Raw genomic sequence first — 57,388 nt, forward strand, 5'->3', positions numbered from 1 at the left:
CGAGGGCCAGGAATACGGCCCCGACACCAAGCTCAGCGATTGGTAAGCTTTGCAAAAGCGCCGAAGCAGGGTGTGTTGAGATTCAGGTCAGGCCGCGCCGGAGTCGAAGACGGGCGCGAAGCGACCAGACTGGGTGGTTTCCGAGAACCGGAGCGGAGCGTACTTTTGGGTACGTGAGCACCGGAAGCGCAGGAAACCGCCGTTCGCAGGCCGGCATCACCTGAATATCAGCACATCCTACTCCGCTGCCTCTTCGATCTTCTCCATATCGTCGTCCGACAGGCCGAAATGGTGGCCGATCTCGTGGATCAGCACATGGGTGACGATGTCGCCCAGCGTTTCCTCGTTCTCGGCCCAGTAGTCAAGGATGGCGCGACGATAGAGCGTGATGCGGTTCGGGCCCTCGCCGGTCTGCGGATTCCAGCGCTCGGCGATGCCGCGCCCCTCGAACAGGCCGAGCAGGTCGAAGGGAGTTTCCAACGAAAGGTCGTCCATGATCTCGTCGGTCGGGAATTCGGCGATCTGAATGACGATCTCGCCGGTCAACTTGCGAAAGTCCTCCGGCAGATGGGCATAGGCCTCCAGCGCCAGGAGGTCGATTTCCTCCATCGTTGGCGAAAGCTGGTCGTGCCAGATGCGTGTTTGGTAGATGCGAGCCATGCTTTGTCCCTTTGATCCCGGCATATAGGCTTTCGGGCCGGACTCGGCAAATGGCCAGGCTGGGGTGACCGTGCCACGCCCCCCACTAGAGGAATAAATTCCCCATGACTCCGCTTGACTCTTTGGCCGGCCTCTGGAATCTATAAGAACATAACAGGAACAATTGTGAGTGGAAGCTGACCGTCATGGCGACAAGCGCCGTGGCGCGGGAGACTGTTTTTGCCCTGCGCCGCCAGATCGCGAAGATCGAGGGAACGCTGTCCGAGCGTCTGGAGGCGTCGGCCGGCGCAGCCCCCGTTGATGCGGATGTCAGCCCCCAGACTCTGACATTGCCTCGAAATCTAACTATTGTCCGGCGCGGCCTCGCCGTGGCTTCGCAGGATGCGTTTTTGTCCACCGGCGCGGAACGCCTCGATGCTGCGCTGAGCGGTGGCCTGCCGAAGTCGGCGCTGAGCGAGTTTCATGGCGCCGCGACGCGCGATGCCGGGGCCGTCGCCGGCTTTGTGCTCGCGCTCGTCAGCCTGATCCTCAGCCAGGGCCCGCGACTGCCGGTGCTGTGGATCGGCACATCCGAGGTTTTCCGCGAGGCCGGCTTCCCTTACGCCAGGGGGCTTCACGCCTTTTTCGGCATCGAGCCGGAGCAATTGCTGTTTTCCGAGGCGCCAAGGCTGCTCGATGCGCTGTGGGTCGCCGAGGAGGCTGCCCGGATGACGGCGCTGGCCGCTGTCATCCTCGAAATCCGCGGCAGCCCGCAGCGGCTGGATCTCACCGCGACGCGGCGGCTGCACGCCCGGGCGCAGAGTGCCGGCCGGCCGCTGTTCCTGCTGCGCCAGGCCGGCGAGCCCGAACCGACGGCAGCGCCCGTCCGCCTCATCCTGTCGGCGGCACCGGCGGCAGCGCGCCAGACAATCGCCGGGCCGCTCGCCGGCTCGATCGGCCGGCCCGCCTTCACCGTCAGCATCGGCAAGAGCCGCACGGCCTTGCCCGGACAATTCACACTGGAGTGGAACCCCGATGAACGCATATTCGAAGAAAGACGGGGCGAGCAAGGAAGGTCTCAGGAATCGGCCCCAGAACGGCCAAAGAATCCTGTCCCTGTGGTTTCCGCATCTCGCCGCCGAGAGGATCCTGCGGCAGCGTCTGGGGCGGTCCTGGCGTTCCCGGCCGTCGGATCACCTGCCGCTGGTGATCAGCCATCGCCAAGGGAACGCCCAGCGCATCGCCGCCCTCGACGAACGGGCTGAGGCGCTTAATCTGAAACGCGGCATGGGCATAGCCGACGCATGCGCCATGCATCCCTCGATCGACATCGCGGAGGCCGATCCGGAGGCCGACCGGCGCCTGCTCGAAGGCCTCGCCGACTGGTGCGACCGCTATACCCCGCTGGTGGCGCTCGACGGGACCGACGGCCTCTATCTCGATGTCACCGGCTGCACGCATCTTTTCGGCGGCGAACGCTCGATGCTGGACGATATCCTGTCGCGTTTTTTCCATCAGGGCTTCGATGTCCGCGCCGGGCTTGCCGCCACACCTGGTGCTGCCTGGGCGGCGGCGCGGTTTGCCGGCGACCGCATCGTGCCCGATGGCGAGGAGGAAGCGCTTCTCGCGCCCATGCCGCTGGCGGCGCTGCGCATCGACCCGGAGGTCCGCGCCAGCCTCGAAAGCGTCGGCCTGCGCACGGCGGGCGCCGTCATGGCAGCACCGCGCGCGCCGCTGGCCCGCCGCTTCGGCGCATCGCTGCTCTTGCGCCTCGACCAGGCGCTCGGCCGCCTCGACGAAGCCGTGTCGCCGCGCCTGCCGGTGGCACCGCTTTCGGTCGAGCGTCATCTTGCCGAGCCGATCATGTTGACCGAGGACATCGAGCGGCTGACCGGCATGCTGGCGGCCACCTTGAAGAGCGATCTCGAGCGTCGCGGCGAGGGCGCAAGGCGGCTGGCGCTGCTGCTTTTCCGCGTCGATGGCGGCGTCAGCCGCATCGCCGTCGGCACCTCGCGGCCTCTGCGCGAGCCGCGGCTGATCCAGAAATTGTTCCACGAAAGGCTTGCCGCGCTCGAACGGGATATCGACGCCGGCTATGGCTTCGATCTCGTGCGCCTTTCGGTGCTGACCGCCGCCGCCTTCGACATGCAGCAGGCAGACCTTGCCGGCGAGACGAGCGACGACGGTGCCGATATCGCGCTTTTTGCCGACCGCATTCGCGCCCGGCTCGGCGAAGGCGCGGTCTTGAAGCCGGTTGCCGTCGAGAGCCATTTGCCGGAGCGCGCCGTTGCCACCCTTCCCTTCACGGAGGCGCCGCAGAGAAGCTCGCCGCCGAAGCAGCCGGACAAGGCGAAGGACGCTCCCACGACCGTCTTCCAGCCTGAGCGACCGATCCGGCTTTTCCGTTCGCCCGAGCCGATCGAAGTGCCAGCCACCGAAATGCCGGAAGGCCCGCCTTTGAACTTCCGCTGGCGGCGCGCGCTCTACCGGGTCGCGCGCGCCGAAGGGCCGGAGCGCATCGCGCCGGAATGGTGGCGAGAGGCGGCGGGACGAGAAGATGCCCCGACCCGGGATTATTTCCGCATCGAGGATGCCGACGGCCGCCGTTACTGGCTCTATCGCCAGGGCCTTTACGGCGCCTCTCAAGTCCCGCCGCGCTGGTACATGCATGGGATCTTCGCATGAATGCGCTGACGGCCATCCCCTATGCCGAATTCGGCATCCAGTCGAACTTCTCGTTCCTGCGCGGTGCCTCGAAACCGGAGGAGCTGGTGGTCGCGGCAAAATTCCTCGGGTTTTCGGCGATCGGTCTCGCCGACCGAAATACGGTGGCGGGCGTGGTACGCGCCTGGCAGCAGGCCAAGGTGGAGGGTGTTTCCTATCATCCCGGCTGCCGCCTGGTTTTTTGCGACGGCACGCCGGACATCCTCGCCTACCCGCAGGACCGCAAGGGCTGGGGGCATCTCTGCCGCATGCTGACACAGGCCAATCTGCGCGACGAGAACGAAAAGGGCGCAACGCTTCTCAAACAGAGCGATCTTCTCGAATGGGGCGATCTCCTGTCGCTGGCCATACTGCCGGATCTGTCGGCGGACGCGGAAGCTGGCCTCGCACTGATTAGCCGGCTCAGGGATCGCTTCGGCGAAAACCTGAGGCTGGCGGTTTCGCCGGATTACCGCGGTAACGACCGCTTCCGTATCGAGCAGGCGGCGGCGATGGCCGAGCTGGCCGGCATCCCGCTGATGGCCACCAACGACGTTCTCTACCATACGTCGGAACGGCGCCCGCTGCAGGACGTGCTGACGGCGATCCGCCTCAATGTGCCCGTCGCCGAGGTGGGGCTGGAGCTGGCGGCCAATGCCGAGCGCCACTTAAAGCCGCCGCTGGAGATGGCACGGCTTTTCCGCAGGCATCCGCAAGCGCTGGCGGAAACGCTGCGTTTTGCCAGCGAGCTGACCTTCTCGCTCAGTGACCTGCAATACAACTATCCCGACGAGCCGACGGAATCGGGCCTCGGGCCGCAGGCCGAGCTGGAAAGGCTGGCCAAGGAGGGGGCCGCCATCCGCTACCCCTCGGGCGTGCCCGCTTTTGTGACGCAACGCATCGAGGAGGAGCTCGCCCTGATCGAGCGCCTGAACTACGCGCGCTATTTCCTGACTGTCCACGACATCGTCAAATTCGCCCGCAGCCAGAACATTCTCTGCCAAGGGCGCGGCTCCGCCGCCAACTCGATCGTCTGCTTCTGCATCGGCATCACCGAAGTTGGCCCGGACAAGATCGACACGCTTTTCGAGCGCTTCATTTCCGAGGAAAGAAACGAACCGCCCGACATCGACGTCGATTTCGAGCATGAAAAGCGCGAGGAGGTCATCCAGTACATCTATTCCAAATACAGTACCAAGCGCACCGCGCTGGCCGCTGCCGTCGTCAGCTACCGGGGCCGCTCGGCGATGCGCGAAGTGGCCAAGGCGATGGGCCTGTCGGACGACGTCCGCAGCGCGCTGTCCAGTTCGATCTGGGGCTGGTCGACCTCGGAACTCGGCGAAAAGGAGACAAAAGCCGGCGGCCTCGATCAGACCGATCCATCGACAAGGCACGTGATCGAATGCGCCAACGAGATCATGGGCTTTCCCCGTCATTTGTCGCAGCATGTCGGCGGTTTTGTCATCACCAGGGACCGGCTCGACGAGATCGTGCCCATCGTCAAGACGGCGATGGACGAGCGCAAGATGGTCGAGTGGGACAAGGACGACCTCGACGCGGTGAAAATCCTTAAAGTGGACGTGCTGGCGCTCGGCATGCTGACCTGCCTGCAGCGCGCCTTCACCCTGCTCCGGGATCATTATCCGGAGGCGCGGGACGAGTACGGCCAACCCTATGTGCTGGCCACTCTGCCTGCCGAGGACAAGCGTGTCTACGACATGATCTGCCGCGCCGACACGATCGGCGTCTTCCAGATCGAATCCCGCGCGCAGATGTCGATGCTGCCGCGGCTGCGGCCGAAAAACTTTTACGATCTCGTCATCGAGGTGGCGATCGTGCGGCCCGGCCCGATCCAGGGCGACATGGTCCATCCCTATCTGCGCCGCCGGCAAGGCAAGGAAAAACCCGAATACCCCAAGCCGGAACTGGAAAAAATCCTCGGCAGGACGCTGGGCGTGCCGTTGTTCCAGGAGCAGGCGATGAAGATCGCCATCGTCGCCGGCGGCTTCAGGCCGGGCGAGGCCGATGAACTGCGCCGCGCCATGGCGACGTTCAAGCGCACCGGCACGATCGGCAATTACCGCAAGAGAATGGTCGACGGCATGGTCGCCAAGGGCTACGAAAAAGACTTCGCCGAGCGCTGCTTCAAACAGATCGAAGGCTTTGGCGAATACGGCTTTCCCGAAAGCCACGCCGCCTCCTTCGCCCTGCTGGTCTATGCCTCCTGCTGGTTCAAGACCTTCTATCCCGACGTGTTCTGTGCCGCGATCCTGAATTCCCAGCCGATGGGGTTTTACCAGCCGGCTCAGCTCGTCCGCGACGCGCATGACCACGGCGTCGAGATCCGCGACGTCGACGTCAATTTTTCCGGCTGGGATTGCGCCTTGGAGAAATCGCCTTTCGATCCGGATCGTATCCTTGGCCGCCATGCCCAGATGCGCGGCGTCATCCGGACCAGCCATGCCGTCCGGCTTGGTTTTCGCCAGGTCAAGGGCCTGTCGAAGGAGCGCATGGAGACCTTTGTGCTGCGACGCGGCGACGGCTACGCATCCGTGCGCGATGTCTGGCTGCGCTCGGGCCTCAACGTCGACGAGATCGAAAAACTGGCACAGGCCGACGCTTTCCGCTCGCTTGGATTGAACCGCCGCGACGCTCTATGGGCGGTCCGCGCGCTCGACGGCAAGAGTGCCGCCGAAAAGCTGCCGCTGTTCGATCAGCCGGCGATCCGCTTGCGCGATCTCGAGCCTGAAACCCGGCTCCCGACAATGCCGCTCGGCGAGCACGTCGTCCACGACTACCGCTCGCTCGGCCTGTCGCTGAAGGCGCACCCGGTCGCCTTCCTGCGTCAAAGGCTGGATCGGTCCGGCGTCACGCCCAATGCGCGGCTCGGCCAGGTGCGGGACGGCCGCCGCGTTTCGGTCGCCGGCCTCGTGCTGGTGCGGCAGCGGCCGGGCAATGGCAAGGCGATTTTCCTGACGCTGGAAGACGAGAATGCGGTCGCCAATATCATTTTCTGGGAAAGAACCTTCAACCGCTTCCGCCCCATCGTCATGGGCGCGCGTCTCATCCGCGTCACCGGCAAGCTGCAATCGGAATCGGACGTCATCCATATCGTCGCCGAGAAGGTCGAGGATCTGACGCCGTGGCTGTCGGTGCTGCTTGAGGAGGCAAGGCTTGTGGATGAACCTTCGAGCGGCCCCGAGGAGAAGCGGCCCGATAGCATCGCGCAAACGGAACTATTGGGAAAGGCAGAGAAGGTCATGCCCAAAGGGCGCAATTTTCAATAGAGGGGGATCGCTATGGAGCGGCTCTGAACCGCAGCACTCAGGACGTTCCGCCCAGGCGCGGTGGCGTGGGCACGGTATCGTCAATGGTGATCGTACGTGCCTCCGAGGGCAGCATGATCGGAATGCCGTCCCGCACCGGATAGGCAAGCTTTGCTACCCGCGAGATAAGCTCGCCGCGCTCCGGATCCCAGGCAAGCGGCCCCTTGGTCAGCGGGCAGGCCAAGAGTTCCAGCAGCTTGGGGTCGACAGTCCTGTTCCCGTCACGTCCATCCGCCATTCGATCCATCTTTTCCACAAGGCGACCGCTTCAGGTTTTTGCGCGCGGCCTCTCCCTCTCCCTTGTGGGAGAAGGAGGGCCAACCTACTGCAAACTCGAACCGAAATCCTCATTGTCGCGCGCCAGCGCCATTTCGGTGATGGCGATCAGGGTCTCGGCGCGTGTCTTCAGATCGGCCGCTTCGAGCAGCGCCTGTTTCTCGGCCGGACCGTAGGGTGCCATCATCGACAGTGCGTTGACCAGCATGGCGTTTTCGGCGCGGCTGACGCTCTCCCAGTCGGCCTCCAGATCGTTGGCCTGCAGATAGGCGCGAAACGCTTTGAGCAGCGCCGGCCGGTCGATCTCGGCGTCTGCCTGCTCCTCGTCGAGATCGGCGAGAAAAGGTGCCAACCGGCACTGGCGGAACGGCGTCTTGACCGTGAGTTCCTGAACAATGCGGAACCGGCACACGCCCTGCAGCGAAATCAGGTAACGGCCGTCGCCGCTCTCGGACAGCGCAATGATGCGCCCGGCACAGCCGACATTGCAGAGCTCCGGCTCGCCGTCTGGACGCAGCGCACCGTCGAGGCTGGGCTGGATCATGCCGATCAGCCGCGGCCCGGCGATCGCTTCGTCGACCATCTGCAGATAGCGCGGCTCGAAGATGTTGAGCGGCATGCGGCCTCCCGGCAGCAGCAATGCGCCCTCGAGCGGAAAGATCGGCATGGTCGACGGTAAGTCCGCAGCGAGCCGGTAATGCGCGTTTCCCGCCTGCACCTCAATCCTCCGATCGCTTTGTCAGGAAGCGCACCAAATCCGTCTCCTCCCGGCCGGCACAAGGCGCAACACCGGAAACCTGAAATCGAACGCCGTCCGAAAACCTAATCTGGCGCAGCTGCCGCCCACCGCAAGCCCGCGCGACAAAACAGTCTGCGCCGGCTCAGGAAAACAGCAGCGACGACAATTTGCGCCGTGCCGACAGCGTTGCTTCGTCGGTCATGCCCCATGCCTCGAAGAGCTGCAGCAACTGGGTTCTGGCGCCGTCGTCGTTCCACGAGCGGTCGGCCTTGATGATCGCCAGCAGATTGTCGGCCGCCGCCATGCGATCACCCTTGGCGTTCTGGATCATGGCGAGCTCGAACCGTGCCTGGTGATCCCCGGGATTTTCGGCCAGACGCCGTTCCAGTTCCGCCGGATTGCCGAGCACTGCTGCTTGCGCGGCGAGCGCCATCTTGGCGCGCAGCGCGGCGAGCTGGGGCGCATCCTTCTTCGCTTCCGGCGCCCGCGCCAGCACCGCCTCGGCACCTTCGGTATCGCCGGCCTCGAACAGCAGATCGCCCAAGCCCGCGATCGCCTCGATCGTCTCCGGCGCCTGTTCCAGGATGGCATCATAAATGTCGGCAGCGGTCTGCACGTCACCGGCGTCGCGCGCCTCGGCAGCGGCGGCCAGTGCCTCGGCCACTTGCGGCGCGCCACCGTTCTTGCCGCCGACCTTCTGAATGAATTGCGTGATCTGGCTCTCGGGAATGGCGCCCATGAAGCCGTCGACCGGCTGGCCGTCCTTGAAGGCAATGACCGCCGGTATCGACTGGATGCCGAGCTGGCCGGCGATCGATGGATGGTCGTCGATATTCATCTTGACCAGCTTGACCTTGCCACCGGCGGCTTTCACCGCCTTCTCCAGCAGCGGCGTCAATTGCTTGCAGGGGCCGCACCACGGCGCCCAGAAATCGACCAGCACCGGCTGGCGACGCGATTCCTGGATGACGTCTGCAGCAAATCCAGCGGTCGTTGTGTCCTTGATGACGTCGGCCGGCGCCTCCGCAAGCGCGACCTTCTCACGCGCGGCATCGGTGCCGCCATATTGCACGGTGGTGGCATACTGGCCGCCATTGCTGCCAAATGGGCCGCCAAAGGGGTTGCTATCGCTCATCTCTCGTCGCCTTTCGGTCGCGCCGCCGGCCAAGGGACGGGCGCAACATCCTTCTTTAGAACCCGGTTTCAGTCACCCCGGTCTTAGTCACCCATGTGGCGATCATGCCGAGACTTTCAAGATAACAGCATCATGTCCGGTTGCCTCGACGAATTTGACCAGGTCCGCGGCAGCGATGGAAGTCGTCGCTTCATTGGTCAGCGGGTGGGCATTGACCACCGCATGGCTCATCAGCTTCTCGTCCAAAACGACCTTGACCCTTCGCTCGGTGTCGTTGATCAGCCCGAACACCGTGACCGCGCCCGGGACGACGCCGAGAAGCTCCATCAGCATCTCCGGCCGGCCGAAAGACACGCGCCCCGCAGCGCCGATCAGATGGTGGATCTGCTTGAGATCGACCACCGCCTCCTCGTCGACGCTGACCAGGAAGAAATTGTCCTTCTTGTCCTTGAGGAACAGGTTCTTGGTGTGGCCGCCGGCAATCTCACCGCGCAGCGCCTGCGAATCGGCGACCGTGAACAGCGGCGGATGCCGCCGCGTCGATACCTCGATCCCGAGTCCGGCAAGAAAGGCGAAAAGTTCGGCTTCGGTCTTCGGCATCGGTCTTTCTTCTGGTGGCCCGCTTTCAACGGCTTGTTCGGCTAACGCCGTTTACGGCCAATGATGCGGCCAAGACAAGTCCGTCGCGCAACGCCGGGGGTGATTGCCTTGCGACGTCCGGAGGAGCGCTTCTCCGCATTGCAGGCGAAGCAAAAAGCCTGCGAATTCCCTGTTGCAATCACCGCGCTCTTCAGCCATATAGGCGCGGCTTGCGGCCCAAAAGCCGCGCGAGCGGGTGTAGCTCAGGGGTAGAGCACAACCTTGCCAAGGTTGGGGTCGAGCGTTCGAATCGCTTCACCCGCTCCATTTCTCTCAAGGGAGATCAAGCATCGAAAAGCCGCGGTCCGCCGCGGCTTTTTCGTTTTTGCGCGCCAACAGGGCGCAGCGCGCCGAATCGGCTGGCCGCGCGCAGCGTCGTTCGTTGGGCTTGGCGATGAGACGGACAGGAGCGCAGAGCATGGTCGACCCCTTGCCAAGGATGGGTCGAGCGATCGAATCGCTTCACCCGCACCAGTTTTCTTAACGAAATCAAGCAAATAAATCGGCCACCCTCAGGTGGCCGATTTGCGTCTTGACCTTGGTGTCCACCGGGTGACCACATAAGGTTCGCCAGAGTCGGGCGGTGAGGTGATTGGCATCATCCCTGAGGCTCTGCATGCTCGAGAGGGTGCCCACCCGTCCCTGAGTGATAGTCGTTCCGACCTTGCAGGCCCGAAAGGAACGCCAGCGTGATATGGCCGATGCATTTATCGCAATGCCAGGCGGGCTGGCACAGTTGATGAGCTTATTTCGTTCGGGGCGAGAACCCGACACGTCTAATAGATACCGTGGCCTCCCGTATGCGCGGGCCGTTGACGCGTTAGGTCAGCTGGGAAGTCTGATCTCAAGTCGCTCTTTCTTGCAGGTCGAACGCCAGGTCTCTCTGTAATTGACACTCTCGGTTCTGTTCCCGTTAGACGCGTTGCCATCGGTCTGCGCCCCTTGGTCGCCCCGCCTGAAGCCAGTATCATTGGCCTTCTCGAGCGTGCATACCTTCCAAGCAGCGTCAATGATGGCTTTGAGGCGGGCCTTCGGCACTTTAGCGTCGAGCGCACTCTGTATCTCTTGGACCACTTTGCGGGTTTCCAGAAACGTGAAGTCGTTGATCCGTTCTTCGATAGCCTTCTTTTCGGCGGCCTTTGTAAACAGCCCCAGCGCAGTAGAAAGCGTTTTCCCCCAGCCTTCAGACACATTTGCTGTATCGGCGACGAGCTTTGAAGCTAGATTTGGCTGCATCACTTGGAGCTGCATATCAAATCGACCACCCCGCCTGAACGCCGCATCAAATCCGGTCAGATAGTTTGTTGCCAGAAGAAATACGATCTTTCTCTCTTTGTTTATTTCTGCAAGTTTGGGCAGCATCGCAGTTGTGATAAACCGAGATAAGATGTTGTCGTTGCCTGCCCTGTCACGGCCCATCTCGTCGAATTCGTCCAGTAGGACTACTATTTGCTCGACTGCTAAGAGCATATCAAACAGCCGATTTGCCATCGGTTGGACGTTATCAATCCCTTCCTTAACCACATAGGACGGGTCCACTGAAAGCAGTGGCCAATTAAGGTAGCTGGAAACGATTTTGGCCAACTCGGTTTTGGAAGTTCCGGGCGGCCCATAAAGAATTGCTGACATCGGTGTCGAACCAGGAAGCTTACGCCCTTTCCCAACGCTGTCTGCGACCTTCGCAATAGGGTAAACGAATCTGGTAGCAAGTGACTTGATGAGGCTTTGCGGCTTGGCGGCAGCAGGATCATTCAAGTCGGCGTCCAGAAAGCCGGGCGCGAGGAGGCTCCCGTCATCGTCAGCCGCAGGCTTTTTCGAAGCCTTCGGGGAACCTTGATAAATGACCTTCAGCTCCCGGAAAACGGAGCGTCGAATAGCCTCTGCAACAAGGCGTTCCAATGCAAAGGCAAACTGATATACTGATGCGGTAGACCACGACTCGGCACCACGCAACTGTGGATGGTGGCCAGACGCCCACGCGATCTGTTTACCTGGATTGCTAGGACTCAAATCGTAGAGAGTATTTTTCAAATTGGCGACGGATCGACGTAGTTGCGGAAGGTAAAGTAGAAGTTCATCTCTCAAAGGAGCGCAGGCTAGCAGCTGAGCAAGAACCTCGTATTCGAAGCTATATGCACTGCCCACGTCGGCATAGTGAAACATGGGACTGCTCGCTGGCCACGTCCCGTCTTCCTTCTGCGATTGAAAGAAAAGTGCAAGGGCGTGAGAGAAAATCTCCTTGTCTTCTGGGGTGGTGTCTTCATCTGGTATCGTAACCACAGATAATATGATGGCGTATGCCAATTGAAGAGGATCGGCGCTTCTACTCTTTGCAGTTATAAGCGCGATTTGCTTAAGGACCTCCGACCTAGACCACGACTGGACGTGACGTTTGATCTCCGTTGTTTCTAAGGCACACCTTTCGACAACACGGTAGACCAGCTGCGTCAGATAAGCAGACGGCGGATAAGGCCAGATCGAAATTGCACCCGGCTTGCTTCGCCTCTCTCCCTGTTTTTCGACCGGCAAAGTTGCAAAGTCGACTGCTAGGTATCCTCTTGAGAGATAGCCAGCCAGAAGAGGCGCTATTTCGGTGTTTATCTTCTTTAGATGCTGCGTTGCGCCTTCATATTGCTCAACTGCGTCGATGCAATCCAAAACCCCTTCGACGACAAACGACAAAGAAAATGGATTGTCTATTCCAAGCTTGGCGCTGTTATTCTTAGAAATTAACTTACCAGCGGTTCTCGCTGTGAAGGTGGCCAGATGGGCAGCACGCGCCTCATGACTCAGTGGCTTTTCCTGGGCGGCAATCCCTCCTTGTGTCGGCCTGAGGGTCAGCTCCTTCCAACGGCCCGCCTTGACTAACGACGAAACGCAGGTTGACGTACTTGCGAGGGAATCTTTGCTCGACGTAGCAAGCAGGTGACAAAACCCGTCTTGATTGTCGGTTATATATCGCTCTAACGTTGTTACGTGGGTAAGGCTTACCTTGATCAGCTCACTTCGCAGCTGCTCTAGGTCTGAGAATCCATATTGCTCGCCCATGCAGTACTTAGCTTACCACGTTGCGGCCGAAACCCGCGCGCAGGAGATTCGTCGTAACCTGAAGCTGCCGCTCCGCGTCATATCGACCGTCGCCCAACTTGCCGTTCAAAGTATCTCCAAGATTTTCTAGCGCGACAATCGACTGGCCTACAACTCGTGTAGGATCGAGAAGGACGTGCGAGTGTGCGCTGGCGACCCTCGACCTTTCGCGAATGCTTGAGGTCACAGCGTTGATTGACGGCACCCTCTTCACATACTGACCGATAGTGATATCAAGAGCGCCGTGCTCAGAGAAGACGGGAACCCCTAGCACCGCCGCAGCCATGATCTCGCCGCTGGTTGACGCTCCGGTATACCCGTCGGGGCATACGACCCACAGGAAGTCTGAAGCGCGGATTGCCTCAAGGTGACGATCTTGCACGAGCTTAATCGAGCGAAGGCGATCACTCGCGACAAAGAGAAAGTCACCTATGTTGTCAACGACACGCGGGTCCGATGGCGATAGAACGTCAACGCCCGCAGCGCGCATGCTGCCGACCGCGTCATATATCGCAGACATATGTCGATGAAAACTGCCAGAAACAGTTGCCCGTAGCATGGCCAAAACCTCCTAGTCTAAAGGCCCAGAAAGGTGCCGTCTGCGCCCTTACGCTTTCGCCCCGTCGAAAGCACCGTTCTCATGCCGCGCCGCACTATCGCTCTCGTTGCCTTGCTATCCGCAACGCTCCAACGGGCACATAGTTCGGACACCCAAGCGGGTTGTGACTTGGACGCGTCATTTAACCAATTCCCCGCCGCAAGCTGGACATATCGAGATTCGTCCTGTTTCACGCTCTCAAGGATCGGCAAACCGATCTGCGGCGCACGCTTCAGCTCGACCAAGTGAATACCCCATACACTTCGCGGTCTAGTAACTTCTACGGCGAAACGCCGAATGTTCGGGTTGGCGTCCTCGACAAAGGCTGAGAGCAAGTGCAAGCACTCGGCTAGGTGCATCTGCAGATATGGACGAAATGCCATCCAAGCGGCCTCACGAACGCTCATATTTGAATCTGCAGCGAATCGTTTCGTCAGAAAAAGCCGTTCACTGACCGAGCGAGGGACGGATGGATCATTGACTGCGTAGCAAGCCCACTGCCGAACCAAATCGCTTCGATGGGCGGCAAGCGCGACGAAATCCACATCATCTGCACCAGAGGTTGAGCGCGCTATGGCACGCCCTGCCAACGCCAGCCGCTTTGTGACCCCGAGACCAGCCATTGCATCAGAGGCAAGCAGAAGTTCGTCCTTTAGTCGCCTCGAAGAGACCTTGTCGGCGACCGAAATCGCAAGAGCCGACATATCGGCGGCTAGCCACTCCATCAAGTTTACTGTTTCGACAGAGCCCTGTTCAAGCAGACGCAAAACGCCAACGGGCACGTCGCCTAAGCGGCGCGCGCCTTTTCGCCTGAGAAGGGTGTCCACGTGATTCACATTGTAATTCTATTGAAGTTTGAGCATACTTACAATTTAAATCTCCGGAAACGAAACGCGCGCCAATGCCTATCCCCAAGTCAGCATTGAACGGCTTCACTGCCCGGCAGGTGCACGGCATTACCGGTCTTAGCGAACCTATGATCGAGTATTTGAGGCGTATGGACTATCTCCAGCCTTCCCATAGTCCCGGAAAACCTAGGCGTGGCCTAGTCAGATTTTATTCGTATCGCGATCTGGTTGTTGCGAGGTTGATTCAACGGCTACGCGAAACTGGGATAGAGCTTTCAAGACTGAAACGCGCATTGGAGTTTCTTCGCTCAGACGAACCATGGGACGGCGGCTCCCAAGACGACATTGCAGGCCGACTCAAGTGGTTGGTTTCTGACGGCAAAACAGTCTGGCTGAAAAGCCAAGACGGGTTCCTTGATTACCTAGCTCCGAAGGGTCAACGAGCGTTCGCATTTGTTGTAAGCATCAACGGTATAGGCAGTGAGGTGAAGGAGCGCCTCTCCGCCGATCAGCTGCAGCACTTCACGATGCGAAACGAGGCTTTGATTTATAGGGAGGCTCCAACTGCAATTGCGTTAGAGCGGCCCCGACGCAAGAAGCATCCGGCAAAGTGAACAGGTGGCCGCTCGGGACAGAGTTCTGACTACATGGATTTCCTGGCAGCCGGGGCTTTGTGTTGCGACGACTCCCAAATCCCCTAGTCGGGGCCGCTGTCGCCAAACCAGCTTCAGCTAAGACAAAAGGGCACGCGCCCCTGTCGCGGGCGGCGGATCGGCTTAGGTTTTGAAAATCCGTCGATCGCTGACCAGCCACCCAGCTACTCGCTTGCGATTTGGCCGGCGGCATGGGCGAGAAGGGGCGGCATCTGCTTCACCACTTTGGCACCCTGCTCGTTTCTCGAAGCGTCAGAACCATGCGAAACTTGTCATTGGTCGGTGAATGGGAACTTCGGCGGGTGCCGCGGTCCGCCGCGGCTTTTTCGTTTTTGCGCGCCAACAGGGCGCAGCGCGCCGAATCGGCTGGCCGCGCGCGCAAGTTCATTTGCCACGAGATTCATCCGCAGACCGCTCAGGTGCTTTTGAGCGTTCCGTTCATTCCGTTCGGGTAGAAGCCGCCCTTGCTGACGCCTTTCTGGTCGGTCAGATAGACGATCCGAAGCACTTCTTGCGGCGTCCTCGTGAAGGCGATTGCATCCGGGGTCGATGGAACGATATTGGCTTTGCCGTCCACTCGGATGCCCTGGTCCTTGTCTTCCGGTCCATCGATCTTGTCGCGGGCGTCGGAAACCGCATTGGCGGCCTTCCAGGCATCCTCGCCCATTCGGTAAAGCGACGATCGCGCCATCCCCATGTGATAGGCCTCGACGGCCAGGATGCCAGCGGCGGCGGCCTGGAAATCTTTGTTTTTCAGAAGGGGCGCGGCGCCGGCATAGGCAGTGACGCCGACATCCTCGAACAGCATGCCGCCGAGCACGAAGTTCATCTGGTTGCCGAAAGGATCGAAGTCCGCTCCGAGCCCCGCCGCCTTGGCAACCGCCGCAAAGCCCGCATCGAAATCGATTGCCGGCCGGTCGACGGCATCGCTTCCAAGTGTCTTGCGATAGAACCTGACATGGGCAAGTTCGTTTTCGGCGACCTCACGCATGAACTCGCCGATTGCAGGCGTGTCAAAGCGAACCTGTTTGCCGCCAGCCACGGCGCCGGCCTTCGGGCCGGCATCCGAATCATCGATCCCTTTGCCGGTGGTGCCGCGCAGGTAATATTCGGCTTCCATATATTCGAGATTGAGGGCAAACCGGAAAATGTCTTCGTCTTTGACCTCATCTTGCGCATAGGCGCGGGGAACCGGGGCAAGCCCGGTGGCCGAAGCGAGCGTCGCTCCCAGGCCAAACTGCAATGCGCGGCGGCGTGAAACACGAAATGCAGGCGTGACGCGGATCATGGCTTCCTCCCAAAAGCCCGCCGGCATCAAACATTTTGGCACCTCAAAAGCGGGCCTGCGCTCCCAACTTCACGAAGGGTGGAATGTTCCTCAATCGCCTTAAATGATCTCGCCGGATGGCGAGCAACGAGGTTTCCTCGATTGTAACCTCATGTCAGCCGACGCACATGCGCTGTAGCGGCGCTGGATCTGACGGCAGCAAAAATCCAGCCGTTGCGGTCGTCCGAAGTACGCTGTCGATAAAATTCAGGACTTTTGCGTGCCGGTTTCGGACCAAGGTCCATCTTGCAGAATACTGTATTTGAACAAAGCTAGGTAACAGCCGGCTTTCACATTGGAAGTCCTGACGTTTTTCATTTGGAACCCATCCTGGCGGGAGGGCGACTCGAAGGAGGAACTATGAAAACGCGCACCTGTCTATTCGCGACTGTAGCCGCTCTCACCCTTGTCGCATCTCCGGTACTCGCTGCTCCCGGCGGCAATGGCAATGGCAATGGCAACGGCAATGGCGGCAGCAACGGCAACGGTGGAAACTCGGCCGGGGCCGGCTCGCAGGGACACGGAGCCGCCACTTCCGCCGCGGCCAGGGACAAGTCGACGCACGGAGTTGCTCACGCAGCCGCGGTCGTTGCGACGACACCGGCCTCGCCACAGGCCACGTTGGCCTTGCAGGCAGCGCTGGCAAGACAGACCGCGGATGACGCGGCAGACACTGCCGACGACACTTCCGACGAAACCGAATAAGCTTTCGAAGCAGCCGCTTGTTGTGTTGAAAAGCCGCGGTTCGCCGCGGCTTTTTCGTTTCCCGACGACGAACTCTCAAGGTGAACAGCGCTTCCAGAAAAAAGCTGCTCCACGGCGGCACTGAAACTAGGCTAAGGCCAAACGCCGCCGCATCGGCGTCGGTTTCGATTGTATATGAGGAGATCCCATGACCGGCTTTGTCGACCGCGAGCGCGCGACTGACCTGATGCAGCGCGCCGGCATCGAGGCGCTGGTGCTTTGCGAGCCCGAGGCGTTCCAATATGCCACCGGTGCCTGGATCGGCCCGGCAGGCCTGTTCCGGCGGGCCGGCGCCGGTTTCGTCGTTATTCCCAAGCGAGGCGACCCGCCGATCGGCGTCGTGGTGGCGGATTTCCAGGCTGCCCAGCTCCCGGCGGCGATGGCCGGCGCCATGGTGCGCACGCATCCGATCTGGATCGAATCGGCGTCGCTCGAGCCGGCGACTGCCGACCGGCCTGTTGCGCAGCGCATCGAGGCCGGCCTGGTTGGCCGCGGCCCCGGTTTTTCACGTCCGGCGACCTTCGAGCTTGCCCGCTCCGTCCGCGAGCTGAAAACGATCCTCGCAGAATTCGGGCTGGAGCGTGCGACGCTCGGCATCGAGCTGGATTTCGTCTCGGCCAGCGATTTTTCCGCGATGCAGGCGATGTTGCCGGGCACTGCCCTGGTCAACGGCTCGCCGATCCTCGACCGGCTGCGGGCGATCAAGTCACAGAGCGAGATCGACCTGTTGCAGCAGGGCATCGTCCTGTCGGAGGCCGGCCTGTCGCGGCTGCAGCAGCATGCAGCGGCCGGCATGCGTCAGTCTGAGCTGGTCGCGCTTTACCGGCAAGGCGTCGCGGATGCAGCCGCCGGATCGTCGCAGCAAATCTCGACGGCGGAATACGTCACGCTGGGCGCTCGCCCAAAAGGCGCCGACCCGGTCGCCGCCGCCGGCGATCCGCTGAAGGCCGACATGGTGTGCAGCGTGAACGGCTATGCCTCGGATATGTCGCGGAATTTCACCTTCGGGCCGCCGTCGCCCGAACAGGTCGAATTGCATGCGATAGCCGAACGCGCCTTCGCCGACGGGCTTGCCGCGCTTATGCCCGGAAAGCCGTTAGCCGCCGTGCATCGCGCCGCCAGCGAAAGCCTGGCGCGCCAGGGCCTGCGTTCCTATCGCCGCGGCCATTTCGGCCACGGCGTCGGCCATTCCGTGTTTTCCGAGCAATGGCCGTTCATCTCGGCCGACAGCAATGTCGTGATCGAGGCCGGCATGGTGCTGGCATTCGAGATCCCGCTCTACATCGACGGTCTCGCCGGCTTCAATCTCGAGGACCAGTTCCTGATCACGGCCAACGGGCCGTCGCCGATGAACCGCCTGCCGAGACGTCTGGGGGTTATCGGCTGAATCCAGCCGGCGCCCCTATCTGGCGCCGGCCACGCCCCTGCGGAAATCCGACGGCGACATGCCGGCAAGCTTGCGGAACGACTTGTTGAACGCGCTGAGCGAGCCGAAGCCCGATTCCATGGCGACGCGCAGCACATTGGCATCCTGATGCATCAGCAGCGCCTGCGCGTAGCTGAGGCGCAGCAGATTCACATATTCATTGAGCGTCATGCCGGTCGATTTCTTGAAGATGCTCATGGCGTATTTGGGATGGATGTCGGCCGCCGCGGCGATGTCGACGCAATCGATCTCGTAGAGGAAATTCTCGGCGATGAAGTCGCACATGCGCCCGACATTGCGCAGCGATTGCTGATCGAACGGGCTGCCTAGCTCCTGTTCGGCCGGCGTTTCCGGCACCAGCCGGTAGGGCTCGAACCGCACCCGCTCAAGCCGCAGCAAAAGCTCGTTGACGGCATGCTCCGCCTTGACCGGGTCGCCGGAGCGGGCATAGCGGTTCCAGCGCTCGAAATTGTGGTCGTCCGACCGGTCTGTGGCGTCGGTCACCAGCGTCGCGCCGGTCATCAGCCTGTTGCGGACGTCGACGGGCAAATGCAGCCGGAAGAAATGAACCAGCGGCAGATGCGCGCCGGCGTAAATGGCATCGTCGGAGGCTTCGTCCATCTGGTGCGGCAGGCCGCCCCAGAACAGGCACATGTCGCCCGCAGAAAGCGAAAGCCCGTGCCCGTCCATGCGGTAATGCACGGCGCCACGCACGATGAAATTCACCTCGACCTGGGCATGCCAATGTGGCTTGAGCATCACCAGGGGCTGGGTGTGGAACATTTGCAGCAGCAGCGGCAGGCCCTCCACGCTGCTGGCGCCAGGCTGGTAAAACGGCCTTTCCGGCATCTTACTTTCCGCTCATTTCTTATTCCCTTTGTCGCGGACAAGGCTTTCCCGAAGCCTAGTCTAGCCACGCTCGCAAACAGAGAGCAACTGAAATGGGAGGATTTCAATGCGCTTAAAATTGACCTGCGCCGCGCTCGCGCTTGCCTTGGGCTCCAGCCCGGCCTTTGCGCAGTCCGGTGAAATCACGATCTGGAGCTGGAACATCGCCGCTTCGTCGCTGAAGGCCACCATAGCGGGCTTCAACAAGCAGTATCCCGACATCAAGGTCACGGTCGAGGACCTCGGCAACCAGCCGACCTACGACAAATCGATCGCCGGCTGTGCCGCCGGCGGCGAGGGGCTGCCGGACATCGTGACGATCGAGAACGGCGAGGCGGAAAACTACTGGAGCCAGTTCCCGGATTGCTTCGTCGACCTGCATACGCTCGGCTACACCGCGGAAGACCAGGCAAAATTCCCCGACTTCAAGCGTACCGAGCTCGAGGTTGACGACAAGGCCTATGCGATGCCCTGGGATTCGGGCCCTGTAGCGATGTTCTACCGCCGCGACTTCTATGAGAAGGCTGGCGTCGACCCGTCTTCGATCAAGACCTGGGACGATTTCATCGCCGCCGCAAAGAAGATCCAGGCCGCCAATCCCGGCGTGACGATGACCAACGCCGATTTCAACGGCGATTCCGAATTCTTCCGCATGATCTCCAACGAGCAGGGCTGCGCCTATTTCTCCGCCGATGGTCAATCGATCACCGTCAGTCAGCCCAAATGCGTCGATGCCATGACCAAGATCAAGGAGATGAAGGACGCCGGCATCATTTCCTCTGCCGACTGGAGCACCAAGATCACCAACAACACCGCCGGCAAGGTCGCCAGCCAGATGTATGGCGGCTGGTATGAAGGCACCATACGCACCGAGTCGCCCGATGGCGCAGGCAAATGGGGCGTCTATCTGATGCCGAGCCTGACCGCCGACGGTCCGCGCGCCGCCAATCTCGGCGGCTCCTCGCTCGCCATCACTTCGGTGTCGAAGAACAAGGAAGCCGCCTACGCCTATCTGAAATACACGCTAGGGACGAATGAGGGCCAAATCACCATGCTGAAAGGCTTCGGCCTGGTGCCGTCGCTGATCTCGGCGCTCAACGACCCTTATGTCTCCGAAGGCCTGCCCTATTGGGGTGGCCAAGCCGTGTGGAAGGACATTCTCGGCACCTTGCCCAAGGTCGTCCCCAGCCGCGGTACTCCGTTCCAGAGCGACGCCGAAATCATCATCCGCGCGGTGCAGACCAAATATCTGGCCGGCGGCTATCCCGACGCCAAGGCAGCGCTCGACGATGCCGCAAGCCAGATCGCCGCGGCGACCGGCCTACCGGTCAAGTCGTGATCTAGACGAGGCGGCTCCGAGCGCACGGCTCCCCTTCTCCTCTCGTGGGAGAAGGTATCGCCGAAGGCGACGGATGAGGGGTGCTCCAGCTTGGCGCCGGCGGCACTCCGGCCATCACCCTTCAACCGTCGCAGCGCTATGCGCCGATCCACCTTCTCCACAAGGGGAGAAGGCAAGAACCTGAAAGCAGAAAGGAGGAAAACGATGCGCTACCAGAACGCCACGGCTTATCGCTTCCTCGCGCCCTATCTGCTGATCTTCTCGATCTTCTGGCTGTGGCCGATCATCGATTCCTTCCTGATCTCGTTCCAGGCGACGCGCACCGTGCCATGGCGGTTCGCGCCGACCTTCAACTGGGGCCGGCTGATCGGCGACCCCGCCTTCTTCAATGCGTTGAAGAACACATTGCTGATCCTCGTCATCCAGGTGCCGGTGATGATTTCCCTGGCGATAGTGATGGCGGTGCTTTTGAATTCGCCGCTGCTCAAGGCACGTGGCCTGTTCCGATTTGCCTTCTTCGCGCCTGTCGTGGTCGGTGAGGTCGCCTATTCGGCGGTTTTCCGGCTGATGTTCAATCTCGACTACGGCATCATCAACAAGTTGCTGAACAGCATCGGACTGCCCACTGTCGACTGGTTTACCAACGTCACCCCGGCGATGGCGGTGATCATGATGGCGGTGACCTGGCGCTGGGCCGGCTACAACGCCATCATCCTGCTCGCCGGCCTGCAGTCCATCCCCGAGGATGTCTACGAGGCGGCAACCCTGGACCGGGTCAGCAAGGTCAAACAGTTCTTTTATATCACGCTGCCGCTGCTCAAGCCGATCATCGTGTTCTGCGCCGTGCTGTCGATCATCGGCACCATGCAGCTGTTCACCGAGCCCTTCCTGATCACCGAGCGCGGCGGGCCGGGCGGCGGCACCGAAACGCTCGGGCTGCTGCTTTACCGCCAGGGCTTCCGGTCGCTCAATTTCGGCTATGCTTCGGCCGTCGCCTACACCATGGCCGGGCTGGCGATTGCCATTTCGCTGGTGCAGATATGGCTGACGAGGGAACCGAAATGACCTCGCGCTCCCCAATCAGCCATTCCCGGGTCAGCCGTTCCCAGGCCAGATTGGGCCGCAGCATCGCGCTGCATCTGTTCCTGACGCCGCTGGCGCTGGTCTGGCTGTTTCCGCTGTGGATGATGGTGGTCTTTTCCACGATGCCCGACAATGGCATCTTCAGCCCCGACATCGAGCTTTTGCCGCACGGCAATTTCCTCGACAATGTCAGCAATCTGCAGCGCGGCACCAATTTCATCGGCGCCATCGGCATCTCCGTCTCGGTGGCGGTGACCTATACCTTCCTGTCGGTGATGCTCACCTCGATGGCCGGCTGGGCGCTGGCGCGTTACAACTTCTTCGGCAAGGGCATGGTCGTAGCCATCATCTTCGGCACCATCACGCTGCCCTATGCGGTCGTGCTGATCCCGCAATTCATCATGGTGGCGCGCGACTTCAAGCTCGCCAACACCTGGGTGGCGCTGATCGTGCCGCCACTGTTCAACTCGCTGGGCGTGCTATTCATGCGGCAGAGTTTTTCGATGATGCCGCACGAGCTGTTCGACGCCGCCAAGGTCGAGGGCGTCAAGGAATGGCGGATATTCCTGTTCGTCGCATTGCCTCTGGCGCGGCCGATGCTGGCGGCGCTCGCCATCATTCTCTTCCTTGCTTCCTGGAACAATTATCTGTGGCCGCTGCTGATCAATTCCAAGCCGGGCGCAATGACCGCGCCGGTGGCGCTCGGCACGCTGATCGGTCTCACCAAGGTGTCCTGGGGCGGCATCATGGCGGGCGCGGTGATGCTGACGGCGCCAATGCTCGTCGTGTTCGTGCTTCTGCAGCGCCATTTCGTCGCCGGCATCGCCGCCGGCGCCATCAAGTAAGGATCAGCATGGCGGCAGTCACACTCAAAAACGTCATCAAGCGCTTCGGCGTCTTCGAGATCGTCCACGGCGCCAATATCGACATCGATGACGGCGAATTCGTCGTCTTCGTCGGCCCTTCCGGCTGCGGCAAGTCCACGCTGCTCCGGATGATCGCCGGGCTCGAGGACATCAGCGACGGCGAGATCGCCATTGGCGGCAAGGTGGTGAACGACGTCGAGGCAGCCGATCGCGGCATCGCCATGGTGTTCCAGTCCTACGCGCTCTATCCGCACATGACGGTCGAGCAGAATCTGAGCTTCGGCCTAAGAATGACCGGCAACCCCAAGGCAGATACCGAGCGGCGGGTGAAGCGGGCTTCCGAAATCCTGCGTATCGCCGAGCTGATGAAGCGGCGGCCGCGGCAATTGTCGGGCGGCCAGCGCCAGCGCGTCGCCATCGGCCGCGCCATCGTGCGCGAGCCGCAAGTGTTCCTGTTCGACGAACCGCTCAGCAATCTCGACGCCGAGCTCAGGGTGCAGATGCGCGTCGAGATATCGCGCCTTCACAAGGAGCTTGGCGTTACCATGGTCTATGTGACGCACGACCAGACCGAGGCGATGACGCTGGCCGACAGGATCGTCGTGCTCAACGCCGGCAATATCGAGCAGATCGGGGCGCCGCTCGATCTCTACGACGACCCCGCCAACCGCTTCGTTGCCGGCTTCGTCGGCTCCCCGAAAATGAACTTTCTGGCGGCGAAAATGGTCGGGGCCGACAACGGCGCTGCGGTCGTCGAACTGGTCAATCATCGCGGCGCGCGACTGCGCAAGCCGCTTTCGGATGCTCTGCCTGCGACAGGCGGCGATGTCGTGCTTGGCGTGCGGCCGGAGCATTTCTTCGACGCCGGCCAGGGCGATTGCGACCTTACCCTCAAGGCCGACGTCGCCGAGCACTTGGGATCGGTGAGTTATGTCTATGCCAATTCCGGGACCGGGGGCGGGCGCGAGGAACTGATCATCGAGCGCGAGGCCTCGCGGCATCGCGCGAACGGCGACGACCTGGTGGTGTCGATCAAGGCCGACCGCTCGCTTCTCTTCGACGCCACCGGCGCACGCATTCGCTAACCCATCTAGTTTCTTTTGTCCGATCGCGATTGGTCGCGGCCACCCCACGGAGATTTGACATGACGTCCAAACCAGAAAAAATTCGCTGGGGCATTCTCGGGCCCGGCAACATCGCCAAGGCGTTTGCCGGCGGCGTCGCCCATTCGCGCACCGGCACATTGGTCGCCTTAGGGGCGCGCAATCCCGGCAAGGCCGGGCTCACTGAGGCTTTCCCCGGCGCCCGCATCCTCGATGGCTACGAGGCTTTGCTTGGCGATCCGGATGTCGACGCGATTTATATTTCAACGCCACATCCGAGCCATGCCGAATGGGCGATCAAGGCAGCCGAGGCCGGAAAACATGTGCTTTGCGAAAAGCCGCTTGGCCTGACTGCCTTCGAGGCCGACGCCATGATCCATGCCGCGCGCAAGGCCGGCACCTTTCTCGGCGAAGCCTTCATGTACCGGCTGCATCCGCAGACGGCCAGGCTGGTCGAGCTGATCAGGGCCGGCGCGATCGGCGATATCAAGATGATCAAATCCAGTTTCGGCTTCGCCATGCCGGGCTTCATGCCGGAGCACCGGCTTTACGCCAAGGATCTCGCCGGCGGCGGCATTCTCGATGTCGGCGGCTATCCCGTCTCGATGGCGCGGCTGATTGCCGGCGCCGCGGCGGGAAAGCCCTTCGCCGAGCCGGACAAAGTGGTCGGCGCTGCGCATCTCGGCCAATCCGGCGTCGACGAATGGGCGTCGGCGCTGTTGCATTTTCCGGGCGGCATCGTCGCGGAAGTCTCCTGCAGCATTTCGCTCGCGCAGGACAACGTATTGCGTATTCTCGGCAGCAAGGGCCGTATCGAGGTGGCGGATTTCTGGTATGCCGGCGGCCAGCAAGGCGGCACCGGCGAAATCCGCATCATCCGTCCGGGTGACACCGAGGTGGTCGAGGTCAAGGAGGGCGGCTGGCTTTACGCATTCGAGGTCGACGCCGCCGGCGAGGCCATTCTCGGCGGGAAGCAGGAGTTCGCCTGGCCGGGCATGGGCTGGGCCGACAGTCTCGGCAATCTGCGCGTGCTCGATAGATGGCGGGCCGCCATCGGCCTCGAATACGACATCGAGAAACCGGCAAAGCGCGTCAACACGATCTCCGGGCGGAAGCTGCGCTCCGGCGGGACCGCCATCCCCAAGCGCGGCATTCCGGGCCTGCCGCGGCCGGCCTCGTGCCTGGCGCTCGGCTTCGAGGATTTCCGCACCTTTTCGTCGGGCGCCATCCTGCTCGACGCCTATTTTGAGGCGGGCGGCAATCTGTTCGACACCGCCTTCGTCTACGGTTCCGGCTACACCGAGACGCTGCTCGGCCAATGGCTGAAGAACCGCGGCGTGCGCGAGCAATCGGTGGTCATCGGCAAGGGTGCGCACTCGCCGCTCTGCTATCCCGACGTCATCGGCAAGCAGCTCACCCAGTCGCTTGAGCGGCTGCAGACCGACCATATCGACGTCTATTTCATGCATCGCGACAACCCGGACGTGCCGGTCGACGAGTTCGTCGATGCGATGGATCGCGAGGTCAAGGCCGGCCGCATTCGCGGTCCGTTCGGCGGCTCGAACTGGACGATGGAACGCATGGACGAGGCGATTGCCTATGCCGAGCGCACCGGCAAGCAGAAGCCCGGCGCGCTTTCCAACAATTTCTCGCTGGCCGAGATGCTGGAGCCGATCTGGGCAGGCTGCGTCACGTCCTCCAGCGACGAGTGGAAGGCCTGGCTTACCGCCCGGCAAATGCCGAACTTCGCCTGGTCGAGCCAGGGCCGCGGCTTCTTCACCGACCGCGCCGGCCGCGACCGGCGCGACAATGAGGAACTGGTCCGGGTCTGGTACTCGGAGAGGAACTTCGGCCGTCGCGACCGCGCCATCGAGCTCGCCAAACGGCTGGGCAAAAGCCCGATCCACGTCGCGCTCGCCTATGTCCTGGCGCAGCCCTTTCCGTCCGTCCCGCTGATCGGGCCGCGCACGCTCGACGAGTTGGAAGACAGCCTCCAGGCGCTCGACATCTCACTTTCGCCGGACGATCTTGCATGGCTGGATAGCGGTTCGGATCAGGCCCGCGCGCGCGCCTGATAGCGGGGTCTTGCGCTGCGCCCTTAATTTCCGGACTGTTTGCGCTGCCCCTCACCTACCCTCTCCCCGCTCTTCGGGAGAGAGGATAAGGTTAAAGGGCAGCGCCGAAGTCGCTTGAGATAGGGAAGACAGATGCTCGACATATCACCGTCGAAACAGGCGGCCACCTGGCTCGGTTCTTTTGCGCGAGCGCTCGAGGCGGGCGACGTCGCGGCCGCAATCAACCTGTTCGTCGAGGACTGTTACTGGCGCGATCTGCTGACCTTCACCTGGAACATCAAGACCATGGAAGGCCGCGCGGCGATCCGCGACATGCTGGAAGCCACGCTGGCAATGACAAGGCCTGCCCGGTGGCAGCTCAGCAGCGAAGCGACTTCGGACGAAGGCGTTATCGAAGCCTGGTTTTCTTTCGAGACGTCATCCGCGTGGGGCCAAGGCATCATGCGCCTCAGGGACGGCAAATGCCGGACACTGTTTACGGCGATGAGCGATCTCAAGGGGTTTGAGGAGCGCAAGGGCCCGGCGCGGCCTCTGGGCGTCCGCCACAAGGCCGATCCGGAGCGCGAGACCTGGCTGGAGGCGAGGGCGCGCGAGACGCGTGAACTCGGCGCCGGCCAGCAGCCTTATTGCCTGGTCATCGGCGGCGGCCAGGGCGGCGTCATGCTGGGCGCACGGCTCCGGCAACTCGGCGTGCCGGCCATCATCATCGAGAAGAATGCGCAGGCCGGCGATTCCTGGCGCAATCGCTATCGCTCGCTCGTGCTGCACGACCCGGTCTGGTACGACCATCTGCCCTACATCCCGTTTCCCGAGAACTGGCCGGTGTTCACGCCCAAGGACAAGATGGGCGACTGGCTGGAAATGTATACACGCGTCATGGAGCTCAACTACTGGACCTCCACAAGATGCATCAGCGCGTCCTACGACGACACCGAAAAGGTCTGGACGGTCGAGGTCGACCGCGCCGGCCAGCGCATCACGCTAAAGCCGAAGCACATCGTCTTTGCAACCGGTGCTTATGGCCCGCCCAGGCAGATCGACCTGCCGGGCGCCGAGGCCTTCCAGGGCGAGATCCTGCACTCCAGCCAATATTTCAGCGGCGAGAAATTCCGCGGCAAAAAGGTCGCCGTCATCGGCGCCGCAAGTTCTGGCCATGATGTCAGCGTCGATCTATGGGAGAGCGGCGCCGAGGTGACGATGGTCCAGCGCTCGCCGACGACGGTGGTCAAGTCGGACACGCTGATGGAGATCGGTTTCGAGATCTTTTCGGAAAAGGCGCTGGCCCGCGGCATCACCACTGAGAAGGCCGACATGATCGTCGCCTCGACGCCGTTCGCGCTGCTGCCACAGGGCCAGCGCGCGCTCTACGACATCATCAAGGCGCGCGACGCGGCCTTCTACGACCGCTTGCGCGGCGCCGGCTTCGCCATCGATTTCGGCGACGACGAGACCGGACTTTTGATGAAGGCCTACCGCACCGGCTCGGGCTTCTACATCGACGTCGGCGCCTGCGATCTGATCATCGACGGCGAGATCGGCATCCGCAGCGGCGTCGGGATCAAGTCGCTGACGCCGACAGGCATCCTCTTCGACGACGGCACCGAACTGGCGGCCGACGCAATCATCGCCTGCACCGGCTATCTCTCGATGAACGAAACGGTGGCGGCGATCATCTCCCGTGAAGTCGCCGACAAGGTCGGGCCGTGCTGGGGGATTGGCTCGGGCGTGAAAGGCGACCCGGGTCCATGGCAAGGCGAATTGCGCAACATGTGGAAGCCGACCGCGCAGGAAGCGCTGTGGTTCCACGGCGGCAATCTGGCGCTGTCGCGCTTTTATTCGAAGTTCGTGGCGCTGCAGATCAAGGCGAGGATGGAAGGCATTGCGACGCCGGTTTATGGGACGCCGCGGTGAAGCTGTGATCTCCCCCCTTGAGCGGGAGATATCGCCAAAGGCGACAGAGGGAGTCGCCGCGCGTCGAGCGCCAGCCTCCTCTACCGTAGCAGCAGGCCGAGCCCCGTCGGACCTACCCCCTCTGGCCTGCCGGCCATCTCCCCCTCAAGGGGGGAGATCACCCACGCCCGAAATGCCGGGCGGCAACCTCGACATGCGTGTCATGCGCATGCGCTTCGAAGCGCTCGGTTTCGCCGAAATCGTCCAGCGCCTCGTTCGGCCACCACGTGCCGCCGACCACAATGCCGTCAGAGACCAGCCTTTGCTCGGCGACCAACGAGGCGCCGACCGAGTCGACAAAGGTGAAGCGGCCCGGACGCAGCCGCAGCACCGCGATGTCGCCGACCGCACCAACCGCAAGCCTGCCCAAATCTGGCCTGGCGATCGCTTCGGCCGGCCGCTGTGTCGCGGCGCGCAGCACCTCGACCAGCGGCATGCCGAGAACCAGCAGCTTCGACATGCACACCAGAATGTCGAAGGCCGGCCCGTCGACGCAGTAGAGATGCACGTCGCTGCTGATCACGTCCGGCGCCAGCCCCTCGCTCAGCATCGCCTTGGCCACCTCGAAATCGAACGAGCCCATGCCGTGGCCGATATCGAAGATGACGCCGCGCTCGCGCGCCAGCCGCATGTCCGGCCGCACCGCGCCCGAAGCGAAGACCGGTGCGTTGGGAAACGGCCGGAAGCAGTGGGTGAGGATATCGCCTTTGCGCAGCCGCGGCAGCACTTCCGAGCGACCCGGCGGCGGCTCGTCTATATGCGCCATCAGCGGCAGGCCGGCCTTGTCGGCGGCTTCCAGCCCGAGATCGACCGGCGCGATGCCGCTGCTGCCGCCGGCATGGCGACCGGAGCGGACCTTGACGCCGACGATCACGTCTGCGTGCTCGCGCGCCGCGGCCACCGTCTCGCGCGGTTCGCAGAGCCTGAGGTCGCTGCATTCGCCGACCGCGACGGTCTGCGAGAAGCCGAAAATGCCGGCAAAGGAAATGTTGACGTATGCCAGGATACGGACCTTCGAGCGCTCGATGACGTGGCGGCGAAAGCCGAGGAAATTGCCGGCGCCGGCGCTTCCGGCATCGACGAAGGTGGTGGTGCCGCTCTTTGCGGCGAGCCGGTCGGCATCGACGCCGAGCGACGTGCCGCCCCAATAGACATGGCTGTGCAGGTCGATCAGGCCGGGCGCGACGATCGAGCCCGTGGCGTCGATGACGCGGGCTGCACGTTCGAAGGGGATTTCGGGGTCGATGGCGGCGATACGGCCGTCGGCAATCGCCAGATCGCGTCGTGCGTCGAGGCCGGACGCCGGATCGATGAGGCGGCCGCCCTTTATCAGGAGATCGAATTGCATTGCGCCTGTCTCCGCTTTTCCGTCAGGCCGGCCTGTAGGCGACGGCTTCGACCTCGATCTTGATGTCGATCATAAGCCGTGACTCCACCGTCGTGCGTGCCGGCGGATCTTTCGGGAAATGCCGGGCGTAGACGGTATTGAAGATGCCGAAATCGCGCGCGTCCTCGAGCCAGACCGTCGTCTTGACCACGTCGTCGAGCGTGCAGCCGGCCAGCGCCAGTGCCGCCTTGACGTTCGACAGCACCTGTTCGGTCTGCTCGGCTATGCCGCCCTTGACCACCAGCCCGTCGCTGCCGACCGGCACCTGGCCTGAGACATAGACGAAATCGCCGGCCCTGACCGCCGGCGACAACGGCACATGGGATTTTCCGAAACACTGCTTGGGCAAGGAGGCCTCCTGTCTAGGTTCTTTGGGTGAACGCGCGATGCTGCGAGAGATTGGGCGCGGCTGCACGCCATCGATCCACATTCTGAAAGCCTATATCGCTTTGCTGCGGTAACGCCAGAACGATCACCGCCCTTGGTGATCCTTCGCGCCAGCATCTGGACCCGCGACGCCAGCCGGCTCAGCGGTCGATCCGCGTCGACAGGATGATCGACGACGACGTCCGCTCGACCCCGTCCATGGCGCCGATCTGGTCGAGGAGCGTGTCGAGATCCCTGATCGACGGCGCTTCGACGACAACGATCATGTCGAAATTGCCGCTGACCGAGTGCAGGGTTCGAACCGGTGCCAGCGCCTGCAGGCTGCGCACCACCTTGTCGGCGAGCTTGGGGGTGACGGTAAGCAGGACATGCGCCCTGACCAGCCCCTGTTCGTAGTCGGGCGAAAGCCTGACACCGTAGCCGGTGATGATGCCGCGCTGTTCCAGCCGCTCGATCCGGCTCTGCACCGTGGTCCGCGACACGCCCAGCCGTCGCGCCAGTTCGGCGGTCGAGGCGCGTGCATTGATGCGCAGCAGGGAAAGCAGAGCCTGGTCGGCATCGCTGAGCATTTCGACGAACCTTGCCGGCACATTGCACAAAGAGAGACTGCGTTTCGTACAATCTCACGCTTCCTTTCGACAGGCAAGCTGCGATTCTAGCCATCAATCCAATGTTGGTGCGAGGACCGGTCATGAAGGAAATCATCGTCGTCGGCGCCGGCAAGATCGGCTCGACCATTGCCGAGATGCTGGCTTCCACGGGCAACTACCATGTCACGCTCGTCGACCGCTCGGCGACGCAGCTCGGCGCGGCCGAACTGCCTGAAACGGTCGAGACGCTGGAACTCGACATCGAAGCCGCCGGCACCCTCGAAGCGGCCTTGGCCGGCAAGTTCGCGGTGCTCAGCGCCGCGCCCTTCCATCTGACCACGCGTATCGCGGAGGCGGCGGCCAGTGCCGGCGTGCACTATCTCGATCTGACCGAGGACGTCGTCAGCACCAGGCGGGTCAAGGAACTGGCGCGCTCCGGCAACAGCGCCTTCATTCCGCAATGCGGCCTGGCGCCGGGCTTCATCTCGATCGTTGCCAACGACCTCGCCAGCCGCTTCGACACGCTGGAGAGCGTGCGCATGCGGGTTGGCGCGCTGCCGCAGTACCCGTCGAACGCGCTGAACTACAATCTGACCTGGAGCACCGACGGCGTCATCAACGAATATTGCGAGCCTTGCGAGGCGATCGTCGAAGGCGAGCTGATCGAGGTGCCGCCACTCGAGGAGCGCGAGGAGTTCTCGCTCGACGGCGTCACCTATGAGGCGTTCAACACCTCGGGCGGGCTGGGCACGCTGGCCGAAACGCTGAAAGGCAGGGTGCGCACGCTGAATTACCGCACCATCCGTTATCCCGGCCATGCCGCGATCATGAAGGCGCTGCTCAACGACCTCGGCCTGCGCCACCGCCGCGACGTGCTGAAGGACATTTTTGAAAGCGCCCTGCCGGCAACGCTACAGGACGTGGTTATCGTCTTCGTCACCGTCAGCGGCCGCAAGAACGGCCGTCTGCTGCAGGAGACCTATGCCAACAAGATCTACGCCAGGCGCGACGGCGAAAAGGTGCGCAGCGCCATCCAGATCACCACCGCATCGGCGATCTGCGCCGTGCTCGACATGCTCGCCGACGGCACCTTGCCGGCAAGAGGTTTCATCAAGCAGGAGGACATCGCGCTCGACGCTTTTCTGGCCAACCGCTTCGGCCGCGCCTATGCGCAGCACGAGATGGTTAGCCGGCTTGCGGGGTGAGCTGCGTAATCTCCCCCCTCGAGGGGGGAGACGTCGCCGAAGGCGACAGAGGGGGTCGCCTCGCGAAGAGCGCCAACCTCCATCTGTCGCAAGGGCGGTCGCATCCAGTCGAACCGACCCCCTCTGGCCTGCCGGCCATCTCCCCCTCAAGGGGGGAGAGCGCGAGCCCTCAAACATGCACCGCCCGCCCCAGCGCCTTCAGCGCCGCTTCCTGAAAACCCTCGCCCTGTGTTGGATGGGCATGGATCGTCCCGGCGATATCCTCCAGCGTCGCGCCCATCTCCAGCGCCAGCCCAAACGCAGTGGACAGCTCCGACACGCCCTGGCCGACCGCCTGGATGCCCAGCACCAGATGGTTGTCGGCGCGGGCAACGACCCGAACGAATCCGTCCTCGCCCAACCTCGTCATTGCCCGGCCATTGGCGGTGAAGGGAAACAGTCCGACCTTGATCTCGCCACGCGTCTTGGCCTCTTCCGGCGACAGGCCCGCGGTGACCAGCTCCGGGTCGGTGAAGCAGACAGCCGGTATCGCTCGTCTGTCCCAGCTGCGCCTGTGGCCGGCGACGATGTCGGCGACCATTTCGCCTTGCGCCATCGCCCGGTGCGCCAGCATCGGCTCGCCGGTGACGTCGCCAATGGCAAAGATACCGCGCATCGAGCTGCGGCACTGGTCGTCGATGCGGATGAAGGGTCCAGCCATGTCGAGGTCGATCTGCTCCAACCCCCAGCCTTCGGTCACCGGCTTGCGACCGACCGTGACCAGGACCTTGTCGGCAGCGATCTTGCCGTTCTTGCCGCCATTCGTCTCGACCAGCAGCGCGTCGCGCTTGGTGGACAGCCCCTTGGCCTTGGCGTTCACGAGCATCTCGATGCCGAGCTCGGCCAGCCGCTTCACCACCGGCCTGGTCAGTTCCGCATCATATTGCGCCAGCACGCGCGGCAACGCCTCGACCACGGTCACCTTGGCCCCCAGCTTGGCAAAGGCGATGCCGAGTTCCAGCCCGATATAGCCGCCGCCGACCACCGCCATTCTCTCCGGCACTTCGCTCAGCGCCAGCGCCTCGGTCGACGAAATGACCGGGCCGCCGAACGGCAGCGATAGCAACTCGACCGGCGCCGAGCCGGTCGCAATCACCACCGTTTCGGCGCGGATCACCTGCATGCCGATCTCGGTGTCGACGGCAACGGTCTTACCGTCGCGAAATGTCGCCCAGCCATGCACCGTCTTCACGCCAGCTTTCTTCAGCAGGCCGGCAACACCGTTGTTCAGCCGGCTAACGATGCCATCTTTCCAGGCCATAGTGCCGGCGAGATCAAGGGATGGTGCGGCGATTGCAATGCCGAGCGGGTTCTTGCCGCTGGCCATGTGCGAGAGCTTCTGGAACTCTTCGGCCGCATGAATCAGCGCCTTGGACGGGATGCAGCCGACATTGAGACAGGTGCCGCCCGGTCTGCCGAACTCGACGATAACCGTATCGATGCCGAGCTGCCCGGCACGGATAGCGCAGACATAGCCGCCCGGACCGGCGCCGATGACCAGCAGCTTGCAGGAGATTTCCTTCATGTCAGCTGCATCCTTTCTGGGATGGCCGCGGCACGGCTCCCCCTTCTCCCCTTGTGGGAGAAGGTGTCGCCGAAGGCGACGGATGAGGGGTGGTCCAGCGGAGCGAGACGTTGGCATTCCCTGGAACACCCCTCATCCGTCTCGGCGCTATCGCGCCGATCCACCTTCTCCCACAAGGGGAGAAGAGGGAGCCCGCATTCCAACGCCGGCACCTTCCGACGATTCTCCCCATACTTCGCGATCAATCGCATCCCCTAATCCACAAAAATCAACGCCGGCGTCTCGAGCAGCGTCTTGATGCGCTGGATGAACACCGCAGCGTCCCAGCCGTCGACGACGCGATGGTCGAAGCTGGAGGACAGGTTCATCATCTTGCGCGGGATGAACTGGCTGCCGTCCCATACCGGCCGCACCATCATCTTGTTGACGCCGATGATCGCCACTTCCGGGTGATTGATCACCGGCGTCGTCGCCACGCCACCCATGGCGCCGAGCGACGTGATGGTGATGGTCGAGCCCGAGAGCTCGTCGCGCGTCGCCGTGCCGGACTTTGCCGCCTCGGCCAGCCTGACAACCTCGGCTGCACAGTCCCAGATGTCGCGCGCCTCGGCGTGCTTGACCACCGGCACCATCAGCCCCGCAGGCGTCTGCGCCGCGATGCCGATATGGACGCCGCCATGCTGGTGGACGATGCCGGCTTGGTCGTCGAACAGCGCATTGAGGTTCGGCTGGTCGGCAATGGCCTTGACCATCGCCCGCATCAGGAACGGCAGCAGCGTCAGCTTCGGCCTGTCCGCGCCCGGCCGCTTCTCCTTGTTGAGCGCGGCGCGCAAATCCTCGAGCGCGGTGACGTCGATCTCCTCGACATAGGTGATGTGCGGGATGCGCGACTTGGCCAGCGTCATCTTCTCGGCGATCTTTCGCCTGAGCCCGACTATCTTGATGTCCTCGACCGCCTCGTTACGGGCGAGACCAGGGGCCTTCGCCAGCTGTGGTCCGCGTGCCAGGAACGCGTCGATGTCCTCATGCCGGATGCGACCGGCCGGGCCGGTTCCCGGGACCTGCCGAAGGTCGATGCCGGCCTCTTTCGCCCTGAGGCGGACGGCCGGCGAGGCCAGTGGCTTTTCTCCCTCGGGACGCGGCGCGCTGTTGACCTTGGACCTGGCGCCGTCATCCTCGGGCTTGTCCCGAGGATCTACCGACCTCTCGGAACTGATCGCGTCATATCCGTGTGGGACGGCAGATCCTCGGGACAAGCTCGAGGATGACGGCGCCAAATTGGGTAATGACGGCCCCAAGCCCGAGGACGGGCGAGCCCGCGCATCGTCAGGGGTACCCTCCGCCGTAACGTCTGCAAGCGTCGCGCCAACCCTGACGTTCCCCTCGCCCGCCACCCTCAGCCTGACAATCGGCGAGCCGATCGCCACAGTGTCGCCGATCTCGGCGCCAAGCCAGAGGATCTCGCCATCGACGGGCGAAGGAATTTCGACCGTCGCCTTGTCGGTCATGACCGCGGCAAGCACGGCGTCCTCGCGCACGAGATCGCCGACCTTGACCTGCCATTCGACCAGCTCGGCCTCGGCGACGCCTTCGCCGACATCGGGCAGCTTGATGACATATTCGCCCATCGTCTTCCCCCTCAGGCTTCCATCGTTTCGATGAGCGCGCGGCCTAGCCGGGCGGGACCGGGAAAATAGTCCCACTCCTGCGCATGCGGATAGGGCGTGTCCCAGCCGGTGACCCGCGCCACCGGCGCTTCCAGATGGTAGAAGCAGTTCTCCTGAACCAGCGCCGAAAGTTCGGCGCCGAACCCCGATGTCAGCGTCGCCTCATGCACCACCACGCAGCGCCCGGTCTTGTTGACCGAGGCGACGATCGTCTCGAGATCCAGCGGCAGCAGCGTCCTCAGATCGATGATCTCGGCATCGATGCCGGTCTCCTCGGCTGCCGCCTGGGCGACATACACCATCGTGCCGTAGGCAAGCACGGTAACTGCCGCACCAGGCCGCCGGATCACCGCCTTGCCGAGCGGCACCGTGTAGTGGCCATCGGCGACTTCGCCGAGCTGATGTTTCGACCATGGCGTCACCGGCCGCTCGTGATGGCCGTCGAAGGGGCCGTTATACAGCCGCTTCGGCTCTAGGAAGATCACCGGGTCGGGATCCTCGATCGCTGCGATCAGCAGGCCCTTGGCGTCGTGCGGATTGGACGGAACCACGACTTTCAGGCCGGAGACGTGGGTGAACAGCGCCTCCGGGCTCTGGCTGTGGGTCTGGCCGCCGAAAATGCCGCCACCGGTCGGCATCCTCACGACGATCGGGCAGGTGAAATCGCCGTTCGACCGGTAGCGCAGCCGCGCCGCTTCCGAGACGATCTGGTCATAGGCCGGATAAACATAGTCGGCAAACTGCACCTCGACGCAAGGCTTCAGCCCGTAGGCCGCCATGCCGATGGCCGCGCCGACAATCCCGGATTCGCTGATCGGCGCATCGAAGCAGCGGCTCTTGCCGTATTTCGCCTGCAGGCCTTGCGTGCAGCGGAAGACGCCGCCGAAGAAGCCGACATCCTCGCCGAACACGATGACGCGTTCGTCGCGCGCCATCGACACGTCCATGGCGTCGCGGATCGCCTCGATCATGGTCCGCCGCGGCATGGTCAGACCCCGGCCTGTTGGCGCTGGCGCCTGAGATGCGGCGGCATCTCGGCATAAACGCCCTCGAACATATCGCGCGCCGAAGGCTTGCCGCCGGCATGCAGCGTGCCGTGGCGCTCGGCCTCCCGCTGCGCTGAAATCACCGTGTCGAGAATTTCCGCCTCGGCCTGGGCGTGGCGTTCGTCAGACCAGACGCCGCGCTGGATGAGGTGGTTCTTCAGCCTGACGATCGGGTCGCCGAGCGGCCAGGCGTCGGACTCGGCCTTCGGCCTGTAGGCCGACGGGTCGTCGGAGCTCGAATGCGCGCCGACGCGGTAGGTGACGTATTCGACCAGCGTCGGCCCGAGATTGCTACGCGCCCGTTCCGCCGCCCATTTGGCCACCGCATGGACGGCGAGATAGTCGTTGCCGTCGACGCGCAGCGACGGGATGCCGAAGCCGAGGCCACGGGCGGCAAAAGTACCGGAGCCGCCGCGGGCGATGCCCTGGAAGGTCGAAATCGCCCACTGGTTATTGACGACGTTAAGCACGACCGGCGCCTTGTAGGTCGAGGCGAACACCAGCGCCGAATGGAAGTCGGACTCGGCGGTCGAGCCGTCGCCGATCCAGGCGGCGGCGATCTTTGAATCGTTGCTGATTGCCGAGGCCATCGCCCAGCCGACCGCCTGGATGTACTGCGTCGCCAGATTGCCGGAGATCGAGAAGAAGCCGTGCTCCTTCGACGAATACATGATCGGCAATTGCCGCCCTTTCAGCGGATCGGCCTCGTTCGAATAGATCTGGTTCATCATCGTGACCATCGGGTAGCCGTCGGCGATGAGCAGGCCGGCCTGCCGATAGGTCGGAAAATTCATGTCGCCCCGCGACAGCGCCTTGCGAAAGGCGCAGCTCACTGCCTCTTCGCCGAGATGCTGCATGTAGAAAGAGGTCTTGCCCTGGCGCTGCGCCATCTGCATGCGCGCATCGAAGCTGCGCAGCGTCATCATATGGCGCAGCCCCTCCAGCAACTCGTCGTCCGAAAGCAGCCCTGCCCACGGCCCGACCGCCTCGCCAGCGCGGTTGAGCACGCGGATGATCGAGAAGGCGAGATCGCGGATGTCGCGCGGGTCGACGTCGATCTTCGGGCGCGGCACCGAGCCAGCTTTTGGAATGCTCACATTGGAGAAATCCGGCGTCCCGCCCGGCCGCACTTCCGGTTCCGGAACATGGAAGCGCAACATTCCGGCATCGGCCATGATCTCGGTCCTCCACTGTTGCCCGGCCACGATATTTGCACACCGCCGGACCAGTGCCAATTCGTCGGGCGCGGCTTCGGGCCAACGACCGCGCCGGCCAGCACTCGTCAAGATGAAGATATGTCCGCGAAATTTCTTGTCGATCTTCCGCCGCCATGCGCAATTTGGCGAATGGTCCGGCCTGATCTGGCGCATGAGAAGGGATTCCTGCTAGCAAGATTCCTCTGTCGAGTTCCTTCGCGCCCCCCTCTGTCCGGCAGGACAGAGGGGGGCGCTGTCCCATAGGCGTCTCGATACAATCCCGCCAATCCCTCCGTTCACCCCGCGCCCGCCTCGTGCTAATCAGGGCCCATGGCACAGAAGAAAGCATACGAAGTCGATGCATGGCTCGCGAAGCCGGATCCGCGCATCTCGATCGTGCTGCTTTACGGTCCCGATCGCGGGCTGGTTGCCGAGCGGGCAAAGGCCTTTGCCGCCAAGACCGGCCTGCCGCTCGACGACCCGTTCTCGGTGGTCAGGCTGGACGGATCGGAAGTCGATCGCGACGAGGGCCGCCTGCTCGACGAGGCCCGCACCGTGCCGATGTTTTCGGAGCGGCGCCTTCTATGGGTGCGCAATGCCGGCGCCCAGAAGGCGCTTGCCGACGACGTCAAGGCGCTGACGTCGGAGCCTGCGCGGGACGCCATCATCGTTATCGAGGCCGGCGACCTGAAGAAGGGCGTCGGCCTGCGCGCCGTGGTGGAGGCGGCGGATAATGCCATGGCATTGCCTTGCTATGCCGATGAAGCCAGGGATATCGACACGGTCATCGACGACGAACTGCGCAAGGCCGGCATGTCGATGACGCTGGAGGCCCGGCAGGCGCTGCGCCGCAATCTCGGCGGCGACCGGCTGGCCTCGCGCGGCGAGATCGAAAAGCTTGTGCTTTATGCGCATGGCCAGGCCGAAATCGGCCTTGACGACGTCAAGGCGACGTCTGGCGACGTCTCAGGCCTCTCCTTCGATGCGGCGGTCGACGCCCTGCTCGAAGGCAGGATCGCCGACTTCGACACCGCCTTTACCCGCCATTGCCAGTCCGGCGGCCAGCCGTTCCTGGTGCTTTCATCGGCGATGCGGCAGCTGCAGACGATCCAGGCCATGCGCGGCCAGATGGACGCCGGCGGCCGCAATGCTGCTTCGGTCGTTGCCGCGGCGCGCCCGCCGGTTTTTTTCTCCCGGCGCAAGCTGGTGGAGAAAGCCCTCGAACGGTGGAGCAGCGAAGCGCTCGGCCGCGCACTCAACCGCCTGCAGACGGCGGTCCTGCAGACACGCCGGAGGCCGGATCTGTCGGTCGCGCTGGCGCGCCAGGCCCTGCTCGGCATTGCCGTGGAGAGCGCAAGGCTGGCGCAGCGAGCCTGATCTCCCTCCTCGAGGGGGAGATGTCGCCGAAGGCGACAGAGGGGGTCGGCGAGCGTAAAGCGCCAGCGCCTTCTGCGACGACAGACGACGTGGGCGCTTGATGTGAGACGACCCCGCTGGCCTGCCGGGCATTTCTCCCTCACGGGCAGGGCTATCGCATATGAGTGATGGCATTGATGAGATAGTCGTCGTTCCAGGCGCATTTCTTGATGCGATGGCTGATGGGGACTTTGGCAGCATCGGCGGCCTGAAGGATGTTTCTGGCGAGGCGATTGAGAAAGGGCTGTGTTGGCGGGAGCATTATCCTTGCGGGCACGGCTGAGATCCTCATCGAGATGGACATCAAGCATCCAATGCAGGCCGTTCTCGATCTGCCAATGAGCTCTGGTGAGGTCGAGCGCCCGTTGCGGCGACATGAGCGTGGAGGCCATGAACAGGCGCATCAACGGCCTGGCCTGATCGCGTCGGCTGGTGATGCGGATGAAGGCCAGGTGGCCGGGCATCAGCGGCTCGGCCGCCGCCACGATCTCGGCCTGCCGCCACTCGTTGCGGCCGTGGCTGGTCTCGGTCCGCTCGGCAATGGAAGGGGTGGCGTCGGCCAGTTGCAGGTTGGCACGGCGCAGCCAATGACGACGGTTGCCCTTCAGCGCAAGCAGGTAATCGCCACCTCTTTGGGTAATGGCCGCAGCCATGCGGGTGTGGCAGTGTCGGCGGTGACCAATCTGCCCGTAAGATCAATGAGTTCGACGACTTTGAGCGCGGCCTCGACTTCGTTCTCACCAGCGCTCGGCGAGACTGCCGCCAGGCACAGCCGGGTCTGGGCGGCGAAGGCCGACACCGTCAACGGCGGACTGGCTGCCAAGCCCTTCTCGTAGGCCCGCCGCAAAGCCTTGCCGTCAAGCGACACCACCTCGGGCGTCTCTCGGCTGGCTCGGGCGAAAGCTGCGGCAAAGGCAGCAAAGGCGCGACCAAAGGCCTCCGGGTCGAGCAGGCGCAGCAGCCGCGAGAAGGTGTCGTGGCTGGGAGCTGCGTCATAGTCGATCAGCCGCGACAGCGCCTGCTTGCGCTCCTGCGCAAACAGGGCGAACTCCGTCGCATTGCTGGCACCACACAGGCTTGCCGCGATCATCATCACGATCAGGTCGCCAAGCCGGTGCGTGGCGTTGGGCGCGCGTGGATCAGGCACCGCGCCAAAGTAGCTCTCAAGGCAGGAAATGGCAGTCGCTCCTTCGCTCAACTGCCTCTCCAAAGAATCCTTTCTCAGCCTAAACTCAACCCCAAAATCGCCATATGCGATTCCCCTGCCCTCACGGGGGGGGAGATTAACTACTTCGACGATTTAGCCAATCACCGGCGCGGCGGCAGCCACACTTTGTTTGCCGGCTAAAGGCCTCGATGTCTTAGCAACCCACTACTCCCGCTTCAGCCTTCGGCAAAGCTCGTCAAGCTGCTCCAGCGTCCGGTATGCGACGCTGATCACGCCGCCGCGCTGGTTGTGCTCGATCGTGACGATCATGCCGATCGTATTGGTCATCAATTTTTCCAGCGCCAGCGTGTCGGCATCCTTTTGCGGCGGCGCTGCGGGCTGGCGCTTTGCCGCCGGCGCGCCGACCGGCATTTGCGCCAGCGCCTCGGCCTGGCGCACCGAAAGCCCTTCGTCGATGATCCGCTTGGCAAGCCCGGCCGGGTCGTCGGCCGTCACCAGGGTACGGGCGTGGCCGGCCGAGAGCGCGCCGTCGACCAGCATGTCGCGGATCACGTCGGGCAGTTTGAGCAGTCTCAAGGTGTTGGCGACATGGCTGCGGCTCTTGCCGATCACCTGGCCGAGATCGGCTTGGGTATAGCCGTGGTCGTCGATCAACTGCTGGTACCCCAACGCTTCCTCGACCGGGTTGAGGTCGGTGCGCTGGACATTTTCGATGATCGCCAACTCGAGCGCCGTGCGGTCGTTGACGTCGCGTACGATGATCGGGATTTCGGTCAGCCCGGCGCGTTGCGCCGCGCGCCAACGACGCTCGCCGGCGATGATCTCGTAGCGGCCCGTTTGGGATTTCGACGGCCGCGCCACCACCGGCTGCACCACGCCATGTTCGCGGATCGACTGGGCGAGGTCGGTCAGGTCGGCGTCGCCAAAATGCCGGCGCGGGTTCTTCGGGTTGGGGCTGAGGAACTCGATCGGCACCTTGCCGTCGGCCGCCGGCCCGGGCTTTTCCGGAGCCGCCGGGCGATCGATTTCGCCGATCAGCGCCGCCAGTCCCCGTCCCAGTCTTTTTCTCGAAGGGTCTTCGTTCATCGTCCGTCCAGATCGTTTCGGTGTCGAATCGGCTTATCGTTCAGGCGGCCCGCAATTTGCGCTCGCGGCGGATCACTTCCGAGGCAAGCTGCAGATAGGCCTGGCTGCCCGAGCATTTGAGGTCGTAGAGAATCGCCGGCTTGCCATAGGACGGCGCCTCGGAAACGCGGACATTGCGCGGAATGACGGTCTCATAGACTTTGTCGCCCATATGTGCCCGGACATCCTGCACCACCTGGTTGGCGAGATTGTTGCGCCCGTCAAACATGGTTAGCACGATGCCCTGGATCGTCAGGTCGGGGTTGATCGAACGGCGCACCTGCTCGACCGTCTCCAAAAGCTGGCTCAGGCCCTCCAGCGCGAAAAACTCGCACTGCAGCGGCACCAGCACCGAATCTGCCGCAGCCATCGAATTCAGTGTCAGCAGGTTGAGCGAGGGCGGGCAATCGATCAGCACATAGCCGAAATTGGCCGAGCGCGCGGCCGAAGCCCGCAGCGCGTTGCGCAGCCGCAGCACCCGATCCGGCGCCGAGGCGATTTCCATCTCGATGCCGAGCAGGTCGAGCGTCGACGGCACGATCGACAGGCCGGGCACCGCCGTCGGGATTGCCGCCGCTTCGAGGTCCAGTTCGCCGGTCAGCACATCATAGGAGGAGACGGTGCGGTCGCGCCGGTCGATGCCAAGCCCGGTGCTGGCGTTGCCCTGCGGGTCGAGGTCGACGATCAGCACCTGTTCGCCTATGGCCGCCAATGCGGTGGCCAGGTTGATGGCCGTCGTCGTCTTGCCGACGCCGCCTTTCTGGTTGGCGACGGTGATGATTCGGGGGCCGTTCTTCATCATGGGTCTATGCCAGAAATTCATGCCAGAAATTCATTTGGGGTCGCCGGTCACAAGCCAGAGTGCGGTCGCAAGTTGGATACTTCGAGAATGACGCCCACCGCGTCGGTTGCACTGGCATGTTCTACCAGATCGAAAGACCATCGTTGAGCGCTTTCTGCCACTTCGGCGCGGTAATCCCGGCCTTTGTGAAACAGGCCATGCGACCCCTTGATCAGCCACGGCGCCGCCAGGTCGAGCAAGTCGGGCAGCGAGGCGAGTGCCCTGGCTGTGACGATTTGCGGCGCAGGAACAAGAGGATAGCTATCGTCGATGCGGCGGGCGATGACCTTGGCGGGCAGGCTGAACTGTCCGATAACCGTTTGCAGGAACGATGCCTTTTTCCGGTTGCTTTCGACAAGATCGATGCTGGCGCCGTCCCGCTCGGCAAGCAAAAAGGCCAGCACGAGGCCGGGAAACCCGCCGCCCGAGCCGAGATCGACCCAGCGCTTCGCCTCGGGTTTGATTCGCGCCAGCTGCGCGCTGTCGAGGATGTGGCGGCGCCAGACATCGTCCTGCGTCGACAGCGCGGCCAGATTGATCCGGCGGTTCCATTTCTGGAAGACGGCCTCGAACGCGACCAGGCGATCGAATGTTTCACGTGAAACCGGGCCTGCTGCCTCTTGCAGGTTTGCCCAGGACGCAGCGCTCACGCGACCTGCTTTCGCGCAGCCGCCTCGGCATTGCGTACATGGGCGACGATGATCGCCAGCGCCGCCGGCGTCATGCCCTCCATACGCTGCGCATCGGCAATGGAGCGCGGCTGGCGTGCCAGCATCTTCTGCCTCAATTCATTGGACAGGCCGGGAACAGAGGCAAAGTCGAGCGATTCGGGAATCAGCCTGCTCTCCTCATGCCTGATCTGCGAGACGTCAGCCCGCTGGCGGTCGAGATAGACAGAATATTTGGCTTCCGTTTCAAGACGTTCGGCCGTTTTGCTGTCGATCGCCGCGAAAGCCGGTTCGATCCGCGCCAGCCAGGCGATGTCGACGCCGGGATAGGCCAGCAACCCATAGGCCGAGCGACGGACGCCGTCCCGGTTGATTTCGAGCCCATGGCGCGCCGCCTCATTGGGAGTCATGGTGGTGCCGAGGGCGAGCTGTCGCGCCTTCTCAAGGTCTTGCACGACATTGTTGAACCGCTGCATCCGCTCGGGCGAGGCAATCCCCAGTCTCATCGCCAGCGGCGTCAACCGCTCATCGGCGTTGTCGGCTCGCAAAGACAGCCGGAACTCGGCGCGCGAGGTGAACATGCGGTAGGGTTCGGCGATGCCGCGGCTGGTCAAATCGTCGACCATCACCCCGATATAGGCTTCGGTGCGGCTGAGCACGATTTCATCGCTCGCCGAAGCCTTGCGCGCCGCGTTGAGGCCGGCGAGCAGCCCTTGCGCGCCGGCCTCCTCGTAGCCGGTGGTGCCGTTGATCTGCCCGGCGAGGAAAAGCCCGCCGATCCGCTTTGTCTCCAGCGTTGGCTTGAGCTCGCGCGGGTCGACATGGTCATATTCGATGGCATAGCCCGGCTGCAGCATGGTTGCCCGCTCCAGCCCTGGAATGGTCTTTAGAATATCCAGTTGCACATCTTCCGGCAGCGAAGTCGAGATGCCGTTCGGGTACACCGTGTCGTCGTCCAGCCCTTCCGGCTCCAGAAAGATCTGGTGGCCGTCGCGGTCGCCGAATTTGACGATCTTGTCTTCGATCGACGGGCAGTAGCGCGGCCCGACGCCTTCGATTGACCCCGAATACATCGCCGAGCGGCCGAGATTGGCGCGAATCAGCTCATGCGTGGCATTGGTCGTTCGGGTAATGCCGCAATGGATCTGCGGGTTTTCGATGCGCTCGGTGAGCAGCGAGAACGGTACGGGATCTTCGTCCGCCGCCTGGCTCTCCAGCGACGCCCAATCGATCGTCCTGCCGTCCAGCCGCGGCGGCGTGCCGGTCTTCAGCCGCCCGAGCTTGAAGCCGGCGCGGCTCATTGTCGCCGACAGGCCGGCGCTCGCCTGCTCGTTCATGCGGCCGGCGACGATCTTCTTCTCGCCGATATGGATCAGCCCGCGCAAGAAAGTGCCGGTCGTCAGCACCACGGCGCCGCAGGCGAGCCGGCGTCCATCCGCCAGCAGCACCGCCGCGATGCGTCTGTCGTCGATTTCCCCGTCGTTGATTTCCCTGCCGTTGATTTCGAAGTCCAGCACCTCGCCTTCGATGACCTCGAGCCGGGCCTGCTGGCGGATTGCCGCCTGCATGGCGAGACGATAGAGCTTTCTGTCGGCTTGCGTCCGCGGACCACGTACCGCCGGCCCTTTGCGGCGGTTGAGCAGCCGGAACTGGATGCCGGCCGCATCGGCAACGCGCCCCATCAGCCCGTCCATGGCATCGATCTCGCGAACCAGATGGCCCTTGCCGAGGCCGCCGATCGCCGGATTGCAGGACATCACGCCGATCGTATCGAAGCGCAGCGTCACCAGCGCCGTTCTGGCGCCAGCCCGCGCAGCGGCGCTTGCGGCCTCGCACCCAGCATGGCCGCCGCCCACCACAACCACATCGTAGCGATTGGTCATTTGTATATTCCGATTCAAATCTGCCGACACATGTGCCCACAGCCACATGCTGTCAAGAACACTGCTCGTTTCACGTGAAACAATGTAGCGTTATCGGCGCCTGGTGTTTCACGTGAGTCACGGCGTTGGTCCCTTCGGTGGCGCAGAACGTCGGCGGGACGGCGAAGGACCGCCGTCGCTCGCCTTCCGTCACCGTTGCTTGCAATGTTTCACGTGAGTCATTTGCCGATACAGAACTGCGAAAAGATAACGTCCAGCATATCCTCGACATCGACCGCCCCGACGATTCGTCCAAGCCGATCCGCTGCCAGGCGCAGTTCCTCGGCCCGTAGCTCCTGCCCGCGATGACCACTGACCACTGCTGCGACCAGGAAGCGTTTCGTCTCGTTGAGCAACTCGACATGCCGCAGCCGCGACGGCAGGATATCGCCGGCCTTGCCGATCTGCGCTGCGGCACGACGCCCGATCTCGTCCAGCAATTCGGCCAGACCCGTGCCGTCCCGCGTCGAGATGGCGAAATCATAGTGCGCCGTGGGCGAGGGTGACTTGTCCCCCAACAGGTCAATTTTTGTTCCGACCCTCAGCGCCGGCATGTTGCCCGGCAGCATACCGATCGCGACTGGCTCCGCCAGATCCTCCAGCAGCAACAACAGATCAGCGCTGTGCGCCTTGGTCCTGGCCTTCTCGATGCCGATCGCCTCGATCTTGCCGGGCGCCTCCCGCAGACCGGCGGTGTCGGTTACCCTGACCCGCACCCCTTCCAGGTCCAGCACCACTTCTAGCAGGTCGCGGGTCGTGCCGGGCTCGTCGGTGACGATGGCCGCTTCGCGCCGCGCCAAGGCGTTGAACAGGCTGGACTTGCCGGCATTCGGCGCGCCAAGGATGACGACTTCGAACCCGTCGCGGATAATTTCGGCGGCACGAAAGCCGGCGACATGGCGCTCGATTTCGTCGATCATGGTCTGAACATCGGACCAGACCGTATCGGCGACCGAACCCGGCACGTCGTCCTCGTCGGCAAAATCGATCTCGGCCTCGATCATCGCCCGGGCGTGGATCAGCCGTCGGCGCCAGCCCAGATAGAGTTCGCTCTGCACGCCCTGAGCGTTGCGAACGGCAAAGCGCCGCTGCGCTTCGGTCTCAGCGTTGATGAGATCGGCCAGCGCCTCGGTCTCGACCAGATCGAGCTTGCCGTTGAGAAAGGCGCGGCGGGTGAATTCGCCAGGCTCGGCATGCCTGACGCCATCGAAGCCGGCGATCGTTTCCAGCATCCTCGCCACGACGGCGCGTCCGCCATGCACGTGGAACTCGGCGACGTCCTCGCCGGTGAAACTGTCGGGCCCGGCAAAGAAGACGACCAGGCCGCTGTCCAGCACCGATCCGTCGCGCGCCCGCAGCTTGCGATAGCTGGCCACGCGGTTCGGCACGGTCGATCCGGAAATCGTTTCGACAACGAATCGACTCTGCGGCCCGGAAATCCGGATCACCGCAATGCCGGCCGGCAGGCGCCCGCTCGACAGCGCTACGATGGAGTCTTTCAAAATCATTTGCCCGCTCTGCCGAAGCGCCCTAGCTATGCCTGTTCAATCCGCCATCGAGTAGCGCCGTGACATTGCCTGCACAAAACCTGCTTGCCGAAGAGGCCAGCCCCTATCTGCAGCAGCACAGCGGCAATCCGGTGCACTGGCGGCCGTGGTCGCCCGCCGCTCTGGCCGAAGCAAAGGCGCTCGAGCGTCCGATCCTGCTCTCTGTCGGCTACGCCGCGTGCCATTGGTGCCACGTCATGGCGCATGAGAGCTTCGAGAACGACGACGTCGCCGCCGTCATGAACCGTCTCTTCGTCAATATCAAGGTCGACCGCGAGGAGCGCCCCGACATCGACCAGATCTATATGGCGGCGCTGTCCTCGATGGGCGAGCAAGGCGGCTGGCCGCTGACCATGTTCCTGACCCCGGACGGCAAGCCGTTCTGGGGCGGCACTTACTTTCCGCGCGAGGCCCGCTACGGCCGGCCGGGCTTCGTCCAGGTGCTGGAGGCGGTTGACAAGGCTTGGCGGGAGAAGAAAGAAAGCGTTAACCAAAGTGCCGACGGCCTAACCACGCATGTCGAGACGCGGCTGGCGGGCAGCCATGCCAAGGCCGTGCTCGACCGCGGCATGCTGGCAAAGTTCGCCACCGGCATTGACGGCATGATCGACCGCGAGCTGGGCGGCCTGCGCGGCGCGCCGAAATTCCCCAACGCGCCGTTCATGCAGAGCCTCTGGCTGTCCTGGCTGCGCGGCGGCACCGCATCCCACCGCGACGCCGTTCTCCTCAGCCTCGAAAAGATGCTGGCCGGCGGCATCTACGACCATATAGGCGGCGGTCTTAGCCGCTACTCGACCGACGCCGGATGGCTGGTGCCGCATTTCGAAAAAATGCTCTACGACAATGCCCAGCTCGTCAGGCTAAGCAACTGGGCCTATGCCGCGACCGGCAAGGAATTATTCCGGCTGCGAATCGAAGAGACGATTGCCTGGCTGTTGCGCGAAATGCGGGTCGAGAGCGGTGCCCTTGCCGCCAGCCTCGATGCCGATAGCGAGGGCGAGGAGGGGTTATTCTACACCTGGAGCAGGGATGAAATCGAGACCGCCCTTGGCTACGACTCAGCCTTGTTTTTCAAACACTTCACACTTGCCGATCCGCATGGCTGGGAAGGCAAGCCGATCATCCACCAAACCGAAGCCCAGCAAACACAAAGCGTCGTCGATCGTGACCTTCTGGTTCCGCTCAAGCAAAGGCTGCTGGCAGCGAGGGAACAGCGCGTTCGGCCGGGGCGTGACGGCAAGGCCCTGACCGACTGGAACGGCTTGATGATCGCAGCCCTTGCCGAGGCCGGACGATCGCTTGGCCGATCCGACTGGATCGAAGCGGCGGCAGCGGCCTTTGCCGCCATTGCGGGCGCCGCCCGCGACGCCCGCCTGCCGCATTCCATGCTCGGGGAGAAGAAATTGTTTCCCGCGCTGTCCAGCGACTATGCCGCCATGGCGAATGCCGCCATCTCGCTGTTCGAGGCGACCGGCAATCCCGACTATATCGATCGCGCCGGGAACTTCATTGAGCAACTCGATCTTTGGCACCGGGACAGCGACAAGACCGGCTACTATCTGACCGCGTCCGACAGCGCGGATGTGCCAATCCGCATCCGAGGCGATGTCGACGAAGCCATTCCTTCGGCTACCGGCCAGATCATCGAAGCCCTGGTCCGATTGTCGTCGCTGACCGGCGATCTCGATCTCTGGGAAAAAGCCTGGACAGTCGCCGAGCATGCGGCTGGGCGGGCCGAGCACCAGCCCTATGGCCAGGCGGGTATAGTCAATGCCTGTACCTTGGCGTTCGAGCCGTTGAAATTGGTGATCGTGGATAGATCTGAGAATCCAAGGCTTGTTCCGGTTGCGAATCGAAATCCGGACCCGCGCCGGGTGGACATCGTCGTGCCTGTCGGCTCGGCGACAAACCTGCCGACGCTGCCAGGCGGCGTCCTGCCACCAACCGAAAAGCCCGGCGCCTGGCTGTGCACCGGGCAGGTCTGCCTGCCGGTGATAACGGAAGCTGAGGAGCTGGAACGGATGCTGCGGCGGTGATGGACCTGGCGCTCCGTCCCTTCTCCCTTGTGGGAGAAGGTGGATTGGCGCGCAGCGCCGAGACGGATGAGGGGTGTTGGACGGAGTGCCGTCGTTGCCAAGCTGGAGCACCCGTCATCCGACCGAGCTTCGCTCGCCACCTGCTGCTCCCACACGGGAGAAGGGAAGGCCCGCAACCCTACGTATTCATCGAATCGAAGAAATCCGCATTGGTCTTGGTCTGCTTGAGCTTGTCGATCAGGAACTCGATAGCGTCGGTTGTTCCCATCGGCGCCAGGATGCGGCGCAGCACGAAGATCTTCTGCAGGTCCTGGCGCGGAACCAGAAGGTCCTCCTTGCGGGTGCCGGACTTGAGGATGTCCATGGCCGGGTAGATGCGCTTGTCCGCCACCTTGCGGTCGAGCACGATTTCCGAATTGCCGGTGCCCTTGAACTCTTCGAAGATGACTTCGTCCATGCGGCTGCCGGTGTCGATCAGCGCGGTGGCGATGATGGTCAGCGAACCGCCTTCCTCGATATTGCGGGCAGCACCGAAGAAGCGCTTCGGGCGCTGCAGCGCGTTGGCGTCGACACCGCCGGTCAGCACCTTGCCGGATGACGGCACGACGGTGTTGTAGGCGCGGCCGAGGCGGGTGATCGAATCCAGCAGGATGACGACGTCGCGGCCGTGCTCGACGAGGCGCTTGGCCTTCTCGATGACCATTTCGGCAACCTGGACGTGGCGAACCGCCGGCTCGTCGAAGGTCGAGGAGACGACCTCGCCCTTCACCGAGCGCTGCATGTCGGTGACTTCCTCCGGCCGCTCGTCGATCAGAAGCACGATCAGGTAGCATTCCGGGTGGTTGGTAGTGATCGAATGGGCGATGTTCTGCAACAGTACCGTCTTGCCGGTGCGCGGCTGCGCCACGATCAGGGCGCGCTGGCCCTTGCCCAGCGGCGCCACCAGGTCGATGACGCGCGCCGAAATATCCTTGGAGGTCGGAACCTCCATCTCCATCTTCAGCCGCGAGGTCGGATAAAGCGGCGTCAGATTGTCGAAATGGATCTTGTGGCGGATTTTTTCAGGGTCGTCGAAATTGATCGTGTTGACCTTGAGCAGCGCAAAATAGCGCTCGCCCTCTTTCGGGCTGCGGATCGGCCCTTCGACCGTATCGCCGGTCTTCAGTGAGAATCGCCGGATCTGCGAGGGTGAAATATAGATGTCGTCGGGACCCGGCAAATAGTTGGCGTTGGCGGAGCGCAGGAAGCCAAAACCGTCCTGCAGCACTTCGACGACGCCGTCGCCGATGATCTCGATATCCTGGGTCGCCAGTCTCTTCAGGATCGCGAACATCAGCTCCTGCTTGCGCATGACGCTGGCGTTCTCGACCTCGAGCGATTCCGCATAAGCGATCAGCTCTGGTGGTTTCTTGTTCTTGAACTCTGTGAGCTTCATTTCTTGCATCATTAGACGGACTCTGAGTAAGCTTTGGGAAAAATATCGGCGGGATGCGACAAATGCCGGGCGCGGCCGAAGCGATAAATGGGCGGCGCATGACGGGAAGGAAGACCCGTCTTTTATCGTCGGTCGGTTGAAAGAGCAAGCCGCCTTTTGCGGGCAACCGAGGACGTCAGAACGGTTTTACGATAACCAGGACGACGATGACGATCATCAGCAATGTAGGGATCTCATTGACGATCCGCCAGTGCCTTGCCGATTTTTCATTGCGGTCTTCGGCAAATTTGCGGACGGCGCCGGCGAGATAGCCATGCACGGCCGACAAACCAACCACCGCAGCGATCTTGGCATGTAGCCAGCCGCCCTGAAAACCAAAGCCTTTCCAGGCGAGCCACAGGCCGAATGCCCAGGTAATCACCATTGCCGGATTGATGATGCCGCGCAGCAGGCGGCGCTCCATCACCTTGAAGGTCTCCGACGGGTCGGAGCCTTTTTCGGCATCGGCATGATAGACCAGCAAGCGCGGCAGATAGAGCATGCCCGCCATCCAGGAGATGACGGCAATCACATGGATCGCCTTCGCCCACGGATAGAAATCATCAGGCCCGAAGAAAAACAGCAGCCCGGCCAGCACCAGGAAGATGGCGATCGCGATTGCCGCGCGGCGCATCGCCCCTCGACCGCTGTTGGTGCTGTTCGCATTGTCAGCGCCCATCATCGTCACGATGCGCTCCGCACCAGTTTCACCATCTGCTCGACATGCGCCAGCGGCGTCTCCGGCGTGATGCCGTGGCCGAGGTTGAAGATCAGTGGTCCGTCGCCCAGCGCCTTCAGGATCGCCGCTACGCCGTCGGCAAGCGCCTTGCCGCCGGCTACGAGCCTCAGCGGATCGAGATTGCCCTGCACGGCGCCGTCGCGCTGCAATTCCTTCGCCGTCGACAAGGGCACGGTCCAGTCGAGGCCCAGCCCGGTCACGCCGGTCTGCTGGCGATAGCTTCGATAGTGATCTCCCGCGCCCTTGGGAAAGCCGATGATCGGAACATTGGGATGGACGGCCTTCACTTGCCGGACGATCTCGGCCACCGGCTCGACGCAGAACAATTCGAAAGACGCTTCGTCGAGCACGCCTGACCACGAATCGAAGATCTGCACGACATCGGCGCCGGCTTCGATCTGGCGGATCAGATAGGCAGCCGAATGATCGGCGAGCACCTTCAGCAGCCGAAGAAAGGCCGCCGGCTCGCGATAGGCGAACAGCCTGGCCGGCGCCTGGTCGGGCGTACCGTGGCCGGCAATCATGTAGGTCGCCACTGTCCAGGGCGCACCGCAGAAGCCGATCAGCGTCGTTTCATCGGGGAGTCTGGCGCGCAATCGCCGCACCGTCTCGTAGACCGGCTCGAGATTCACGTGAAACGTTTCGCCGTCGAGAGCCTTGATCTCCACAGCCGTGATCGGCGTCAGCAGCGGGCCGCGTCCTTCCTCGAAGCGCACGTCGCGGCCGAGCGCATGCGGCACGACAAGGATGTCGGAAAACAGGATCGATGCATCGAAGCCGAAGCGTTCGATCGGCTGCAGCGTCACTTCGACGGCGAGATCCGGGTCGTAACAAAGATCGAGGAAGGATCCGGCCCGCCTCCTCGTCTCCCGGTATTCCGGCAGATAGCGGCCGGCCTGGCGCATCATCCAGACCGGTGGCGGAAACACCGTCTTGCCTCTCAACACGTCCAGCACGATCCGGTCTTGAGGCATTGAGCGCTAGCCTTTCCAGGCTTCCCTATAATTAAATATTCTATGTTTAGGAATCTTATGATTCTAAGAGTCTGTTGGTTGTGGTGGTTGTCTCCTGTCCCGCTTTGCTCTGGAAAAGACCAGCCAGCATATTGTCGCGCGCTTCTCCAGCGGGATTGCAGGACTTTGTGGAAAACCGCGAATTTACGACTGGAGTCAATGCGTTGCCGCCACGCCAGGGAAATTGCCCCTGTGGATGAAGCGAAGGCAAAAAGCTCCGTCCCCGGACTTGTCCCCAACCGCCCGGAGAAGCCGACAGCACATCGAATTGTGGACAAACCGGCATCTGATACAGTCGCTTTGCGGTGGCCGAGTTTTCCGCCCGGCTTATCCACATCGGCCCACAGCCTGGAATGTATCCTGTGAACAAACCGCAAAGCTTCTTTCATCTTCACCTGATTTCCGACGCGACCGGCGAAACGCTGCTGGCTGCCGGCCGCGCGGCTTCCGCGCAATACAAGGATGCGCGCGCCATCGAACATATCTATCCGCTCATTCGCACCGAAAAGCAGGTGACGAAGGTGTTCGAGGACATCGAAGAGGAGCCAGGCATCATCCTCTACACGGTGGTCGACCAGAAGCTTGCCCGCGGCATTGACGAACGCTGCGCGGCCATGGGCCTGCCTTGCGTCTCGGTGCTGGAACCGGTGCTGACGGTGTTCCAGTCCTATCTCGGCACGCCTGCCGGCCGACGCGTCGGTGCCCAGCATGTGCTGGACGCCGAATATTTCCGCCGCATCGACGCGCTCAACTTCACCATGGAGCATGATGATGGCCAGCTGCCGGCCAATATGGATGATGCCGACATCGTGCTCGTCGGCATCTCCCGCACCTCGAAGACGCCGACCAGCATCTATCTCGCCAATCGCGGCATCAAGACCGCCAACATCCCGATCGTGCTCGGCGTGCCGGTGCCCGAAAGCCTGGTCAATGCCACGCGGCCGCTGATCGTCGGCCTGGTCGCCACTGCCGAACGGATCTCGCAGGTGCGGCAGAACCGCATTCTCGGCACCAGCGCCTACGAACCGACCGACTATGTCGACCGTGCCGCGATCGCCGAAGAGCTTGCCTATGCCCGCCAGATATGCACGCGGCATGGCTGGCCGATGATCGACGTCAGCCGCCGTTCGATCGAGGAGACAGCGGCGGCCATCGTTGCCCTGCGCGGCAAGACGCGGTAGGGCATGTCGATATTCAGGTGATGCCGGCCTGCGAACGGCGGTTTCCTGCGCTTCCGGTACTCACGGACCCAAATGTCCGCTCCGTTCCGGTTCTCGGAACCCACCATTCTCGACTCGGCCTGACCTGAATCTCGACACACCCTAGTGAGCGCCAGGAAACGGGCGAAAAAAATGGCCGAAAAAATCATCCTTGCCTCGGGCAGCCCGTTCCGCAAGGCGCTGCTCGTCAATGCCGGCGTCACTGTCGAAGCGGTTCCGGCTTCTGTCGATGAGCGCGCGCTGGAGGCGCCGCTGCAGAATAGTGGCGTGTCGCCGGAGGACGTCGCCCTGGTGCTCGCCGAAGCCAAGGCCACCGAAGTCAGCGAGCGCAAGCCCGGCGCCCTGGTGCTCGGCTGCGACCAGACGCTGTCGCTCGGCGACGAGTTGTTCCACAAGCCGGCCGACATGGAAGGGGCGCGCCGTCATCTGCTGGCGCTGTCGGGCAAGACGCATCATCTCAACAGCGCCGTCGTGCTCGCCCGTGACGGCCAGGTTCTGTGGCGGCATGTCGGCATCGCCAGTCTGACCATGCGCAAGCTCGATCCGGCCTTCATCGGCCGCCATCTGGCGCGCGTCGGCGCCAAGGCGTTGTCCAGCGTCGGCGCCTACCAGATCGAAGGCGAAGGCATCCAGCTATTCGAAAAAATCGAAGGCGACTATTTTACCATTGTCGGCCTGCCACTCTTGCCGGTGCTGGCCAAGCTGCGTGAGTTCGGAGCGATCGATGGCTGAGGCCTCGAAAAAAGCCTTCGTCACCGGCCACCCGATCGCCCATTCCAGGTCTCCGAAGATCCACGGCCATTGGCTGGCGAAATACGGCATCGACGGTGTCTACGAGGCCATTGACGTTGCACCGGAGGCCTTTGCCGAATTCCTGCAGACGCTGCAGGCACAAGGCTATCGCGGCGGCAACGTCACCATCCCGCACAAGGAAGCCGCCTTCGCTTTGGCCGAGCGGCGTGACGCCGACGCCGAACAGATCGGTGCGGTCAATACGCTGTGGTTCGAGAATGGCGAATTGTGGGGCGGCAACACCGATGCCCATGGCTTTGCCGCCAATCTGGACGAATATGCACCGGGCTGGGCGGCCAACGGCCCCGCCGTGGTGCTCGGTGCCGGCGGCGCCGCTCGCGCGGTCATCCATGCGCTGAAGCAGCGCGGCATCAACGACATCCGCATCGTCAACCGGACGCTTGCGAGGGCGCAGGAGCTGCGCGACCGCTTCGGTGCCGGCGTCTCCGCCCATGGCATGGCGGCGACCGGCGAATTCCTCGAAGATGCCGGCCTGCTGGTCAACACGACAGCGCTCGGCATGCATGGCAATGAAGGCCTGTCCGCGGATCCGGGCAGACTGCCGGACCGCGCCATCGTCACCGACATCGTCTACGTACCGCTGGAGACGCCGCTGCTTGCCGCCGCCAAAGCGCGCGGCCTGAGAACCGTAGATGGGCTCGGCATGCTGCTGCACCAGGCGGCGCCCGGCTTCGAGCGCTGGTTCGGCATCAGGCCAGAAGTCACCGCCGAACTGCGGCAAATAGTTATTGCCGATATCGGCGCGATAAAATGATCGTGCTCGGCCTCACCGGATCGATCGGCATGGGCAAATCGACCACGGCCAAGATGTTTGCCGAGGCCGGCGTGCCGGTCCATGATTCCGACGAGGCTGTGCATCGCCTTTATGCCGGCAAGGCCGCGCCCTTGGTCGAGGCGGCCTTTCCCGGCACCACCAGATCCGGTGCAGTCGACCGCGCGGCACTGGCGGAGCGGGTGCTCGGCGACGCCCCCGCGCTGAAACGGCTGGAAGCGATCATCCATCCGCTGGTCCGTGCCGATGCCGATGCGTTCCTGGCTGAAAATCGTGCCGCCGGCGCGCCGCTTGCCGTGCTCGATATACCGCTGCTGTTCGAGACCGGCGGCGGGAACCGCGTCGACAAGGTCGTGGTCGTCACCGCGCCGCCTGAAGTTCAGCGCGCCCGCGTGCTGGCGCGTCCGGGCATGAACGAGGAGAAACTGGCGTCGATCCTGGCCAGGCAGGTTCCCGACGCCGAAAAGCGCCGGCGCGCCGACTTTGTCATCGACACCGGTCAGGGCTTTGACGCCGCTCGCGCAGCCGTCAAGGCCATCATCGCCGAACTAGTCGTGGATAAGGCAGCCAGGCCTGGTTAAGAGGCTTGCAGACCCACATTAGTTGTTGCCATTTTGTTCCTGGTGTGATTCCGCTAGAATGATGCCGGCACCAGTGGACTGATTCGATGCGTGAGATCATCTTCGATACGGAAACCACCGGCCTCGACACGCGCGAGGACCGCGTCATCGAGCTTGGCGGCGTCGAGTTGGTCAACCGTTTCCCGACCGGCCGAACCTTCCACAAATATATCAACCCGCAAGGCCGCCAGATCCATCACGAGGCGCAGGCCGTGCACGGCATCAGCGCCGCCGATCTCGTCGGCAAGCCGACTTTCATGGAGATCGCCGAGGAGTTTCTGACCTTCATCGACGGCGCCAAACTGGTCGCGCACAATGCCGGCTTCGACATCGGCTTCCTCAATCTCGAATTCGGCCGGCTTGGCCATCCGGCCATCGATCCGGGACGGATCGTCGACACGCTGGCGCTGGCGCGCCGCAAGCATCCGATGGGCCCCAATTCGCTCGACGCGCTCTGCCGCCGCTATGGCATCGACAACGGCCGCCGCACCAAGCACGGCGCGCTGCTCGATTCGGAATTGCTGGCCGAGGTCTATATCGAGCTCATCGGTGGCAAGCAGGCAAGCCTTATCCTCGACAGCATCCTGACTCCGACGGGCGGCAGGCAGAATGTCGAAGACATCGATATTTCGATCGGCGTCAGGCCGATCGCCTTGCCGTCGCGCCTGACCGACGCCGAGCGCACCGCGCACGCGGGCATGGTTGGCACATTGGGCGAAAAGGCGCTCTGGCTGCGCGTCGCCCAGGAAGCGAGTTCCGCGGCATAGTGATTTTGACCGGAGCGCTGTCCCGCCGACGTCTCAAACAAAAAACCCGGCGCAAGGCCGGGTTTGTCAAACGCTGGCGAGACAGCCGCGCTCAGCTCACCTTGACCTTGGCGGCAGCCTGGTCCTCTGCCAGCTTCTGCTGGAACATCTGCGCGAAATCGATCGGGTCCAGCATCAGGGGCGGGAAGCCGCCGTTGCGTGTTGCCTCGGCAATGATCTGCCGCGCGAACGGGAACAGCAGCCGCGGGCATTCGATGAACAGGATCGGCAGCATGTGCTCCTGCGGGAAGCCGCTGATGGCGAAGACGCCGCCATAGACCAGTTCGACATTGAACAGCACTTCCTGGTCGAACGACGCTTTGGCGTTCAGCGTCAAATTGACGTCGAACTGCTTGTCCGAAAGCGGATTGGCGTTGACGTTGACGTTGATGGCGATGCCGGGAGCCTTGTCGCGACCGCGCAGCGAGTTCGGTGCGCCGGGGCTTTCGAAGGACAGGTCCTTCACATATTGCGCAAGCACGTTGAGCGAAGGCTGCGCCGCATTTCCATTACCGTTGGCTGCGCCGGTCGGCGCGTCGTCGTTGCTGGCCATAAGCTGTGGTCCTTTTGCCTGGGCAGCGTTGCTGACCGGATTGAAATTCGGGCGTTCGCTATCATGGCCGGCCCGACAAGACAAGTTTGCAAAAGACGCTGATTGCTTTGCGGCTACTCGTCCTTGAGGCGGCGCCAGGGAGAATCCGGTCCGCGCGTATGGTCGTCGGCACGCGAATAGTCGCCGTCGTCGAGATCGATGACCTTGCCGCGTTGCCTTGCCCGCAAACCACTGCTGAGATCGGTGGCCAGCACGATGCGGCCTTTCAGCATCCGCCAGGCAAGATCGCGTACTGGCGGCAGGAAAAGCAGAATGCCGAAAATATCCGAGATGAAGCCGGGGATGATCAAAAGGATCGCGGCCAGCACGATCATGGCGCCATGCGCAAGCTGGCCGCTCGGATCACGCCCGGCGTCCATTTCGGCACGTACCCTGGCCATGACGCCAAAACCCTGGTGTCGAAGGAGCAAGGCGCCGGCGACGCTCGAGGCCAGCACCAGCCCGACCGTCGCCAGCGCGCCGATCTGGCGGCCGACAATGACGAAACCGGCTATCTCCAGCAGCGGAAGCGCGAGAATGAACAGGGGAAACAGCGAGATACGCAAATCTTGACCGATCGTTTCGATGTTTTGCCGGCCGGCGAGCAATCGCCACTGGCACCAGAGCTGTTAGATAGGTATGGCTGCCTTTGATTTGAATGATTGCGCCATGCGTTCTATATGCTTTGGATACCGAACGCTATGTGATCGCGGCCCCTGCTTGGCCGCTGGTCCGGCCAAAGCAGGGATTGATCGGCGCAAGATATGGGCTTCTTCGACTTCGGCACGATTTTCTTTCTGATTGCGGCGGTGGTGATCTTCTTCCAGCTGCGCAACGTGCTTGGCCGACGCACGGGCAACGAGCGCCCGCCCTTCGATCCATATACGGCAGCGCGCAAAAACGACAAGGATGCCGCCCAGAAACCCGAGAACGTGGTTTCGCTGCCGCGCAAGCGCCTGACAGGAGAGCCGGCGGCCGACACCTATGCGGCGATCGATGCCTTTGCCAAGCCCGACACCGATCTCAACCGGGGCCTGCGGGCGATCAAGGACAATGATCCGACGTTCGACCCGAAGACCTTCGTGGACGGCGCAAAGATGGCTTATGAGATGATCGTCATGGCCTACGCCGATGGCGACCGCAAAACCTTGAAGAACCTTTTGTCGCGCGAGGTCTATGACGGCTTCGTCGCGGCCATCGGCGACCGTGAGGCGAAAGCCGAAAAGATCCAGTCCTCCTTCGTCGGCATCGACAAGGCCGATATCGTTTCGGCCGAGATGAAGGGCAGCGAGGCGCACATCACGCTGCGCATTGTCAGCGAGCTGATTTCGGCGACCCGCGACAAGGCCGGCGCTGTCATCGACGGCGATCCCGAGACCGTCGCCGAGGTCAAGGATGTCTGGACCTTCGCCCGCGACACGCGCTCGCGCGATCCGAACTGGAAGCTCGTCGCCACCGAAGAAGAAGACTGAGCTGGACGGCGGCGGAGGCTGTCGTGTCGCTTTCTCGAGCCTTCAGCGAAAAATCCTTTTGCGAATTGCCGGGCTGGGGCGAGGACGACCATCTCCCTGCCTTTGACGCCTTTCGCCGCTCGGCCTTTCATATCCTGACCAAACCCTACCGCTCCGGCGCGCTCGGCGTCGACTACAATGGCTTTGCCGATGCCTATGCCGAAGCGCGTACCGTTTCGTCGCCGAATCGGTTGCAGGCACGAAGCTTTTTCGAGCGCCATTTCGTTCCGGCCCGTATCGATGCCGAAGATGGTGGTCCGGGCCTGGTAACCGGCTTTTATGAGCCGCAGGTCGAAGCCTCGCCGGTGCGCACGGAACGATTTTCGGTGCCGTTGCTGGCGCGCCCGGCCGACCTGGTCGACATCGACGACGGCAATCGTCCTTCCGGCTTGGATCCTTATCTCGCCTTCGCTCGTGCGGCGCCGAACGGCCCGGTCGAATATTTCGACCGCGGCGAGATCGAACGCGGCGCGCTTGCCGGAAAAGGGCTGGAAATCGCCTGGCTCGCCGACAAGGTCGACGCCTTCTTCATTCACGTGCAGGGCGCGGCACGGCTCAACATGACCGATGGCAGGCTTCGCCGCATCACCTATGCCGCCAAATCCGGCCAGCGCTTTAC

Annotated in this window: 50 protein-coding genes, 1 tRNA gene and 1 pseudogene (2 of these 52 running past the window's edge); 25 read left to right on the forward strand and 27 right to left on the reverse strand. The window is 62.9% G+C overall.

The genetic code is table 11. From position 1 onward, the window contains the following. Positions 1–46 carry the final stretch of a DUF1737 domain-containing protein gene (locus NKH83_RS07270; protein WP_352802892.1) on the forward strand. 161 nt of this gene lie to the left of the window's left edge, so 46 of the gene's 207 nt are visible here — the last part of the coding sequence; the start codon falls outside the window, past its left edge; it ends in the stop codon at positions 44–46. A 191-nt stretch (positions 47–237) separates the two neighbouring features. On the opposite strand, the gene NKH83_RS07275 is transcribed toward NKH83_RS07270, so the two are convergent. Further along, positions 238–660 (reverse strand): metallopeptidase family protein, encoded by a 423-nt coding sequence (locus NKH83_RS07275; RefSeq protein ID WP_352802895.1) that lies wholly within the window; start codon positions 658–660, stop codon positions 238–240. 185 nt (positions 661–845) lie between these two features. Between NKH83_RS07275 and NKH83_RS07280 the strand changes: the two genes are divergently transcribed. The 3 genes from NKH83_RS07280 to NKH83_RS07290 are packed head-to-tail and all read left to right on the forward strand — an operon-like array spanning position 846 to position 6,629. Beyond that, positions 846–1,904, forward strand: coding sequence for an ImuA family protein (locus tag NKH83_RS07280; RefSeq protein WP_352802897.1), 1,059 nt, complete (start codon positions 846–848; stop codon positions 1,902–1,904). Next, a complete protein-coding gene (locus tag NKH83_RS07285; protein WP_352802900.1) occupies positions 1,846–3,324 on the forward strand; it encodes a DUF6504 family protein in 1,479 nt (492 codons plus the stop codon). The genes NKH83_RS07280 and NKH83_RS07285 overlap by 59 nt, the downstream gene beginning before the upstream one ends. Continuing rightward, on the forward strand, positions 3,321–6,629 hold the full coding sequence (locus NKH83_RS07290) for an error-prone DNA polymerase (protein WP_352802903.1): 3,309 nt from the start codon (positions 3,321–3,323) through the stop codon (positions 6,627–6,629). The genes NKH83_RS07285 and NKH83_RS07290 overlap by 4 nt, the downstream gene beginning before the upstream one ends. 37 nt (positions 6,630–6,666) lie before the next feature. Here NKH83_RS07290 and NKH83_RS07295 read toward each other — a convergent pair whose 3' ends face one another. The 4 genes from NKH83_RS07295 to NKH83_RS07310 all read right to left on the reverse strand — a co-directional run bounded on the left by NKH83_RS07295 (position 6,667) and on the right by NKH83_RS07310 (position 9,418). Further along, on the reverse strand, positions 6,667–6,906 hold the full coding sequence (locus NKH83_RS07295; RefSeq protein WP_352479720.1) for a Trm112 family protein: 240 nt from the start codon (positions 6,904–6,906) through the stop codon (positions 6,667–6,669). Positions 6,907–6,990: 84 nt separating this feature from the next. Continuing rightward, positions 6,991–7,662 carry an LON peptidase substrate-binding domain-containing protein gene (locus NKH83_RS07300; protein ID WP_023675985.1) on the reverse strand — a complete coding sequence of 224 codons (672 nt, stop codon included), beginning with the start codon at positions 7,660–7,662 and terminating at the stop codon, positions 6,991–6,993. A 163-nt stretch (positions 7,663–7,825) separates the two neighbouring features. Then, complete coding sequence (gene trxA, locus NKH83_RS07305) at positions 7,826–8,818, reverse strand: thioredoxin (protein ID WP_352479721.1); 993 nt, start codon at positions 8,816–8,818, stop codon at positions 7,826–7,828. 102 nt (positions 8,819–8,920) lie between these two features. Continuing rightward, a complete protein-coding gene (locus NKH83_RS07310; RefSeq protein ID WP_254817917.1) occupies positions 8,921–9,418 on the reverse strand; it encodes a prolyl-tRNA synthetase associated domain-containing protein in 498 nt (165 codons plus the stop codon). 231 nt (positions 9,419–9,649) lie between these two features. On the opposite strand from NKH83_RS07310, the gene NKH83_RS07315 reads away from it, so the two are divergent. Beyond that, positions 9,650–9,724, forward strand: a tRNA-Gly gene (locus NKH83_RS07315). Between the two features lie 558 nt (positions 9,725–10,282). Here the strand turns inward: NKH83_RS07315 and NKH83_RS07320 are convergent. Both NKH83_RS07320 and NKH83_RS07325 read right to left on the reverse strand, forming a co-directional pair. Then, positions 10,283–12,505, reverse strand: a complete 2,223-nt coding sequence (locus NKH83_RS07320; RefSeq protein WP_352802907.1) for an ATP-binding protein — start codon at positions 12,503–12,505, stop codon at positions 10,283–10,285. 615 nt (positions 12,506–13,120) lie between these two features. Further along, positions 13,121–13,969, reverse strand: a complete 849-nt coding sequence (locus tag NKH83_RS07325; protein WP_352802910.1) for a DNA alkylation repair protein — start codon at positions 13,967–13,969, stop codon at positions 13,121–13,123. Positions 13,970–14,043: 74 nt separating this feature from the next. On the opposite strand from NKH83_RS07325, the gene NKH83_RS07330 reads away from it, so the two are divergent. Then, a complete protein-coding gene (locus tag NKH83_RS07330) occupies positions 14,044–14,604 on the forward strand; it encodes a MerR family transcriptional regulator (protein WP_352802913.1) in 561 nt (186 codons plus the stop codon). A gap of 454 nt (positions 14,605–15,058) precedes the next feature. Here NKH83_RS07330 and NKH83_RS07335 read toward each other — a convergent pair whose 3' ends face one another. Next, positions 15,059–15,931, reverse strand: coding sequence for a ferritin-like domain-containing protein (locus NKH83_RS07335; RefSeq protein ID WP_352802916.1), 873 nt, complete (start codon positions 15,929–15,931; stop codon positions 15,059–15,061). A gap of 399 nt (positions 15,932–16,330) precedes the next feature. On the opposite strand from NKH83_RS07335, the gene NKH83_RS07340 reads away from it, so the two are divergent. Then, positions 16,331–16,675, forward strand: coding sequence for a hypothetical protein (locus NKH83_RS07340; protein ID WP_352802919.1), 345 nt, complete (start codon positions 16,331–16,333; stop codon positions 16,673–16,675). 187 nt (positions 16,676–16,862) lie between these two features. Beyond that, a complete protein-coding gene (locus tag NKH83_RS07345) occupies positions 16,863–18,101 on the forward strand; it encodes a M24 family metallopeptidase (protein ID WP_352802922.1) in 1,239 nt (412 codons plus the stop codon). Between the two features lie 15 nt (positions 18,102–18,116). On the opposite strand, the gene NKH83_RS07350 is transcribed toward NKH83_RS07345, so the two are convergent. Next, positions 18,117–18,989: a helix-turn-helix domain-containing protein gene (locus NKH83_RS07350; RefSeq protein ID WP_352802925.1), complete on the reverse strand. Its 873-nt coding sequence runs from the start codon at positions 18,987–18,989 to the stop codon at positions 18,117–18,119. Positions 18,990–19,095: 106 nt separating this feature from the next. Here NKH83_RS07350 and NKH83_RS07355 point away from each other — a divergent pair, with 106 nt between their 5' ends. The 6 genes from NKH83_RS07355 (at position 19,096) to NKH83_RS07380 (ending at position 27,405) form a co-directional block, all read left to right on the forward strand. Further along, positions 19,096–20,367 (forward strand): extracellular solute-binding protein, encoded by a 1,272-nt coding sequence (locus NKH83_RS07355; protein ID WP_352802929.1) that lies wholly within the window; start codon positions 19,096–19,098, stop codon positions 20,365–20,367. A gap of 204 nt (positions 20,368–20,571) precedes the next feature. Continuing rightward, positions 20,572–21,432 (forward strand): carbohydrate ABC transporter permease, encoded by an 861-nt coding sequence (locus tag NKH83_RS07360; protein WP_352650285.1) that lies wholly within the window; start codon positions 20,572–20,574, stop codon positions 21,430–21,432. After that, positions 21,429–22,295, forward strand: a complete 867-nt coding sequence (locus NKH83_RS07365) for a carbohydrate ABC transporter permease (protein WP_023720571.1) — start codon at positions 21,429–21,431, stop codon at positions 22,293–22,295. The genes NKH83_RS07360 and NKH83_RS07365 overlap by 4 nt, the downstream gene beginning before the upstream one ends. An 8-nt stretch (positions 22,296–22,303) precedes the next feature. Continuing rightward, entirely contained in the window at positions 22,304–23,401 is a 1,098-nt protein-coding gene (locus NKH83_RS07370) for an ABC transporter ATP-binding protein (protein ID WP_023675944.1), read from the forward strand. A gap of 59 nt (positions 23,402–23,460) precedes the next feature. Continuing rightward, positions 23,461–25,494 (forward strand): aldo/keto reductase, encoded by a 2,034-nt coding sequence (locus NKH83_RS07375; RefSeq protein WP_352802933.1) that lies wholly within the window; start codon positions 23,461–23,463, stop codon positions 25,492–25,494. Positions 25,495–25,626: 132 nt separating this feature from the next. Beyond that, entirely contained in the window at positions 25,627–27,405 is a 1,779-nt protein-coding gene (locus tag NKH83_RS07380) for an NAD(P)-binding domain-containing protein (protein ID WP_352802936.1), read from the forward strand. A gap of 157 nt (positions 27,406–27,562) precedes the next feature. Here the strand turns inward: NKH83_RS07380 and NKH83_RS07385 are convergent, their stop codons facing one another. The 3 genes from NKH83_RS07385 to NKH83_RS07395 form a co-directional block, all read right to left on the reverse strand. After that, a complete protein-coding gene (locus NKH83_RS07385) occupies positions 27,563–28,792 on the reverse strand; it encodes an amidohydrolase/deacetylase family metallohydrolase (RefSeq protein WP_352802939.1) in 1,230 nt (409 codons plus the stop codon). A gap of 22 nt (positions 28,793–28,814) precedes the next feature. Then, complete coding sequence (locus NKH83_RS07390) at positions 28,815–29,180, reverse strand: RidA family protein (RefSeq protein ID WP_254817935.1); 366 nt, start codon at positions 29,178–29,180, stop codon at positions 28,815–28,817. A gap of 178 nt (positions 29,181–29,358) precedes the next feature. Beyond that, the gene (locus NKH83_RS07395) at positions 29,359–29,787 is read right to left on the reverse strand and encodes an Lrp/AsnC family transcriptional regulator (protein ID WP_254817936.1); all 429 of its coding nucleotides are present in this window, start codon (positions 29,785–29,787) and stop codon (positions 29,359–29,361) included. A 122-nt stretch (positions 29,788–29,909) separates the two neighbouring features. On the opposite strand from NKH83_RS07395, the gene NKH83_RS07400 reads away from it, so the two are divergent. Then, on the forward strand, positions 29,910–31,013 hold the full coding sequence (locus tag NKH83_RS07400) for a saccharopine dehydrogenase family protein (RefSeq protein ID WP_352479729.1): 1,104 nt from the start codon (positions 29,910–29,912) through the stop codon (positions 31,011–31,013). 169 nt (positions 31,014–31,182) lie between these two features. On the opposite strand, the gene lpdA is transcribed toward NKH83_RS07400, so the two are convergent. From lpdA to NKH83_RS07420, 4 genes are all read right to left on the reverse strand, one after another. Then, positions 31,183–32,577, reverse strand: coding sequence for a dihydrolipoyl dehydrogenase (gene lpdA / locus NKH83_RS07405; RefSeq protein WP_352802942.1), 1,395 nt, complete (start codon positions 32,575–32,577; stop codon positions 31,183–31,185). Between the two features lie 254 nt (positions 32,578–32,831). After that, positions 32,832–34,205, reverse strand: coding sequence for a dihydrolipoamide acetyltransferase family protein (locus NKH83_RS07410; protein WP_352479731.1), 1,374 nt, complete (start codon positions 34,203–34,205; stop codon positions 32,832–32,834). An 11-nt stretch (positions 34,206–34,216) separates the two neighbouring features. Further along, positions 34,217–35,230: an alpha-ketoacid dehydrogenase subunit beta gene (locus tag NKH83_RS07415; protein WP_352479732.1), complete on the reverse strand. Its 1,014-nt coding sequence runs from the start codon at positions 35,228–35,230 to the stop codon at positions 34,217–34,219. A 2-nt stretch (positions 35,231–35,232) separates the two neighbouring features. Beyond that, positions 35,233–36,465, reverse strand: coding sequence for a 3-methyl-2-oxobutanoate dehydrogenase (2-methylpropanoyl-transferring) subunit alpha (locus NKH83_RS07420; protein ID WP_254817940.1), 1,233 nt, complete (start codon positions 36,463–36,465; stop codon positions 35,233–35,235). Between the two features lie 351 nt (positions 36,466–36,816). On the opposite strand from NKH83_RS07420, the gene holA reads away from it, so the two are divergent. Continuing rightward, on the forward strand, positions 36,817–37,863 hold the full coding sequence (gene holA, locus NKH83_RS07425; protein WP_352479733.1) for a DNA polymerase III subunit delta: 1,047 nt from the start codon (positions 36,817–36,819) through the stop codon (positions 37,861–37,863). Between the two features lie 160 nt (positions 37,864–38,023). Next, positions 38,024–38,185: a hypothetical protein gene (locus tag NKH83_RS07430; protein WP_352802948.1), complete on the forward strand. Its 162-nt coding sequence runs from the start codon at positions 38,024–38,026 to the stop codon at positions 38,183–38,185. A 16-nt stretch (positions 38,186–38,201) separates the two neighbouring features. Here the strand turns inward: NKH83_RS07430 and NKH83_RS07435 are convergent. The 6 genes and pseudogenes from NKH83_RS07435 to mnmE form a co-directional block, all read right to left on the reverse strand. After that, positions 38,202–39,049: pseudogene (locus NKH83_RS07435) on the reverse strand (ISAs1 family transposase); the annotation flags it as partial. Positions 39,050–39,274: 225 nt separating this feature from the next. Continuing rightward, entirely contained in the window at positions 39,275–40,156 is an 882-nt protein-coding gene (locus NKH83_RS07440) for a ParB/RepB/Spo0J family partition protein (RefSeq protein WP_352476790.1), read from the reverse strand. A 40-nt stretch (positions 40,157–40,196) separates the two neighbouring features. Further along, a complete protein-coding gene (locus NKH83_RS07445) occupies positions 40,197–40,997 on the reverse strand; it encodes a ParA family protein (protein WP_254817943.1) in 801 nt (266 codons plus the stop codon). 47 nt (positions 40,998–41,044) lie between these two features. Continuing rightward, a complete protein-coding gene (rsmG, locus tag NKH83_RS07450; RefSeq protein ID WP_352802951.1) occupies positions 41,045–41,686 on the reverse strand; it encodes a 16S rRNA (guanine(527)-N(7))-methyltransferase RsmG in 642 nt (213 codons plus the stop codon). Further along, entirely contained in the window at positions 41,683–43,587 is a 1,905-nt protein-coding gene (gene mnmG, locus NKH83_RS07455) for a tRNA uridine-5-carboxymethylaminomethyl(34) synthesis enzyme MnmG (protein WP_352476792.1), read from the reverse strand. Before mnmG ends, rsmG begins: the two co-directional genes overlap by 4 nt. 218 nt (positions 43,588–43,805) lie before the next feature. Then, entirely contained in the window at positions 43,806–45,134 is a 1,329-nt protein-coding gene (gene mnmE, locus NKH83_RS07460; protein WP_352476793.1) for a tRNA uridine-5-carboxymethylaminomethyl(34) synthesis GTPase MnmE, read from the reverse strand. 59 nt (positions 45,135–45,193) lie between these two features. On the opposite strand from mnmE, the gene NKH83_RS07465 reads away from it, so the two are divergent. Next, positions 45,194–47,209 carry a thioredoxin domain-containing protein gene (locus NKH83_RS07465; RefSeq protein WP_352802955.1) on the forward strand — a complete coding sequence of 672 codons (2,016 nt, stop codon included), beginning with the start codon at positions 45,194–45,196 and terminating at the stop codon, positions 47,207–47,209. Between the two features lie 178 nt (positions 47,210–47,387). Here the strand turns inward: NKH83_RS07465 and rho are convergent, their stop codons facing one another. The 3 genes from rho to hemE form a co-directional block, all read right to left on the reverse strand. Further along, a complete protein-coding gene (gene rho / locus NKH83_RS07470) occupies positions 47,388–48,653 on the reverse strand; it encodes a transcription termination factor Rho (RefSeq protein ID WP_023675925.1) in 1,266 nt (421 codons plus the stop codon). Positions 48,654–48,819: 166 nt separating this feature from the next. Then, positions 48,820–49,365 carry a protoporphyrinogen oxidase HemJ gene (hemJ, locus tag NKH83_RS07475; protein WP_502895555.1) on the reverse strand — a complete coding sequence of 182 codons (546 nt, stop codon included), beginning with the start codon at positions 49,363–49,365 and terminating at the stop codon, positions 48,820–48,822. Between the two features lie 2 nt (positions 49,366–49,367). Continuing rightward, positions 49,368–50,396: a uroporphyrinogen decarboxylase gene (hemE, locus tag NKH83_RS07480; protein WP_352802958.1), complete on the reverse strand. Its 1,029-nt coding sequence runs from the start codon at positions 50,394–50,396 to the stop codon at positions 49,368–49,370. 401 nt (positions 50,397–50,797) lie between these two features. Between hemE and NKH83_RS07485 the strand changes: the two genes are divergently transcribed. From NKH83_RS07485 to dnaQ, 5 genes are all read left to right on the forward strand, one after another. Then, on the forward strand, positions 50,798–51,616 hold the full coding sequence (locus NKH83_RS07485; protein ID WP_254817949.1) for a pyruvate, water dikinase regulatory protein: 819 nt from the start codon (positions 50,798–50,800) through the stop codon (positions 51,614–51,616). 171 nt (positions 51,617–51,787) lie between these two features. Further along, positions 51,788–52,387 (forward strand): Maf-like protein, encoded by a 600-nt coding sequence (locus tag NKH83_RS07490; protein ID WP_352648580.1) that lies wholly within the window; start codon positions 51,788–51,790, stop codon positions 52,385–52,387. Continuing rightward, positions 52,380–53,222, forward strand: coding sequence for a shikimate dehydrogenase (locus NKH83_RS07495; RefSeq protein WP_352802962.1), 843 nt, complete (start codon positions 52,380–52,382; stop codon positions 53,220–53,222). The genes NKH83_RS07490 and NKH83_RS07495 overlap by 8 nt, the downstream gene beginning before the upstream one ends. Then, positions 53,219–53,821, forward strand: a complete 603-nt coding sequence (gene coaE / locus NKH83_RS07500; RefSeq protein ID WP_352802965.1) for a dephospho-CoA kinase — start codon at positions 53,219–53,221, stop codon at positions 53,819–53,821. The genes NKH83_RS07495 and coaE overlap by 4 nt, the downstream gene beginning before the upstream one ends. Before the next feature lie 86 nt (positions 53,822–53,907). Continuing rightward, a complete protein-coding gene (gene dnaQ, locus NKH83_RS07505) occupies positions 53,908–54,627 on the forward strand; it encodes a DNA polymerase III subunit epsilon (RefSeq protein ID WP_254817953.1) in 720 nt (239 codons plus the stop codon). A 91-nt stretch (positions 54,628–54,718) separates the two neighbouring features. Here the strand turns inward: dnaQ and secB are convergent, their stop codons facing one another. Both secB and NKH83_RS07515 read right to left on the reverse strand, forming a co-directional pair. Then, entirely contained in the window at positions 54,719–55,219 is a 501-nt protein-coding gene (secB, locus tag NKH83_RS07510; RefSeq protein WP_254817954.1) for a protein-export chaperone SecB, read from the reverse strand. A 113-nt stretch (positions 55,220–55,332) separates the two neighbouring features. Then, complete coding sequence (locus tag NKH83_RS07515) at positions 55,333–55,824, reverse strand: FxsA family protein (RefSeq protein ID WP_352802967.1); 492 nt, start codon at positions 55,822–55,824, stop codon at positions 55,333–55,335. A gap of 198 nt (positions 55,825–56,022) precedes the next feature. Here NKH83_RS07515 and NKH83_RS07520 point away from each other — a divergent pair, with 198 nt between their 5' ends. Then, positions 56,023–56,730 carry a Tim44/TimA family putative adaptor protein gene (locus NKH83_RS07520; protein WP_254817956.1) on the forward strand — a complete coding sequence of 236 codons (708 nt, stop codon included), beginning with the start codon at positions 56,023–56,025 and terminating at the stop codon, positions 56,728–56,730. 23 nt (positions 56,731–56,753) lie between these two features. Further along, positions 56,754–57,388, forward strand: partial view of a murein transglycosylase A gene (mltA, locus tag NKH83_RS07525; protein ID WP_352802970.1) — the 5' portion only. 472 nt of this gene lie beyond the right edge of the window; 635 of the gene's 1,107 nt are visible here — the first part of the coding sequence; it begins with the start codon at positions 56,754–56,756; its stop codon lies beyond the right edge, outside the window.

Source organism: Mesorhizobium sp. M0909, assembly GCF_040319515.1.
Lineage (GTDB): Bacteria > Pseudomonadota > Alphaproteobacteria > Rhizobiales > Rhizobiaceae > Mesorhizobium.

Bases quoted from the DNA above. Each gene is read 5' to 3' on its own strand.
- NKH83_RS07275 (WP_352802895.1), bottom strand. From the start codon at position 660: ATGGCTCGCATCTACCAAACACGCATCTGGCACGACCAGCTTTCGCCA.
- NKH83_RS07280 (WP_352802897.1), top strand. From the start codon at position 846: ATGGCGACAAGCGCCGTGGCGCGGGAGACTGTTTTTGCCCTGCGCCGC.
- NKH83_RS07290 (WP_352802903.1), top strand. From the start codon at position 3,321: ATGAATGCGCTGACGGCCATCCCCTATGCCGAATTCGGCATCCAGTCG.
- NKH83_RS07295 (WP_352479720.1), bottom strand. From the start codon at position 6,906: ATGGCGGATGGACGTGACGGGAACAGGACTGTCGACCCCAAGCTGCTG.
- trxA (WP_352479721.1), bottom strand. From the start codon at position 8,818: ATGAGCGATAGCAACCCCTTTGGCGGCCCATTTGGCAGCAATGGCGGC.
- NKH83_RS07310 (WP_254817917.1), bottom strand. From the start codon at position 9,418: ATGCCGAAGACCGAAGCCGAACTTTTCGCCTTTCTTGCCGGACTCGGG.
- NKH83_RS07320 (WP_352802907.1), bottom strand. From the start codon at position 12,505: ATGGGCGAGCAATATGGATTCTCAGACCTAGAGCAGCTGCGAAGTGAG.
- NKH83_RS07330 (WP_352802913.1), top strand. From the start codon at position 14,044: ATGCCTATCCCCAAGTCAGCATTGAACGGCTTCACTGCCCGGCAGGTG.
- NKH83_RS07335 (WP_352802916.1), bottom strand. From the start codon at position 15,931: ATGATCCGCGTCACGCCTGCATTTCGTGTTTCACGCCGCCGCGCATTG.
- NKH83_RS07340 (WP_352802919.1), top strand. From the start codon at position 16,331: ATGAAAACGCGCACCTGTCTATTCGCGACTGTAGCCGCTCTCACCCTT.
- NKH83_RS07345 (WP_352802922.1), top strand. From the start codon at position 16,863: ATGACCGGCTTTGTCGACCGCGAGCGCGCGACTGACCTGATGCAGCGC.
- NKH83_RS07350 (WP_352802925.1), bottom strand. From the start codon at position 18,989: ATGCCGGAAAGGCCGTTTTACCAGCCTGGCGCCAGCAGCGTGGAGGGC.
- NKH83_RS07355 (WP_352802929.1), top strand. From the start codon at position 19,096: ATGCGCTTAAAATTGACCTGCGCCGCGCTCGCGCTTGCCTTGGGCTCC.
- NKH83_RS07360 (WP_352650285.1), top strand. From the start codon at position 20,572: ATGCGCTACCAGAACGCCACGGCTTATCGCTTCCTCGCGCCCTATCTG.
- NKH83_RS07365 (WP_023720571.1), top strand. From the start codon at position 21,429: ATGACCTCGCGCTCCCCAATCAGCCATTCCCGGGTCAGCCGTTCCCAG.
- NKH83_RS07370 (WP_023675944.1), top strand. From the start codon at position 22,304: ATGGCGGCAGTCACACTCAAAAACGTCATCAAGCGCTTCGGCGTCTTC.
- NKH83_RS07375 (WP_352802933.1), top strand. From the start codon at position 23,461: ATGACGTCCAAACCAGAAAAAATTCGCTGGGGCATTCTCGGGCCCGGC.
- NKH83_RS07380 (WP_352802936.1), top strand. From the start codon at position 25,627: ATGCTCGACATATCACCGTCGAAACAGGCGGCCACCTGGCTCGGTTCT.
- NKH83_RS07385 (WP_352802939.1), bottom strand. From the start codon at position 28,792: ATGCAATTCGATCTCCTGATAAAGGGCGGCCGCCTCATCGATCCGGCG.
- NKH83_RS07395 (WP_254817936.1), bottom strand. From the start codon at position 29,787: ATGCTCAGCGATGCCGACCAGGCTCTGCTTTCCCTGCTGCGCATCAAT.
- NKH83_RS07400 (WP_352479729.1), top strand. From the start codon at position 29,910: ATGAAGGAAATCATCGTCGTCGGCGCCGGCAAGATCGGCTCGACCATT.
- lpdA (WP_352802942.1), bottom strand. From the start codon at position 32,577: ATGAAGGAAATCTCCTGCAAGCTGCTGGTCATCGGCGCCGGTCCGGGC.
- NKH83_RS07410 (WP_352479731.1), bottom strand. From the start codon at position 34,205: ATGGGCGAATATGTCATCAAGCTGCCCGATGTCGGCGAAGGCGTCGCC.
- NKH83_RS07415 (WP_352479732.1), bottom strand. From the start codon at position 35,230: ATGCCGCGGCGGACCATGATCGAGGCGATCCGCGACGCCATGGACGTG.
- NKH83_RS07420 (WP_254817940.1), bottom strand. From the start codon at position 36,465: ATGGCCGATGCCGGAATGTTGCGCTTCCATGTTCCGGAACCGGAAGTG.
- holA (WP_352479733.1), top strand. From the start codon at position 36,817: ATGGCACAGAAGAAAGCATACGAAGTCGATGCATGGCTCGCGAAGCCG.
- NKH83_RS07430 (WP_352802948.1), top strand. From the start codon at position 38,024: ATGAGTGATGGCATTGATGAGATAGTCGTCGTTCCAGGCGCATTTCTT.
- NKH83_RS07440 (WP_352476790.1), bottom strand. From the start codon at position 40,156: ATGAACGAAGACCCTTCGAGAAAAAGACTGGGACGGGGACTGGCGGCG.
- NKH83_RS07445 (WP_254817943.1), bottom strand. From the start codon at position 40,997: ATGATGAAGAACGGCCCCCGAATCATCACCGTCGCCAACCAGAAAGGC.
- mnmG (WP_352476792.1), bottom strand. From the start codon at position 43,587: ATGACCAATCGCTACGATGTGGTTGTGGTGGGCGGCGGCCATGCTGGG.
- mnmE (WP_352476793.1), bottom strand. From the start codon at position 45,134: ATGATTTTGAAAGACTCCATCGTAGCGCTGTCGAGCGGGCGCCTGCCG.
- rho (WP_023675925.1), bottom strand. From the start codon at position 48,653: ATGCAAGAAATGAAGCTCACAGAGTTCAAGAACAAGAAACCACCAGAG.
- hemJ (WP_502895555.1), bottom strand. From the start codon at position 49,365: ATGATGGGCGCTGACAATGCGAACAGCACCAACAGCGGTCGAGGGGCG.
- hemE (WP_352802958.1), bottom strand. From the start codon at position 50,396: ATGCCTCAAGACCGGATCGTGCTGGACGTGTTGAGAGGCAAGACGGTG.
- NKH83_RS07490 (WP_352648580.1), top strand. From the start codon at position 51,788: ATGGCCGAAAAAATCATCCTTGCCTCGGGCAGCCCGTTCCGCAAGGCG.
- NKH83_RS07495 (WP_352802962.1), top strand. From the start codon at position 52,380: ATGGCTGAGGCCTCGAAAAAAGCCTTCGTCACCGGCCACCCGATCGCC.
- coaE (WP_352802965.1), top strand. From the start codon at position 53,219: ATGATCGTGCTCGGCCTCACCGGATCGATCGGCATGGGCAAATCGACC.
- dnaQ (WP_254817953.1), top strand. From the start codon at position 53,908: ATGCGTGAGATCATCTTCGATACGGAAACCACCGGCCTCGACACGCGC.
- secB (WP_254817954.1), bottom strand. From the start codon at position 55,219: ATGGCCAGCAACGACGACGCGCCGACCGGCGCAGCCAACGGTAATGGA.
- NKH83_RS07520 (WP_254817956.1), top strand. From the start codon at position 56,023: ATGGGCTTCTTCGACTTCGGCACGATTTTCTTTCTGATTGCGGCGGTG.